Here is a 55946-nt window from a genome sequence, read left to right as displayed (position 1 = left end):
GACGATGCCGTTCTGGCCGGCCCGTTCAGGCATCTGGAGCCAGTGGGCCCCGAGCAGGGCCCCGTACCAGACGGCTTCGTCACCACGAGGTTCCACAACCGCTCAACGTGCGATCAGGAGCCCGACAACGGCGCAGCCACCATCATCATCCTCTTGGCCCAAGCCCTGGTGCAAAAAGGAGGAACCGATGCCGATCGTGCCTGGGGGTGATGCCGGGGAGCTTCACCACAGGGAGCGCATCCGTCCCGTCGGCTCGGCGAGCACCTTGACGGCTGCCGGTCCGCAGGCTCGCGAGGCCGAATTGAGGTAGGCAGGTCATGTGAACGGCAATAGGGCTGGACGGAGCGGTGGCTCGTCGGCGCAGTGTGATCTGTGCGGTGCTCCTGCTACGGAGGAGCAGGGGCTTTGCACGCACGTACCGGACTCTTCGTTCATCCACCCACGAGACCCCTCGCTCGACGGCGGACGGCTCGTGGTGGGGTGCTCGCCGGAGCACTTGACGGAATTGGTAAAGCGGAGCGGAGAACGCCCGTTCGTGGACGCCGAGCTATGGGCAGGGAAGGTGGCCCGCGCGATGGCGGCCCATCCACGGGGACTCAGCCTCTATGCGCTCGCCGTCGAAACAGGCCTGGGTCAAGACCAGATCACCCGGGCTGCCTTCTGGGCCGCGCAAGCTCCGGACCCATCTCAGGGCAGCCCCGCCAGTCCCGATGAGCGATGACCCGCGCTCCCTCGCCCGTACCGCGCTCGGCGTTGGCCGTCGGCCTTCGGTAGCCCTACTGAGACGGCAATGCGGCTTGCGGACCATGAGCCGGCATAAGGTTCGCCGCCTTCCCGTCATCGACGGGCACACCCTGGTCGGCATCGTCTCCCAAGCAGATGTCGCCCGCGCCTTGCCTGATCCCAAGGTCGGCGACCTGCTCGAAGCAATCTCCACCTGAACCTCAGCCCGGACCCCGGCCTGCGGCTTCATTCGCGCGCCTTGGCGACCACCTCAAACTGGCCCTCCGTCATCATCCCGCACAACAGCAGGCTGGGTCGGATGCCCGTGACGCGCCAGTGTCCTCTCAGGGCGCCGCGCGGGCTGGTCACCTCGACCAGGTCGCCTTCGTTCAGAGATACGGATTCCAGGTCCGACCGGCAGAGGCGTCGGTCCAATGAGGTTGGCTCAGTAGCCGATGGTGAAGCGGCGTTGGAAGAAGCGGGGCAGCTCTGCCTCGTCGATGAGTGCGACGGCCGCGTCTTCCATGGAGATGCGGCTGCGCCCGTTCGCGTCGAGGACTGGCTGATCTGGGCCGATGCGGAATCGGGCCGTGCGCTCACCGGGGGCGATGCCCTCCGCGGGGCTGAGGTAGGTCCGCAGTCGGTTGGACATGCGCAGGACGTCTGGCGCGATGCTGGAGGAAGCAGCAGCTGACTATTGCTGGTGTCCCGCACCAGTCACTCAGCGTGCACACTCCGCAGAACTCGAGCCAGAACGCGCCGCTCTCACCTATCAACCACTGGGGTCGTGGCCGTCTGGCCCTGGGCGTCTCTGGTGGCGGTGCGGGCAACCGGATGAGTGTGTCCGTGTGTGCGCCGTGGCGACTGGCCCGGCCCTCTTTCGGTGCGTACGAAGGCGGTGCTGGCTGGGACTCTCGGGGTGTCGCGTCGAGCCGAGCGCCAGTGGCGGGTACTCTCACGGCGTTCCTCCGCCGGATGACCGCGGCGCACGAGGCGCCGGCGAGCCCCCGGGCGGCGCAGCGGAGAGGTTCGGTGTGGTCGTGGCGGTGTCCAGTGACGAGGTATTCGGTGCTCCTTGCTGGGTCAGTCTGCTGACCCGGGATCTGCGGGCGGCGCAGGGTTTCTACGGTGCCGTCCTTGGCTGGGATTTCCGGCCTGACAGGCGCGGCGAGGACTTCTGTGTGGCTCTTCGGGACGGTGCGCCGGTGGCCGGGCTGGGGGTTCTCGCTCGCCAGGCTGCGTCGGTCGCGTGGAGCCCGTACTTCGCGGTGGTTGACGCGAATGCGGCAGCCGAACGGATTCGTGAGCGCAGCGCCACCGTCGCGGTAGGCCCGCTCTCCTTCGGCAGCGGCCGGGCCGCCCTGGCCGCGGACCGTGACGGCGCAGCTTTCGGGATCTGGGAGGGCAAGGTTCAGCCGGGGTGGAGGATCGGCGCCCGCCGGGCTCCTGCCTGGCTGGAGCTGCGGACCAGGGACGCCTTTGACGCTGCCATCTTCTATGGGCAGGTTCTTGAGTGGGCAAGTGAGCGTCCCGGGTCCTGCCAGGTGGCCTACGAGCATTCTCATGTCGTCCTGCGGCAGGGCTACGACACCGTCGCGCGGATCAGCGGCGGCGCCATCGGGGCGGACCCCGACCCCCACGTCCGCCCGCGATGGCACGTCCACTTCCCAGTCGCCGACCTGGAGGCCGCCGTCGCGGAGGCCCAGCGCATGTCGGGCAGTCTTGCCTCACCCGTGACCAGCTCGGTCACTGAAAGACAGGTCACACTGTGCGACCCGGATGGAGGACTCTTCACCGTCACTGCCCCGAATAAATAGGCGGGTGGGCCGAGTGCGGACTGACGAATGCCTCGATAGGTCTGAACGTGAGCGCAGTATGCCTCGGTTGTCGAACTTGGCCTGCATGGATGCCGCCGCGGCATCGCTTTGCTCACGCGTCAGCAGTCCCCCGAGGTGTTTGCGGACTTCGGGCTCTGCGTTCGCCGCCCACGGCTCGAGGTCGGACTCCCGCCACCGGCGGAGCAGGAGACGGTCGGTACGCAGTTCGGGCATCGGCTCGCCGCTGCAGCCGGTCATGACGCTGCCGGTTCTCAGTTGCCGACCGCGTAGTCGGGGCTGGTGATCACCATCGGGGGGACCTCGATGTGGCCGCCCTGCCGCCGCTGCAAGAAGCTCGAACGGTGTCTCACTGCCGGAGGTCAGGGACTCGTCATCGATGCGTGGCGGTGACCTCTGCCGATCCCGCTGTGCTCACCCTGCTGGAGAAAATCCCTCAGACACCCCGCTGTACGTTGTGGCACCCTCGTTACTTTTGCGACCACTCTGCCCCCTTGCCCTCCACAGCGGGCGCCTGCAGGGGTGTGCGGACGGCCACGTCTGTGGGCGAAGCGTTGGACGCACCGCAGTGGGAATGTGAATGGACCGAGGCCTCCCGACGGCTAACACGGTTGGGCTCATGGATGGCGGTGTCACGCGGCCGCCCTTGGGGGCCCCAGCACATGGCTCTCGAGGCCTGACGACGACGGCAGGAGGAACAACCGTGGGCTCATCGCACGAGCAGCAGGTTCCGGTCAGCCAGTACCGCAGCCGGAGTTCCCCGCGCATGACCCAGCCGCAATCCGGGCTGGACCGGCCCTTGGCTTCGTCGTCCGTACCTTCTGTCTACGGCGCCAGGCGGCGGCGCGACCCGGCGGGCCAGCCGCCCCTCCCGGAGATGACCGACGCGAGAACGCTCCCGGGCAGTTCCCTGTCGTAGGAACCGCAAGCAGACGGACCGACGTGGGAGCTGGCGGACAGGCGACACCCGACAAGACGCTCGCGCCGTGCGGAGCCCGGGGTCCCGGGCTGCAGAACTGAAGGTCGGCACTGCGTTCCGCGAGGCGCTGAAAATGACGGCTCTCGAGCAGGCCAGCTCACTGGTTCAGGGCCCGGCCGTTTCGGCTTCAAGTAGTTCGAGCAGGGCAGCGCGATGAAGGCTGGTGATCGGGCTGAGCAGATCGGGGTGGCGTAGCAGGGGCGCGGCATGGTGATCGCGGGGGCTGGGGATGGTCAGTCGGCGTGGGTCCCCGGCGTTGCCAGCGCCGTGCTCGGTGGTGGACAAGGCGGCTTCCGCCGTGGCAGCGAGACGGGGGTCGGCGAGCAGATTCGCCGCCCAGCTAACGACGGTTTCGTCGACCCAGGTGCGCCAGGAGTGTTCCGCCTCTTCCATGTTCTGCTGCTCAGCGCCGGTGAGCGCGTCCAGCCGGTCGGAACCGCCGGGGCCCAACAGGTTCAGCAATTCAATGTCGAGCGTCGTGGGGTAGCGCAGGGCGGCGGCGACGGTGGCCGCTTGCCGTGCCTGGGCTTCGGCCAGGGCGTAGTTCAGGGCGCCGGCTGCTGCCGGGAAGGCGGTCAGCAGCCAGCGCGCGGCGGCAGCTATCACTGGCGAGAGATCACCGGGCATGTGCACCGTCCTTCACGCGCGCCCGGGCCTGTCTGTCGTGCGTGAGCCGGTCGCGCTGTCGCGTACGGCGTGTCAGCGTATGCGACCCTCCCTGACCCGTGACAGGAGCTGCGTCACAGGCGCCGGTGGGAAGCGTCCGCTCCCGACCGCCGGTGTCTGGGGTCAGGACTTGCCGCGGCCGGTGACGAAGTCACGCACGCGGTCCACCAGCCCCGCGCCCGGTGCGAGCAGCTTGTTGACGGGCGGCGTGTCGGGGGCTGAGGGATGCGGCCTGGTAGGGGCCATGGCCTTGGCCCGGCGGATCTTGTCGCCCAGGTCCTCCAGCGCATCAGGCGTACACACCTGGTGCAAAAGTGGGAACAGCTGTCCCTCTTCATCACGGATATGAGCGTTGACGTCATCCATCAGCTTCTGCAGGGTGGGGTGGAACTGCGCGTCGTCCACCCTCATCTGCTCCAGCTTCTTCATGAGCTTCTCGGCCTCGGCGTGTTCCGCGATCTCCTTGTCCGCGAGTTCCGCGCCGCCGTCGACGTGCTCGCGGACCGCCGGATACAGGTACTGCTCCTCCGCGACCGAATGCCGCACGAGCTCGATCGTGACCTCGTCCACCAAGCCACGCAGGCCAATGTCCCCGGTCGGCAGCGCCTCAATCCGGGAGAAGAGCTGCTCGACCTCGCGGTGGTCGGCCATGAGCTCCTCAATCACGTTTCCGCCATGTGCCATGCCATCTTCCTCTCACATTCGCCCAGCAGCCGGTATTGCCCGGCCATAGCCGATGCGTTCCCCGCCACCCGCCGCTGCCTACACCGTCCCGGGCAGCCCACCCGACTGGGGGCAGCCGGAAACAGCGCGACCAGGCTGCGGTGGCAGACCTGGCCCAGCACCCCGTCAAAAGGATTGGCTCGCGCAAGACGAAGCAGACACGTGCTGAACGCGGGCACCGGTTCTCGCCCGGCGGCCCGGCGCGGAGGACACCATGCGGCTGCGCACCAGCGATCCCACCGGCTCTCGGGTTGCCGGCGACCGGCCCGACTCGCTGCGGGACGGGCCGCCTTGGCCGCGGACCGTGACGGCGCGGGTTTCGGAATCTGGGAGGGCAAGGTTCAGCCTGGGTGGAGGATCGGCGCCCGCCCGGCTTCTGCCTGGCTGGAGCTACGGACCAGGGACGCCTTTGACGCTGCCATCTTCTACGGACAGGTTCTTGAGTGGGCAAGTGAGCGTCCAGGGTCCTACCAGGTGGCCTACGAGCATTCTCATGTCGTCCTGCGGCACGGCTGCGACACCGCGGATCAGCGGCGGCGCCATCGAGGCGGACCCCGACCCCCACGCCCGCCCGCGACCCAGTCGCCGACCTGGATGCCGCCATCGGAATCCGGCTCGGCGGCGGCGAGAGCGGGCAGCGGTGCCGTGCTCATCGGAGGCTGCGCCGCTGCCCGTGGCCGGCCCAGGACGACGAGGACTAGGACGAGGACGAATGCCGCCAGGGACGGGGCCGCCAGATGGCGTTTGGCAGGACCTTTCCGAGGTAGCTACATGACGTAGCCGGAGGAATCGTCGGACGCTCAAGGGGCTGATTCACGTGGCTGCACAGGGAAAGAAGATTCGCGGCAAGACCCAGGAGACCGTCGGCAAGGCCAAGCAGAAGGCCGGCGAGATGACGGGTGAGGAGAGCCTGCGCGCGAAGGGCACTTCCGACCGTTTGGCGGGCAAGACCAAGCAGAAGGCCGCGGAGACGGAGCAGACTGTCCGTGGTACGGCCGAGGAGATGAAGGGCAAGGCACGCAAGAACATGTAGGGGCGGCCCACCCTGAGAGCGGGCCCCTGGACTGCGTGTTTCCGCCGTCCCGGGGCCTTGTCGCGCCCGTCCCCCACACGTCCAGTAGCCATCGCCCATGCCGCACACTGCCGCCGCCACCGCGGCCCGTACCCCACGCCCCACGCCCCGCTCCCCAACCCCGGCAGCTGGCACCTCAGCGACACTCGAGCCCACCGCAGCGCCCCCGACTGGGGGCGGCGCCACCCCAACTTCCCAGGGCGTAGGGGCCCGTCTCCCGGCCCTAGCCGGTTCGCCAGTTTCGACGAGCGAGCCGCATAGGGATTCCGATTTGGGGCACTTCGCTATGAAGCGCCCTCAAATCGAACGGAGAATCTCATGGTCATCCAGAAGATGCACGACATAGGCATCCGCAGCGAACACGCCTACATGGCCGCCTTGGCATCCATCGGCCTCTCCATCGCCACCTGGGCAACCAGCCTCAACGCCGAACCCGGCGCTGGCATCGCCCGCGCCGACAGGTGGGGCATCTTCGTCGGCGAATGGGCCCCGACATTCTTCGGGCTCGGCCTCGCCCTGTCCCACTACGAACAGCACGACGGCACACTCACCGCGAGCGTCCACGACCTCCACAGAGAAGGGGAAGCCGCATAATGGCCAAGCAGGTCCGCGAGATCATGACGGGTACGCCTGCCGCGGTGGGACCGCAGACCGCGGTGACCGAGGTCGCCCGCCGGATGCGCGACGAAGACATCGGGGCGGTTCTCGTCGTGGAGGATGAGAAGTTGCGCGGTCTGGTTACCGACCGGGACCTGGTGGTGCGAGTCCTGGCCGAAGGCCGCAACGTCGACGACACGAGCGTGTCGGAGGCGTGCAGCGCCGACCCTGGTCGCTGTGTCCCCCGACGCCGACATCTACCGCGCCGTGCAGTTGATGCGGGAGCAGGCAGTGCGTCGGCTACCGGTCGTCGAAAACAGGCGCTCAGTGGGCATTGTCTCCCTCGGCGACCTGGCCATCGAGCGCGACCCCAGCTCCGCACTGGGCGACATCAGCGCGGCTGAACCCAACCAGTGAAATACCTCGGAAGCCTGCAGGGGACCAGCATGCAAACATGACAGGCCGGGCGTCACGCTGGCTGCGACGGGCTTAACGCCCAAGTCGTCGGCACCGCCCCCGGCCGCGACTCCGGCTGCCGCACCGGCAACTACCACCGGCCCAAGCGCTACGACCGCTGCCTGCGCTGGCTGTTCTACATGTCCGCGATGATGCGGCCCGCTCGCGGGAGTACTACCTCAAGAAGCGCGCCGAGGAGCTGATCCAACCTCGGCCTTGCTCGCACTGGCCCGCCGACGGGCGAGCGTGCTGTGGGCACTCCGTCGCGACGACCGGGTCTTCACGCCCAGCGTGCCGGTCGCGCAGACGGCTTGACTCACGCATCAGGGCTGGACGATGTCGGGTCCAGCCAGCGGCCGACGTCGGCGGGCGTGCTCCTGCGGTGCCGCGATCACGTCCCCCGGGACGACCCCGCTAGCGGATCGGCCGCGGTGTGGTGAGCGCCGCGTCCGTACAGTCCAGGTCTCGCTGGGTCTCGATCAGTTCATGCGGATACGTGGGGTGCGCTGGGGGCCGAAGGTCTCCGGCGCGATCAAGCGGCCGGAGGCCCGGACGGGGTGGACCGTCCGGGCCGCCGGAGCCGAGGCAGCAACAAGGCTGCCGCCTCAGACAGCGTCGCCGCCGTTACCGCCGGCGCCGCCCTTGACACCACCAGCGCCACCGTCACCAGCGGCACCGCCCTCGGTGCCACCGGTACCGCCGTCACCGCCGGCACCGCCCTGGTTACCACCGGTGCCGCCGTTGCCGCCGGCACCCCCCGTGTCGGCACCCTTACCCCCGTTACCGCCGGCGCCGCCCTCGACACCACCAGCGCCACCATCGCCACCGGCACCCCCCGTCTTCTTGTCGTCGTCCAAGCCGCCGGCGGGGTCCTTGGGATCCTTCTTGTTGTCGTCCTGGGGGTCCTTCTTGTTGTCGTCCTTCTTGTTGTCGCCCTTCTTGTTCTCGTCCTTCTTGTCGTGCTTCTTGCCGTGCTTCTCACCCTTCTTGTGGTCCTTCTTCTTGTTCTCGTGCTTCTTGTCATGCTTGTGGTCGTGCTTGTCCACATGCGCAGTGAGACTCACCGCCGGCGAGGCCGGCATCGGCGCCGCCATCGCGGAAGAAGCAGGAACAATGGCAACCCCGGCCATGAGAGCACCCGAAGCGAAAAACGTCGCAAGACGCAGACCCCGACGCTCGGAACGGGCACCACTGTGAGTACGAACCTGACGAGTCATGATTTTCTCCTACCGATACAAAGGGGGAATCCCTTGAAAGACACCCCGGAAACGGAACAACCAGCCGGTAAAAAGGAAAAACCCTCGGAAAGGAATTCCCTATTCACCGTCCGGCCTCACCCCTTTCCGGCGAGGCCGCACCTCCAGTACGCCCCACCCACACACCACCGTCACGTTCCGACAAAACGTGACTTGACACACCCCAAAAACATCAAGTAAAAGCCCACACACCACCCCGGACACACACAGCAGGCCCACCACGCACGCACGGGGCACCGCCACCCAACACAGGGCCCAAGCCACCCCCGCAACCCAACTCGTGAACCGGCTTTGTCGACTGGCTGAGGCCCGTACAAGCGTGGCGCGCGTCGAACCGGCAGATGAGACCGGATGGTGCTGGAGTCACGGGCGCCCGTGGGTCATACCCAGGGACCCGTGCCATGTGCCGGTGCAGATGCTGCGAGGTACGCGACCCGCAGAGCGCGGACGGGTCAGATGCCGCGTGTTCACAGCGCGGGAGATATCCGGGCCGTGTCGCCAGGGGCGGTGACGCTGCTCTTGGTCAATGCAGTGCGCCTGGGGGCTGGCTGATCGACGAGCTGTTGAACGGGGGCGGACACAGCCCGGTACAGGGCCCCGGAAGGCGGCGCGCCGGGCCGCGGCCGTAGGCACCCACGCACCGGCACCCATGAGCGGGCGGCTATCCGATGCCCTTGGGCTGCGTCAAGCCACGACTTGTCGGAACGTGACCAGGCTCCGCCACTCGGGCCCACTGGAAGCAAGAGCCCCGGAAAGAACCAGCGCCACATCCGCGCCACCTACCGGACTCCCGTGCCAACGTCACGAACCCGCCAAGAAAAACCGAGTTCTCGCCCATTCTCACCCTGGTGATATCGCACGAAAGAAGGACACAGATCCTCATGAACGACACCAACTGGACACGTCGCCTGGCCGTAGCCGCCACCTCCGCCTTCCTGGCCGCCGGCGGAGTCCTGATACCGGCCTACGCAACACCAACAACGCCCAGCACGGCAGAATCGGCAACCACCCCCCACCATAAGAACCAAAAGAATCGCGAAAATCATAAGAACTACAGCGACCACAAGAAACACGACGGCCACAAGAAGCACGAAGGGCGTGGCAGCCACAAAGGCAACCAGGACCATGACGGTCACAAGAACCACAAAGACCATGATGACCACAGAGGCCACAATGATCACGGCGGCCACAAGGGGCATGACGGTCACGACGACCTCTGCCGCCCCGGCAACGGTGGCAACGGCGGCAACGGCGGCAACGGCACCGGCACCGACGCCACCATCTGCACAGCGCCCGGCGGCACCGGTACAGGCGGCGCCGGCGGCCGCGGCGGCAACGGCCGCTGTGGCGGCAACAATGGCAATAACGGCAGCGGCGGCTCCGGCAGCGGCGGCAAGAACGGCCCTCCCTGCCCCGATACACCCGAGCCCGCCGAACCGCAGAAGGGCGACACCGGCAGCACCCCGGCCCCCGACACACCCGAGCCCGCCGAACCGCAGAAGGACGACACCGACACCGACACCTCCCCGGACACACCCGAGCCCGCCGAACCGCAGAAGGACGACACCGGCAGCACCCCAGCCCCCGACACACCCGAGCCCGCCGGGCCCGCCGAACCGCAGAAGGACGACACCGGCAGCACTCCAGCCCCCGACACACCCGAGCCCGCCGGAGACGTCATCGTCAAGTGAACGCCCGTGGGAAGACACCGGAGGCAGATCATGTATCAACGCCTGTGAAGATCTTGGCCTCGTGCCCCACCGCGCCCGCGGTGGGGCACACCCGCTGCACCGCAACTCGCCCTGATACGCACAATGGCCAAGGACCAGGAGCAGCGCATCGGCTCGCTGCTCTTCACCTTCGGCGGCCCCCATGCTTCCAGCCTCTTTCCCAGCCTCGGCAAGGAATTCCGGACGCTGAACTCACGCTACGGCCTGACCAGCTTCGACCGCGCGAGGCCGGCACGAACACGGGCATGACATGCCTGAGCGACAAGGAACCGACGCCCACTACTCGGGCTACGGCTCATCAAACGACGCCACAGGCCGAAGGACGTGGCCGGCCGATTCCAGCAAGAAGCACATCAAAGGCTGCGAGCGGAACTCCGGCAACGTCCATGCGCACGGAGAGACCGTGAGCGCCGGGCCTCATTGCAGTACTGCTCACCTGGCGGTTCGGCTGGTGGTTGATCAGCAGGCCAAGGCGCCAGCGCACAGAGGCTGTCGGTGCGACGCCGCACCCTCGCGCAGCGGGCTCTACGGGTGCGCCGCGAGCGGTCCACCGATGGGCCGGCGCCGAGGGTGCGTGCAGTAGATGGCCGACCGCTGGATGTCGCGCACCATCTCCAGAACCTCCTCGCCGCTGATCTTGCCGCGACGTGGTGGAGGCCTGACACTTTCACCGCGACGGTGCCCGCCCTCCCGGGCATGAATATCCACGCCTGCGGCAGCACGCACGGTTTCCGCAACTGCAGGCCGATGGCCGAGGTTCCGTGACCGCTCCGTCCCATTCAGGCGGCACCGCTTCGAACTTTTCCGGTCAGGCAGCGTGGTCGGGAACACCGAGTCCCGCCCGAACGCTGATCTCGTTATGACTTCACACTCACCACGGCCAGGGCCCCAAGGTGCGGGCAAGGGCGAGGGCCATCGGATCACGGTCGAGCTGGGCAGCGAGCATGTCCGCGTCGTACGGGACGGTCGGCTGCTCGCCGAGAGCCGGCGGCCCCTGGTCCTGCGCGAAACGGGTTGCTCGGTTCGGTACTACCTGGCGCCCGCCGACGTACGGACCGACCTGCTGATCCCCTCCGCCGCGAGCTCCTACTGTCCGTTCAAGGGCAGCGCCTCCTACTGGTCGGTGCCCGGAGCGGACGATCTGGTCTGGTCCTACCTCGATCCGAAACGCGAAGTGGCCGCCATTACGGGCCATTACTGCTTCTACGACACGGAGGTGGTGAAGTGAGCAAGGCTCCCCGCCCCGCGGCGCGTCCGCCACAGAGGTCTTCGACGAGGTAGGCGACGCGCGCTACGAGGGGGAGGGTCGCCGATGTGCCCGGCCAAATCACACCCCTGGCCCGGCTCACCGGCTGCCTCGCGTCCGGCGCCCGCGTCCTCGGCATCGACCTGCCCGGGAGCGGGTGCCCGCCGCCCGCTTCCACACTCCCGGCAGTACCGCCCAGGTGAGGGAACCGTTCGGGACATATCCCTCAGCGAGTGTCGTGGCCGCTGCCGGCAGGCTCGGTATACAGCGGTTCCACCAAGCCGACGGCCGCCCCGTCAGCGCCGGGTGAGAGTGGACGGCGCGCCGGCGGACTGCGCCCCTTCGTCGCCCAGGCCCAAGGTGTCGCGGCCGGTCATCGTGACGACGTAGATATTGCCCTCAGGGCAGGAGACGGCGGTCGATTGGTCGGTGGGATGGCTGGTGACCGCCTCGAAGACCATGGATGTCCTGCGTATCTCCCGCAGTTGCAGAGCCTCGGTGCAGCCCAGGTCACGGCCGGTGCCCACTTCGGTCACGTGGCTGACCTGCTTGCCCGCCAGTTCACCCCGCTGTGCCCGGTGGAGGGTCAAGGTGACGGTGAAATGCTTGGTCCGGGCCTGGGTGATGCCGTCGGCCGATGGGGTGCCCGGGCCGGTGCCGACCCATGCACCCGCCCAGGATGCGGGCAGAGAAGCGACGGTGGCAGAGGGCGAAGGCGTCCCGCCGGATGCATCATTGTCCGGCGGATGCTGCAGGGCGAGCGTGGCCGTCGTCGCGATCAGGGACGCGGCAACGGCCCCTGCGACCATCCATGCGGTACGGCCGGACAACCGCCCTCGCAGGAAACCGGTAGCCGACAGGTCGGCGTCCCCTACTCCGTCGGAGGCCGGGGCATCCACAGCCTCACCTGATCCAGACGCCGCAGGCGGCGGTTGCAGTGGGGCGGAGACCAGCGCATGCGCCTCCTCCTCCCGCACCGCGATATCTCTGGCCAGCGCCTCGGGCAGCAGTTGCGGCCAGGTACCGGTACGGCTGCCCAGGCGTTCCAGCAGCGCGCCGACGGCGCCGACCGTGGGCCGCTGCTGCGGGTTCTTGGCCAGACAGGACCGCAACAGCGAGACCAGGACCGCCGGAACCCCGTCGAGGTTTGGCTCCTCGTGCACGATGCGGTACAGCAAAACCGCGGCCGAGGCCTCCTCGTCCCGGCGGGAAAAGGGGCCCGTTCCGGTCGCCGCGTACACCAGCACGGCAGCCAGGGAGAAGACGTCAGCCGGCGCACCCGAACCCCCGGCACTCGCCTGCTCCGGCGCCAGATAACCGGGAGAACCGATCACCCCGCCGGTCCGTGTGTGACGCGAGTCCTCCGTGGCGCGCGCGATCCCGAAGTCGATGAGCAAGGGACTACGGCGGCCCAACAGCACATTGGACGGTTTGACGTCCCGGTGCGCAAGACCCGCCCCATGCACCGCCCCCAGCGCCCCGCACATCTCGACCGCCAGAGCCAGTACGGACCGCTCGGGCAGCCGGCCGTACCGCTGTACCCACTCAGCCAAGGAAGGCGCGGGCACGTACTCCGTGGCGAGCCACTGCGGCCGCTGCCCCACAGGGCTGTAGTCCACCACCGCAGTGGTCCAACGAGAACGCACCCGGTCGCTGTTACGGATTTCACGCGCGAACCGTTCCTCGAACCCCGGATCCTGCCCGAACTCGGCACGCACCGTCTTCAACGCCAGCGGACGCCCCGCCACAGTCCGGGACAGATACACCCGCCCCATGCCGCCCTCACCGAGCCTGGCCAGTAGCGGATAGCCCCCAACGGCCCCCGGATCCGACCTGTCCAGCAACTCCACGCCCCGCCCCCTCACACCTACACACTGCCGACCTCGCTCAGCCCCCGGACCAGCCCAACCAAAAGCCGCATCCGCAACATTCGCACCTAACATCACCCGCCACGTCGGGTCTCATTATCCGGGTTGGCCATGGCGCGATCGGGACGGACCCTGCGGCCCAGTCGTCCAGGCCGGGTTGGTGACGCTTGGTGACAGCGGCTACGGAGCGTCTCGGCCAGATGTCGTCTGGCTTCGGCGAACAGGTGCCGACGGGAGAAGCTGCCGCCAGCCGTCCACGAGCTCTTCAGGAGGGCCTCAGTGCTCTCCCAGCACCGCCCGGATCACGTGCCGGGCATTGTGCGCCATCGCCGGGTTCGTCCCCCGGTAGTACGGCAGCGCGATCAGCGCCTGCGAGAGCGCCCGCCCCCTGCCGCGGTTCCAGGTCGCGTCGTCCACGCCGAGCGTCTCGCGGAAGACCTCTCTTGCATCGGCCGACAGCAGATTCCACGCCGGGAACAGATCGCAGGCCGGATCGCCCACCCCCATGCACCCGAAGTCGATCACCGAGGTCAGCCTGCCGCCATCCACCAGCAGATTGCCCGGCATCAGATCGGCATGCAGCCACACCGGCGGCCCGTCCCAGCCCGGGGCCCGCAGCGCGTCCTCCCATACGGCAGCCGCAGCATCGCAGTCGACGCCCTCCTCAGGGATCCCGCGGAGCTCCCCGATCGCCGCCCGGGTCGACGCGTCGAGCGAGGCGACCGGCCCGCCACGGTAGGCCACCGGCGCCCCTGGCAGGGTGATGCTCCGCATCACCGCCACGAACTCGGCAAGGTCCTTGGCCAGCAGCACGGGCTCGCTCAGCGCCCCCGCCCTGGGGTTCTCCCCCGCCAGCCACCGGTACACCGACCACGGCCACGGATACCCCTCGGCGGGCTCCCCGGCCCCGAGCACCTCGGGGATGGCCGTGGGCAGCCGCGGCGCGAGGCGTGGTAGCCACTCCTGCTCCATCGATACGTCCTTGGCTCCGCCCTGCACCAGCGGCAGCCTTACGACCATGCCGTCGCCCAGCCGGTACATGCCGTTGACCGTGCCGCCGGACGGAAACCGCTCCACCGCCAGGCCCGACCACTGCGGGAACTGCCCGGCAATCAGCCGCCGTACGAGGTCGTCGTCAATGGGGTGCAGGCCGGGATGCATTTGCCCTGTGCTCATGGACCGCCATCCGATCGCCGGACGCCGGCGGGCGTCAATCGCTTTTCCGGTGAGTACTGCAGCCCGCGCGCGATGCCGGCCGCGTTCGCCGAAGAGTCGTGCTGGAGAGCCGATACACCACGTTCCGGCGCAGCGGCCCAGCAGGCACGCTCACGTCGTCGTAGTCGTCGGCGGGGTCGCGGGTCATACCGAGGCGGCGCATCACCGCCTGGGACCGGAGGTTGGTGGCCGTCGTCATCGCCAGGATTTCCGGCAAGGCAAGCGATTCGAAGGCGAAGGTCACAGCCACCAGGGCAGCTTCGGTCGCATAGCCATGCCCCCAGGCCGAGCGCGCCAGACGCCAGCCCGTCTCCACCCCCGTGAACGGCATGTTTTCATCGACCGGATCTAGCCCGGTGAACCCGATGAACTCGCCGGTCGCCGCCACCTCCACCGCCCACCAGCCCCAGCCCCGCTGGTCGAGATCGGCCTGGAAGCGAGCCGCGGACGCCTGGCTCTGCTCACGCGTGAGCACATCCGGAAAGTACTCGCGGACCTCGGGATCGGCATTCATCGCCGCCCACGGGCCAAGATCGGATTCCCGCCACCCACGGAGCACAAGACGATCGGTTCGTAGCTCAGCCATCACGCCAACCTAACGTGATCACCGGCACAGACGCGATCGGATAAGAAAGCGAACCTGCCCGCCTGTCGACCCTGGCGCCACCCACGCGAGGACCCTTGTCGACAGACCCTGCCGCCAAATCCCTTGAACACTCCGAACGTTGCCACCCGACTACGACGGAGCCTGGGGGCCGCCGACCCGGGCGAGCGCCAGCCCCGCAGCATATGGGTCTGGGCAGCGAGAATTCGCAAGGCAGTCACAGTAGGTCGCGTTCGCACCTGTCGGGCCCACGGCCTGCTACGTCGCAGGCAGTTCCTCGCTCACGTCGCGGGCGCTTGCGCGGTCAGTGACCCCGAGGTCGCGTCGAATCTCGTCGCGCAGGGCGGTGATCCGCTCCCAGAGTCCGTCCCCCACGCTGTCGTCAGGACCGGCGGGGGTCGCCGACACACGGACACGTCGGGCGCGCGGGCACGAGGACCGGTTCCGGATCGGCAGCATCACCAAGACCTTCACCGCCACAGTGGTCCTGCAACTCGTGGCCGAGGGCCAACTGGCCCTGGAGGACACGGTGGAGCGATGGCTGCCAGGCGTGCTCACCGGGAACGGGCACGGCGGCAACACGATCACTGTCCGGCAGCGGAGCATCCCCACAGGCGCGGGGTCGACCACAGCAGGGCGACGAGGTCACCGACGGTCGGGGGAGCATCCCCGCAGGCGCGGGGTCGACAGCCGGTCGAGCACGGTCTGCACCGCGTGTCGGGGAGCATCCCCGCAGGCGCGGGGTCGACCTCCACGGCGTTCGCCACATGGACGCTGAACCGGGAGCATCCCCGCAGGCGCGGGGTCGACGGGCCGCACCTCGACCTGAGAAACCGACGAAACGGGTTCTCACCAGAGACGAAAGTCCTGGTGAGGGCCCGTTTCTCGTTGTCCGGGAGCAGGGCAGCCCTGACTTGGGGGGATTCGGGTGGTTTTCACGTGAAAGAGCCAACATCATGGCATGCGTCACGGTGTGGGCTCTGGATCTTTGGTTGATCTTCAGCAGGTGCGGCCGGAGTTGATCGCTAGCCGGTCGGTGCGAGGTAGCCGGTTGGGGTCCAGCTGCCCAGTGGCTTGGTCCGGCGCCGGTGGTGCGTGCGTCTGCGGGGGCGCCCTCCGTTGAGCGCAAGGGTCTCGACCCAGTTCTTGATCTTCCGGCGGTTGGCGTGGGCGAGCTGGAAGACGAGGAGCATGGTCTGGGCGGCGATGCCACGGATGCGGCGGGAGCCGGAGGCTTCGATGGCTTCGGCGAGGGGGTTCTTCGCGTAGCCGTTGTAGCCCTCGACGCTGTTCCGCAGGCGGAAGTAGACCTTCTGCCATTCCTCGTCGCCGTACTCGAGTGCCTGCCAGTGCTTGGCGCCTTCGGCGGGGGCGAGGGTGATGCTGCGTTGACGGCAGATCTTGAGCGGTCCGGTGGGGCCGGGCTCGGGGTCCACAAGCGGGAGGTGGACGCCGCGGCCGAGCGATCGAGGCTTGATCGGGCATTGGGCCTTGCCGGCCTCGGCCGGGCACATCACGCGCTGGTGCCCTTCCGCGTCCTCGTTCTCCTTCGGCACGAGGCGATACGGCTTGCGGGCTGCGATGAGCCGGGTCCATGTCTCGCGGTCGATGCGTTCGTCGTAGAGGTCCTTGGTGGCGTCGATCAGCGGCTGGGGCATGGAGGGGCAGTACCAGGTGCCCTCGACGAGGATCGCGCCCTGGGTCTCTGCCTGCGTGCCGAGCTGGTCGACCCGGTAGTCGTAGACCGGCTTGTAGCCGAGGGCTCGGACGGGCAGCTGCCATTCATCGGACTCGGAGTTGTTGTAGGCAAGGTCACCGGCGAGGAAGCCCGGCGTGTACCCCCGTTCCCGAAGTCGGGTGAGGATCTTGAGGCCGTTGTAGGCGGGGCGGTGGCCGGGCTTGTCGAGAGAGACGCCGAGGACGAGCGTGGGCAGGACGTCGGGGCTGGGGGTGTTGTCCTCCAGCAGCACCTCGTCGTAGCGGGCGTCACGGGTGACGGCGAGGGCCGCGTCGTAGCCGAAGAGGTATTTGGCTCTCTTCTTGAGTGAGGCCTTCTTCCGCCTGTCCTGCTTCGTGCGCTGATTCTTCTTGCGCTTGTCCGAAGGGCGCATCGCGTCCGCGACGGGGACGGTGTCGGGGTCGCGGTGGTCTCCCTCGCGGGCGTACCAGCCGGCGTCGGGGTCGGTGGAGAGCTCTGGACCCCTGGACTTGCGGCCGCGTGCGAAAGTCCGGATCGGGGTGGCATCCACGGCCAGGGAGCCGTCGGACAGCTCGTTGAGCAAGCCCTTCAGGGGACGTACCGAGGCGTCGAGGACGAACTCGGTGAAGAGCGCGAGCCGATGCTCCCGGGCGGCCAAGCGTTCCGGGTCTGCCGCTGCGGCGAGGCGTTGCGCCTCCTCGCGGGAAAGGCGCTTGTTGGCCGGCAGCGGAGAGGGATCCATGGCCTCACGCATCGCGTGGAAGAGGCGTCGCACGACGGCGTAGCCCGCTTCGAAGCCCTGATCGTGGTCCGGATAGTCGGGTAACGAGAGACGCTGGCGCATCTGTGGGCCGAGGCCGAAGAAAAGGATGTCCGTGACCCTCTCCAGGATGACTTTTCCTCCGCCGACCTGGGTGCACAAGTGCATGCCGACCAGCAGGGCGCGCAGGGTGAGTTTGCGGGGACGGCCCCTGTCCAGGTGCACGAACTCCTGCAGGAGAGCGATGAGACCGCCCTTGTCCACTTCCTCAATGGCTGATTCGACATCGGCGTCATCGAGGAGTCGGCGCTCGGCGCGCATGGCGAGCAGTCTCTCGTGCCGGTCCTTTGACGATCCCATCGGGTCGACGGCGGTCATCAGGCGCCTCGCAGGAATGCAGCGGCCTCGTCGGCCGGGATGCCGCGGAGGAACGGAAGGATGCGGGAGAGACCGTGCAGGGTGTCGACGCCGGCCGCCGCGACGATCACAGTGATCGGAACGCCGGAGTCAAAGAGGTCGACCAGCCAGGTAGACCGCAATCGCCCCATGACCAGGCGCGGAACGCCCTGGCTGGGCTTGGTCCGGGTCAGGAAGTTGGTCACCGTATTGGTTCCGCGACTGTGGCAGTTCGGGCGGAACAGATAGCTGGCGTTGCCCGGGGTCTCGAGGCGTTCAGCGGCTGCTGAGAGCACCGATTCCCAGGGGCGGCGGCACAGGATCTCGCGTTCTCGAGGGCCGCGGGTTTTGACGGCGGCCGGGCCGCGCATCTGCGCGGAGTGATGGACGTCGTGGGCGCGCAGCGGAATCACTTCCGGGGAGTCGAGCCCGACCCCGGCGCCCAAGGCCATGAGGGTCTTGCAGCCCCAGCGGAGCTCGTCCGTGGGCTGACCGCCTGCCCACCCCCACAGGTCGGCGAGCTCTTTCTGGCTGTAGGGCCGGTTGGGATTCGAGGCGGAGAGCTCGGCGGGCTTGCCCGTTCTGCACTCGCTGCCGATCACGAGCTCGCGCAAGCGCAGCAGCCGAGAGCGGTAGTTGCCGCGGGTCGACTCCTTGACCTGGGGGCAGCCGACGGCGATGAACCGCTCGATCAACTCTCGCGACAGCCACACCTCGGCAGAGGCGGGCAGGCCCTCGCCGTCGCAGAAGAGGGCCAAATGAGCCAAAGCGCCCAGGAGTTCCCGCGCCTTCAAAGTGGTGAGGGGCGCGGCTTGGAGGACCACCCGACGCACCTCATCACCGACGCGACTCCACCCCGCGGGGGAACCGGCCGGTCGATACGAGTTGATCCGCTGAGTCATCACATGTCGCCAGACCAGCACCCCAGCAGGAGGGGTGCTATTCGAATAACATGTATCCGTAGTGCCGACTGTGTGCGACCGGGGAGGACCGGATGGGTCAGACTTCACCTCATGCCTCAAGGAGACGCCCGTCGACTGCCGCCAAGCGCTTACTGTGCCAGCGGTGTCTGGCCTGAGGCCGTCATGGCGGACCATCACGGCGCTCGGGTCGCCCAGGCAGTGGCCGCCAGGCTGCAGGCCGCTGTCGACGAGAAGGGCTGGTCGGTCGCTCATCTGTCGCGCGTCAGCGGAGTCGCCCGCTACACGATTGCCAAGGCGCTCGCCGGGGAGGCGTGGCCGGACCTGCTGACCATCGCCAACCTGGAAAAGGCGCTGGAGCGCGATCTGTGGCCTGGTCGCGATGTGTGATGCGGGCATGTGAAGCAGGCCGAAGGCGGCGCGAACGGTGTGCGGAAGGACTGTTCGAGGCTGAACACGGCTAGGTCGTCCCTTCGGACGAAGGGCGGGACCATATTTCGTCGCGCGCTACCGGCGGCGCTCAGCCGCTCGTAAAATGCAACACGACGACCTGATCCGGCTCTGTGGAAGTTCTTGGTGAGGTTCGTCGCTGTTGGCCGCCACCTCGGACTGGTACTCCTTGGTGGCGGCCTTCCTGTTTCTGGATTCAGGTCTGTGGTGTCGCGTACTTGTAGAAGGCGTTCGGAAGCTTGATCAGATCACCTGCCTTGGCTTGTTCGTCCATGGCGACGCGGACACTTTTGATCTTGGCTGGCTCATTGAGGGCGTGCGCCATTTCGAGCGCCTTCCACTGTCGCTGAGGGTCTTGGCTCATAAGCCGGAGGATTCGCATCTTGCGTGTAGGTGGCTGGAAGCCGCCAGCGGCTGGGGCCTCGGCTTCCTCGCGGGGAGGCGCCGGCTGTCGCTGCTCGGGGATGCCCGAGACCTGCCACTGTCCCTGCGTCTCCTTGAACTCCTTCAGTCGGCGAAGGTAGGCGAGCTCTACGCGCACCTTGTGGGCATCGCGCTGCAACATCTCCTTCCTCTCCTCCGCAAGCTGGATGTACTTGTCAGGATTGCCAGACATTTCTTCCCAGGAAAGGGTTTCGATAATTCCAGAACCCTACCTATGAGAGAGCACAACTTACTCGCATCGCAAGGGGTACTTCACCCGATGTAGCGACGAGATCAATTACCTGTCCCGGTGCCTGTGCGAACGGGGTCGAAATTTCCTCTTTGTGCTTCAGGCCCTGTTTGATCTGAAGTAACGTTTCGCTGCCTGGGTGAGGTAACCGAAATGCCTTTTCCGGGGATTCCTTTATTTTCCAGGGTTGGCTTTTGGTGGTGGCGGTTATCCCTGGGGGCGTCTCGCGGAGTTGTGAATTTCACCGGCTGGCGCACAGGCTTGGGGTAACCCTGTTTCCTCAGTGCACTGACCGGATGGGGTACCCCTGTCCCGGTGATGGGCAACCGGGGATGGCTCTGCCTCAGGCCGAGGGGCTGTCGCTCGCGGATGCGACTCACATGACAAGCAGGGGCTGCCTGTGCCCGGTCCGAACGGCACATGTCGCCAGGGACACGGCCGTCAGCTGGCGTGGCGCGGGCCGCCGTGCACCGCATCGCTCCAGCTCGTCGGCCGTGCGAGACAGCATCCGGATCCCGGATCCCGGATACGCAGGGAGCGGGTAGCCAGGGAGCGAGACAGCCTTGACGTGGCAACCGGGAAGGACAGGAGGTAGTGCGTCAGGGGTTGGTACCCCAAGAGTGCCCGCTGGCTTGCATCCTGGCCGGCGCGAGTGCCAGGGGTGGACACACAGCCCTGGCCTCAATACGAGCGAGAGACAGGAGTGGACTGGGCCACATGCCACTCGCGCCGACTTGTCACTCATGCCAGGTGGGGCGTCCCGACGACAGGGCCAGAAGAGCTGCCACTGCAGATCCCATGGCGAGTGCGAGAAATAGGCCGTCGTAGCCGCCCAGCGGTCCGGCCAGGGTTGATCCCGCCCAGGGAGCTACAGCTGCCGCCACCGTCGCGGGAGCGATGAGGAGAGCGGAGAGGCGGCCGTAGGCCGCGGTGCCCCAACGATCTGCGACCGCCGTGGCGTGGAGGAGGGTGAGGTTGCCGCGTACGACACCGGCCAGGACCGCGAGCAGGATCAGCAGGGGGACTGGACCGGGCATGAGGGCGAGAGCGGCTGTGGTGGCTCCGCCCGCCGCGATCAGGATCGTGGTGCGGGTGGTGACGCCGGTTCGGCGGGTGAGGGTGGCGTAGAGCGTGCGGCCCAGGGTCTGGCCTGCTCCTCCGAGTCCGAGTGCCCAGGCGGCTGTTGAGGGGTCGGCGCCGCGTTCTGTGAATAGGGGAACCATCCCGAAGACGACCGCGTGCATGGCGAAGCCGGAGAGGGTGAAAGCCAGCGTGAGCAGGAGGAAGGGGCGGCTGCGGGCGATCGGTGTGCGGCTGGTGGTGGGTACTGCCGGTGGAGCGGGCGGCCAGTGGGCGCGCAGAGCGATGGCGTGAGCCGGGATCGTGACACCAGCGAGGATGAGCGCGAGTACGGCGTAGGTGGTGCGCCAGCTGAGGTGATCCGCGAGCAGGGCGGTCAGTGGTGCGAAGACGGTGCTGGCGAGGCCGCCGGCGAGGGTGACGATTGTCAGGGCGCGGACGCGGTCGGGGCCCCACCAGCGCGTGAGGGCGGCGAAGGCGGGCTGGTAGAAGGTGGCGGCCATGGCAAGGCCCGCCACGAGCCAGGCGGCTGTGAACACGTAGAGGGTGGGGGCAAGGGCGATGGCCAGAACGGCAGCGACCGCGAGCACGGAGCCAGCAGTCATTACGGCGCGGGGACCGCGGCGGTCGAGGATGCGGCCGACAGGTATCCCAGCGAGAGCCGAGACGAGCAGGGCGGCGGAGAACGCGGCGGTGGCGGCGCTTGTGGACCAGCCGGTATCTGCGGTCAGGTGCGGAAGCAGGACGGGAAAGGCGTAGTAGACGATGCCCCAGCTGGTGATCTGTGTGGCGCACAGGGCGGGAAGCGCGGCGCGAGGCCGTGACCGGTCCCCTTTTCCGGTCGCGGCCCCGCTTGTGCTGCTGTGAAGGTCGGTCATCGTCAGGTCAGCAACAGCCGCCGGCGGCGACAGGTTCACTCGCGCCGGTGTCGGCGGTGGCCGGCCTGGCACAGCAGGTGCTGCCTTCCTTGGCCAGGCTGTCGGCGTCGGCTTTGACGACGTACACCTCCCAGGGTTCCTGGCCGGGACCGTGGACCCAGACCTTGTCCTGGAGGGCGTAGCAACAGGTGGTGTCGTTCTCCTCGGCGGTGGCCAGGCCGGCGTCGCTCAGGCGGGTGGTGGCGGCGTGCACGTCCTCGCTGGTCGCCACCTCGACGCCGAGGTGGTCCATGCGGGTGTCCTCGCCTGCTTCCCCTTCGATGAGAACGAGCTTGAGCGGAGGCTCGGCGATGGCGAAGTTGGCGTAGCCGTCGCGGAGTTTGGCGGGCTCGGTGCCGAAGAGCTTGGTGTAGAAGGCGATGGACGCAGCAAGGTCAGGGACGCGAAGGGCCAGTTGGACTCGGGACATGATGTGCCTCCTGTCGGATGTGAGCAGTCAGCAGCCTCCGGTTGTGGCCGGGGCTCCGCTGCCGATCTGGAGGGTGGTCGGGGCCGTGCAGCAGCCGCCGCCGGACGCTTCCTCGGCCTCGGGTTGGTCGAACAGCCCGGCGCCGCCGCAGACTCCGGTCTCGGGGAGCGTGAGTTCGACGCGCTCGGCCGCCTCCCGGTCGCCGGCGAGGGCGGCGGCGATGGAGCGGACCTGCTCGTAGCCGGTCATTGCCAGGAAGGTCGGCGCGCGGCCGTAGGACTTCATGCCCACCACATAAACGCCCTTCTCCGGGTGCGAGAGCTCCCTCGCGCCGTGCGGGTAGACGGTGCCGCAGGAGTGGACGTTCGGGTCGATCAGCGGGGCGAGTTCGATCGGGGCCTGCAGCCGCTCGTCCAGGCCGAGGCGCAGCTCTGCGAGGAAGGAGAGGTCGGGGCGGAAGCCGGTGAGGACGATGACCTCGTCGACCGGGTCGAGACGGCGGCCGTCCTCGGCCACCAGCACCAGCCGGTCACCGGTCTTCTCGACTGCGGTCGTACGGAAGCCGGTGACCGCGCTCGCGTGTCCGTTGTCGACGGCGGCCTTTGCCGCGAGGCCGAGTGCGCCGCGAGCGGGAAGCTGGTCGGCCTCGCCGCCGCCGAACGTGGAGCCGCCGATGCCGCGCCGCAGGACCCATGCCGCGTGCGTCCCGGGGGCGTCCTTGGCGAGGTCGGCGAGGTAGGCGAGGGCGGTGAAGGCGGAGGCGCCGGATCCGATGACAGCGGTGCGCCTTCCCTCGTAACGCGCCCTGACGGACGGATCCTTGAGGTCGGGGACGCGGTAGGAGATGCGGTCGGATGCGGTGCGCTCGCCCAGCGCGGGCAGGCCGTCGCCACCGATGGGGCTGGGGGTGGTCCAGGTGCCGGAGGCGTCGATGACGGCGCGGGCGGTGATCCGCTCCTCGCTCCCGTCGGCATTGAGGATGTGGACGGTGAACGGCTGCTGCTCGCGGTCGGCGTCCACGACGCGATCGCGGCCGAGGCGGGAGACGCCGGTGACGTTTGCGCTGTAGCGGACCTTGTCGCCGAGGACGTCGGCCAGTGGCTGGAGGTACTGCTCGGCCCAGTCGCCGCCGGTGGGGTAGGTGGAGCCGTCGGGCTTCACCCAGCCGGTGGGGGCGAGCAGCTTCTCTGCGGCCGGGTCGACGAGCTCGGCCCAGGTGGAGAAGAGGCGTACATGGCTCCACTCACGCACGGCGCTGCCCGCGCTGTCTCCGGCCTCCAGAACCAGGGGCTCCATGCCGCGCTCGATGAGTCGGGAGGCGGCGGCCAGGCCGATCGGTCCGGCTCCGATCACCACGGCGGGCAGGGCGGCGGTGGGCACATCGGTAATCGGCGCAGTCACGGTGACTCCCCATTCTGTTTCGATATCTGTCGATGGCTTGTGTTGCCAGCATGGCACCTGCTTCGATGAACGTCAACATAGACATCAATCGAATCAAGTGGAGTGAGTGATGGAGCATCTCGACGTTGCCGTGATCGGCGGCGGACAATCCGGCCTGGCCGCCGCCCACGCCCTGCGCCGGCGCGGACGCACGCCGGTGGTGCTGGAAGCCTCCGCGCGGGCGGCCGGCTCCTGGCCGCACTACTACGACAGCCTCACCCTCTTCTCCCCGGCGGGGTACAGCTCCCTGCCCGGCCTTCCTTTCGGCGGTGACCCGCAGCGGTATCCGCACCGGGACGAGGTGGTCGCCTACCTGCTGCGCTACGCAGACCAGCTGGACGCGGAGATCCGAACCGGCCGTCGCGTGAGTGCCGTCCGCGCCGAGGACGGCGGGTTCCTGCTGGCACTGGAGGACGGATCGCACCTGGCGGCACGCGCTGTGGTCGCCGCCACCGGCGGCTTCGGAAGCCCCAACCGCCCCGCTCTGCCCGGCCTGGACTCCTTCACCGGGACCCTCCTGCATGTCACCGACTACCGGTCCCCCGAGCCCTTTGCCGGACAGCGGGTGGTGGTCGTCGGCGCCGGCAACTCCGCCGTGCAGGTCGCGGCCGAACTCGCCGCGCGCGCCCGCGCCCGCGTCAGCCTCGCCAGCCGGGCCCCGGTCAGGTGGTTCAAGCAGCGCCCGCTCGGCGGTATGGACCTGCACTTCTGGCTCAAGGTCACCGGGCTGGACACCGCCCCGCTCGGCCGCTTCCAGCGCGGCCCGGCCACCATGGCCGTCATCGACGACGGCCGCTACCGAGCCGCCCTCGCGGCTGGCGCTCCCGATCGCCGCCCTATGTTCACCAGCATCGAGGGATCCAAGATGACCTGGCAGGACGGAACGGTCGAGGACGTCGATGCCATCGTGCTGGCCACCGGCTACCGGCCCGATCTCGGCTACCTCGCACCCCTCGACGCACTTGGCGTCCACCGAGGGCCGCGCCACCGCGACGGTATCTCGCTCACTCACCCCGGCCTCGCCTATGTCGGACTGGAGTGGCAGCGCAGCCTGTCCTCCGCCTCGCTGCGAGGTGTGAGCCGCGACGCCCGGCGCATCGCACGCCGCCTGGCCGCCCATCTTGCCCAGCCATAAACAGCGGCGGCTGCCTCTGGGCGGCTTGGTTCGATGTGTGTCAACATAGATGTATGTCGAATACGGAGCTGCTGCCGCTGCTCGAGCCGGAGACGCTGGCGCCCTGCTGCCCGCCGCTGACCGAACGCGCGCTGACAGCGGAAGAAGCGGTGCGCACGGCCGCGATGTTCAAGGCACTCGGCGACCCGGTCCGGCTGCGCCTGTTCTCTCTCGTCGCCGCACACGAGAGCGGCGAGGCCTGCGTCTGCGACATCTCCGACGTCGGCGTCTCCCAGCCCACCATCTCGCACCACCTGAAGAAGCTGAAGGAGGCCGGCCTGCTCACCTCCGAGCGGCGGGGCACCTGGGTGTACTACCGGGTCGAGCCCTCCGTGCCGGCCGCGATGGGGCAGATGCTGCGGCACTACGGCTCCTGACAGCACCTGGCTCTCACCGGACCGGCTCCGTGTTCCAGCCACGGACCAGGGCGGAGAGTGCCGGGCCGCGGGCGTGCTCATCTCGGGTTGCGCCTGCCGAGCGCGAGCGGGACAGCCAGGGCGGTGACAGCAACGATGACAGCGACCGCCGCGTACCCATGGGAGTCAGCGACCGGGCCGCCCAGAACCGGGGCGACCAGATAGCCCAGGATCCCGATCTGGGACCACAGCACCATCGCGGTGACGATGCGTCGCGGGGGCACGGCGTCCAGCAGCACCCCGACCGATCCGGTGTTCGCCATGCCGATGCCGACTCCTGCCACTGCCAGGGCCCCGATCCACACGGGCACCGACGTGCCGGCCCCGGCGGCAGTGAAGCCGACGACTACGAAAACGGTGGATGCCAGCAGTGCGCGGCGGGGACGCAGCCGGGCGGCGAGCGCGGCAGCCACGGCCACCAGCACCGAGGTTGCCGCGTACAGCACGCCGATCTGGGATTGGGACAGCCGAGTGGCGAAGTGCAGCGGCAGGACACCCTCCAGGGTGCCCAGCGCCAGCACCGCGAAGGCGATGCCGGCACTGGCCGCCCAAAAGCCGCGCGAACGCATCGCACGCCGATCACTCGTGAAGGCACCGGCACGCGCGGGGAGCCTGAGTGCCAGCACCGGCACCCCCGCGAGCAGGATGAGGAAGAGATACGCGAGGAAGGGTCCGCGGACCCCCTGGATGGCTCCCAGGAGCGGGCCCAGCAGACCGCCGGCGGAGTAGGCGGCGAAGACCCGGCTCATGCACAGGTATTCCTGGCCCGGCCAGGCCGCCAGCGTGGCGAAGGTGACGCCGAGCCACAGGCATCCCGACCCCACCCCCATCACCAGGCGGGCCACGGCGAAGACGGCAAGGTCGCTGCCGAAGACGAAGCCGAGACAACCCACGGCGATCAGCAGGAGTCCGCCCAGAATGACTCTGCCCAGTGCACTGCGCTGCACGGCGAAGCCGCCCACCGCGAACCCTGCGACCATCCCCAACGGGAAGGTGGCCACCAGCATCCCCATCACCGTGGCGCCGGCGCCGGTCCGATCGGCCAGGGTCGGCAGGACCGGCGCGATCAGGCTGTACCCGGCCGCATCCAGCACCCCCAGCCCCAGCAGCAGGGCGTAGACGGCTTTGGAACGCGATCCGGACAGCTGCCCTTCGGGTGCGGCCGCGCTCACCGGCCCCTGCCTCTCCGCTTGCTCCCTTCACCGGGCGCGTCCGGGAGAGGCGCGGGCCTGCCCATCACCACATCGGCAGCCGACGGGAACCCCTGCACGCATTCCTTGTTGAGCCGGTAGCGGCTGTAGGAGCCCTCGCGCTCCACCAGCACGAACCCGACCTCGGTCAGCACTTTGAGGTGGTGCGACACCGTCGACTGGCCCACCCCCACGGCGGCCACGATCTGGCCGACTGTCATCTCCCCGCCATGCCGGGCCAGCAGCGTCACGATCTGCACGCGCGTGGCATCGGCCAGCGCCTTGAACCAGCTGGCGTACTGCTCAGCTTCGGATCGCTCCAGGAAGTCACTCATCGGTAATCGACGATAATCGATGACCTGGAGGAGTCAAGTTCTTGGCCGCCGTGCGTCCTCAGCTGTACGGCCGGACTCCAGCGGGCGAGCAGCTGGTCCGTGACACCGAACCGGGCGAGGACGTGCAGCGCACGATGCCAGATGGCCGGCCGACTCCCGTGCCCGGTCCAAGTGCCGGTCGTGACCCGGAACCGCACCCCGTACGTCTACCACTGGGCCGCGGCAGTGTGCCTCGTAAAGCTGCAGTCACCCAAGGAGCGGCAGGACGACGGCCGATGTTCGCTGGCGCGTCACCGCAGCGGCATTTATATCGGCAAGTATCTATGTTCCTGACCCTTGAAAGGAACAGCAGGTGCAGCAGCAACGGGTGAACCACAGGCGTCTGTACAGCGCGATCGTGACGGCAGCTGGGGGTGTGCTCTTGCTCTCGGCGTGTGGCCTCGGCGGCGCGACTGAGGATGTGCCGCCACCCGACGCACGGAAGGGCAACATCGAGTGCGCGGAGAAAGGCCAGCTCCCGGCATCCGGCTCCACCGCGCAGAAGAACGCGATGCAGCACTGGATGCACGAGTACCAGAGTGCCTGTCCTGGGGTGCAGATCCGCTATGTGCCCATAGGGTCGGGCGGCGGAGTCGCCCAGTTCCTCCGCGGAGCGACCGTGCTCGGCGGAAGCGACAGTGCGCTCAAGCCGGACGAGATCGAGGCATCCCGCGACGTATGTCCGGGCAGCAACGCCGTCAACCTGCCGATGGTCGGCGGACCCATTGCCGTCGGTTACAACGTCTCGGGCGTGAAGGACCTCGTCCTCGATGCCCCCACCCTCGCCCGGATCTTCGACTCGGAGATCACCGTGTGGAACGACGAGAAGATCAAGCGCCTGAATCCTGGCGTGCAGCTGCCCGCGACCCCAATCCGCACCGTGCACCGGTCCGACGATTCGGGTACGACGCAGAACCTCAACAAGTACCTCGCCGAGGCAGCGCCGGACGACTGGCCGTACCCGACGGAGAAAGCCTGGCAGGCCAAGGGCGGCCACTCGGCGGCCGGTTCCGACGGGGTGGCATCGGACGTGCTGAATGAGGACGGAGCCATCGGCTACTTCGAGCTGTCCTTCGCCAAGACCGAGAACCTTCCCACCGTCAGACTCGACACGGGTGCGCCGGAGCCGGTCGGCCCTTCTGCCGAGACCGCGTCGGCAGGTATCGCGGCGGCCGAAGTGGTCGGGCGCGGCAAGGACATGACGCTGAAGTTCGACTACAGGACCAAGGTGCCCGGGGCATACCCCATCGTGCTCGTCACGTATGAGATCGTCTGCGCCAAGGGCAATCAGACCGAGGTCCTGCCCGCCCTCAAGTCCTTCCTGACGTACACGGCCAGCGAGGAAGGACAGAAGGATCTCTCCCGTATCCACTACGCGCCGCTCCCGGACGGGGTGGCCGCGCAGGTCCGTGAGGTGGTGAGCACCCTCTCCTGATCCGCCGGGGTCAGTGTCCGGAGGCGAGCAGGGCCGAGATCTCACGGGCCGCGTCGCGAGCCGGGCGGCCGACGCCGATGAGCGTGGCGGAAGCCGGGCCGGTCCAGTCGCCGTAGCCAAGCAGGTGGAGGCGGGGCTCGCCCACGGCGCGGGTGCCCGCCGTGGGGACATGGCCGCGGGGTCCGCGCAGGCCGAGCGGTGCGAGGTGGGACAGCACCGGGCGGAAGCCGGTGCACCAGATGACCGCGTCCGCCTCCGCTGTGGTGCCATCGGCCCAGGCGACGCCGTGGCGGGTGAGCCGGGCGAACATCGGTGACCACTTGAGCAGTCCGGCGTCACGGGCCTGACGTACGGGCGGTACGGCGACGATGTCACCGAGCGAGGCGACTCCGCCGGCGTCCGAGCTGCCCTCGTCGAGGGCCCGGCGGCGCGCTGTGGCCACGTCGAAGAGGACTCGGCCGTCGATGTCGTCGGCGAGGAAGCGCGGTTCGCGCTGGGTGGCCCAGGTCAGTTCGGTGTCGTACGCGAGGTCGGCGGCGATCTGGGCGCCGGAGTTGCCGCCGCCGACCACGACCACGCGCCGGCCCGCGAACTCCTGAGGATTGCGGTACTCCACCGTGTGAAGCTGAACTCCCTGGAAGACCGAACGGCCGGGAACAGTGGGCAGGAAGGGACGCGACCAGGTGCCGGTGGCGCTGATGACGGCGCGCGCCCGCCACGAGCCGTTGTCGGTCTCGACGCGCAGGAAGGCGCCGTCACGGTGTACGGCATGTGCGCGTACACCGTGCTGGATCGGCAGCTCGTAGCGCTTCTCGTAGTCGGCGAGATAGTCGACGACGTGCTGGGCGCCGGGGTAGGCCTCGCCGGGCTGGGGCGGCATGAGACGACCGGGCAGCGAGGAGTACGCGGCCGGGGAGAACAGACGCAGCGAATCCCAGGTGTGCTGCCAGGCGCCGCCCGGCGTGGACTGCGCGTCCAGGACGACGAAGTCCACGCCGAGGCGGCGCAGGTGGTAGCCGGCGGCGAGCCCGGACTGGCCCCCGCCGATGACCACCACCTGCGTCTGCTGTGTCATGCGCCGTGCTGCGTCCCAGCGTCCCGGCCGCGCATGAAGATGAGCGCTACCAGAGCCAGGCCCACCACTGCGCCGGCGAGTTGGGCTCCGACGAAGCCCGGCACGGATGCGGGAGCGATGCCGGCGAAGGTGTCGGTGAAGGCGCGTCCGACCGTCACCGCCGGGTTGGCGAAGGAGGTGGACGAGGTGAACCAGTAGGCCGCGCCGATGTACGAGGCGACGGCGACCGGAGCGAAGCGCAGCTGGTCGGTGCGGGCCAGGCCGAAGATCAGCAGGATGAGTCCGGCGGTGGCGACGACCTCGCCGAGCAGCAGGTTTCCTGCCGAGCGCTCGTGCGTGGACCACTGCACCAGCGGTTCGCCGAACATGGCATCGGCCAGCACGGCGCCGACGATCGCACCGATCACCTGCGCGGGGACGTACACGGCCGCCTCGCGGGCGGTGACGCCCGCACCTGTGCGCCGGGCGGTCCACCACTCGGCCAGGGTGACGGTCGGGTTGAAGTGCGCGCCGGAGACCGGGCCGAGCAGGAGGATGAGTACGCCGAGGCCGAAGACCGTGGCGATGGAGTTGGCCAGCAGCTGGAGGCCGACGTCCTGCGTCAGTTCGGTGGCCTGGATGCCGGAGCCCACCACGACGGCGACGAGGGCTGCGGTACCGACCAGTTCGGCAGCAGCCCGGGCGATGAGCGGGGTGCGGGGCAAAGTAGCGCCCGGCGCCGGTTGCGGTTCAGTGACCGCGGCTATGCGGGAATCCGCTGTGGTCTCGGCAGCCGTTCGGGGAGAAGCGGCCTCGGTGGCGCTCAACTGGACTCCTTGCAGTTGCGACAGTGCGCGGTGATCAGGGACAGGACCGCTTGAGGTTCGCCTCGGCGCTGGCGCGCGCAGTCTCCGCGAGGTCGGCGAACCGACCGGCAAGCGAAGCGATGACCTCCGGGCGGAGCCGGTAGTAGGTGAACCGGCCGCACGGCTCGGTCTCCACGACCCCCGCCTCGCGCAGCACCTTCAGATGGTTGGAGAGATTGGTCTGCCGCGCACCCGTCTCCTCCACGAGGTGACTGGTACAGAGCGTCTCTTTGGCGAGCAGGGTCACGATCTGGAGCCTGAGCGGGTCGGCCAGAACCCGAATCAGCTCAGTGTCGACTGACGTCATCATGGGCTGATACTCTCACATCAGTGGCTCCTGACGCCACCAGGTGCTGACGTCAATCGTGCCTGATACAACCCCGCGTGACGTGGCAAGACACCGCTCGCGAGACAAGAGAGAGACCTCCGATGGCCGAGAAGCCCTCCGTCCTGTTCGTCTGTGTCCACAACGCCGGCCGCTCCCAGATGGCCGCCGCGTGGCTGACCCACCTGGCCGGGGACCGCGTCGAGGTCCGCTCGGCCGGCTCGGCGCCTGCCGACCAGGTCAACCCGGCCGCCGTCGAGGCCATGCGCGAGGTCGGAATCGACATCGCCGCCGAAATGCCCAAGATCCTCACGGTGGACGCGGTCAAGGCCTCTGACGTCTGCATCACGATGGGCTGCGGCGACACCTGCCCGGTCTTCCCCGGCAAGCGGTACCTGGACTGGACTCTGGAAGACCCGGCAGGGCAGGGCGTCGAGGCCGTACGCCCGATCCGTGACGAGATCAAGAAGCTCGTCGAGGGCCTGATCGAGGAGATCGCCCCGGAGAAGAGCGCATGAGCGCAAGCGCGAACGACGTCCGGAACGTCATCGTCATCGGCTCCGGACCCGCCGGCTACACCGCCGCCCTTTACACCGCGCGCGCCAACCTCGACCCCCTCGTCTTCGGCGGAGGGATCTTCGTCGGTGGCTCGCTCACCACGACCACCGAGGTCGAGAACTTCCCCGGCTTCCCCGAGGGCGTCGATGGTCCCGTTCTCATGGAGAACATGCGGGCCCAGGCCGAGCGCTTCGGTGCCGAGATCGTCGAGGACGACGTCGTCTCGGTCGATCTCACCGGGGACATCAAGAAAGTCACCGACTCCGCCGGAACGGTGCACCGGGCCAAGGCCGTGATCGTTGCGACCGGCTCCGGCTACCGAAAGCTCGGCCTGCCGAACGAGGAAGAGCTGTCCGGCCGGGGCGTGTCCTGGTGCGCCACCTGTGACGGCTTCTTCTTCCGCGACCGCGACATCGTCGTGGTCGGCGGCGGGGACACCGCCATGGAGGAGGCCACCTTCCTCACCCGGTTCGCCAGGTCGGTGACCGTCGTCCACCGCCGCTCCACGCTGCGGGCCTCCCAGGTCATGCAGAACCGTGCCTTCGCCGATGACAAGATCTCCTTCGCGTTCGACAGTGAGATCGCCGAGATCCAGGCAGAGGGCGGCATGCTCTCCGGCGTGAGTCTGCGCGACACCTTCACCGGCAAGACGCGCGACCTCGAGGCGTCCGGCCTGTTCATCGCCATCGGCCACGACCCGCGCACCGAGATCTTCCAGGGCCAGCTGGACCTGGACGACGAGGGCTACCTCAAGGTCGAGGCCCCCTCCACGCGCACGAACATCCCTGGCGTCTTCGGCGCGGGCGACGTGGTCGACCACACCTACCGCCAGGCCATCACCGCCGCCGGAACCGGCTGCGCAGCTGCCCTCGACGCCGAGCGGTATCTCGCCGCGCTCGCCGACAGCGCCAAGGCCTCAGAACCGGCGATGGCCCCGGCCGCCGTCTGACCCCATCCGCAGGAGGAGGCCGCCATGGCTCTCAAGAACGTGACCGACGACTCCTTCGAGTCGGCGGTCCTCAAGAGCAGCAAGCCCGTGCTCGTCGACTTCTGGGCGCCCTGGTGCGGACCGTGCCGCCAGCTCGCCCCGTCGCTGGAGGCCATCGCCGCCGAGCACGGCGAGAGCATCGAGATCGTCAAGCTCAACATCGACGAGAACCCCGAAACCGCTGCCAAGTACGGCGTGATGTCCGTCCCGACGATGCACATCCACGTCGGCGGCGAGATCATCCAGACCTTCGTCGGCGCCAAGCCGAAGGCCGCTCTCGAGCGCGAACTCGCCGACCATCTGGGCGCGTAGCGCCACATCTGCCTGTCTCGCGCAAGGGTGTTGAATCCTGGCCCGGCTCCGCCGTGTTCCCCACGCGGCGGAGCCGGGGCCCTTCCGCGGCACCTCAAGCCGGGCGGGAAGCACCAAACCCACCTGGTGCTGGGCGTTGCCATCGGCCGACGATGCGACACCGACGGCAGCTCGGCGTGCTGTTGCCCCGATCGACCCCCGGTTCACAGAAGGAAGACCCAATGACGCCGCTCCCGCGCCGCGAAACGCCGCCCTCGGTGCGACGGTGACGGCCGGCGGACTCCTCCTGGGCATACGCGGGCTCGCGGCGACTCGGCGGCACGAAGGTGGCCGCATCTTCGCGGGCCCGAGCGGAGGATTGCGGCGCAACGTGTTCGGGTGCTGTAGGCCTTCCCGGAAGCTGACCATGCGTTGCACCGGCTGCTGGCCGGGCGAGTCCGGGGTTCGCAAGAACAGGGGGAGGCGCGGCAGCGACGTTCGCAGCTGCGCCGTCGCGTGACCGGCAGTCAGGCGCTGGAAGGCTCGAGGATTTCCCGTACGCGGCGCAGACCCTCGTGGTTCACAGAGAACCAGGCCCATGTCCCGCGCCGCTCGCGGTCCAGAAGGCCAGCCTCGGTCATGATCTTCAGGTGGTGGCTGACCGTAGGCTGCCGCAGTCCGAGGCAGTCGGTCAGGTCACACACGCACACCTCACCGGCAGGCGCCCGCTCGATCAGGCGCAGGATCTGGAGCCTGGTGGGGTCGGCGATGGCCTTGAGCATGTCGGCGAGGCGCTGCGCCTCATCGCGGTCGATGAGCAGGCACGACAGGTGGGATCCGCAGGCCTCCGCCTCGGTCTCGCCCACCGCCGCTTCGGATGCGCCGATTGCAGTGATAGCCATCTATTCACCATAAGGGCCGCTCGGGTGGGCCAACGCATGTTCGAAGGCCGCCCCCTCCGCTGTTCACCAAGCGTTCACTTTTGATGCGGCCTATTCAGCATATAGACACTCGCCTATGATCGGTGGTGGAGGAGGCTATGGCACCTTCCGGTTCTGAGGAGTCGCCCGATGGATGAGCAGACCCCAATCGGCCCTTCAACGCCCCCGCTGCGGGACAGCCGCGCCGTGCTGGGACGCATCTCGGACAAACTCTCCGCCCGCTACAGCCGTGCGTTCTCGCGTGCAACGGTGACGCAGTACGTCGAGGAGTGCTCCGACATGCTCGGGAGTCGGGCCCGCGTCGGCACACACCTGCCGGTCCTGATCGAACGCTTCGCCGACCAGCGGCTGGGAGCCCTCGCCCGCGGGCTCGGTCTGTCGCCGAAGCCGGTCCCCGAGGTGCTCTTCGTCTGTACGGAGAATGCGGGCCGCTCTCAGTTGGCCGCCGCGCTCATGCGCCATCACGCGAAGGGCGGGGTGCGCGTGCTCACCGCGGGCTCCGACCCGGGTGCGCGGATCGCCCCGATTGTGCGGCAGCTGCTGGCCGAGCGGAAGCTGACGACGGGCGAGGAATTCCCCAAGCCCCTGACCGCGGAGGTCGTCACCGCCGCCGACGTCGTGGTGACCCTCGGCTGTGGCGACGCCTGCCCTGTGCGTCCTGGCCGCCGCTACCTCGACTGGGATCTGCCCGACCTGAGCGGCCTGGACATCGAGAGCGCCCGGTCCGTAGGGGACGCACTCGACACGCGCATCGGCCTGCTCACACAGGAACTGCTTGTGGCACAGACGCCGCGGACCGGGACCTCACGCAACTGACCGCAAGGAATCACCGAGCACGCTGTTCAAAGCCTGAACCGGCCGACGGGTTGCACCGCCATGCGCCCGCCGGCCGGAGTCTTGTAGTTCGACCGCCCGCCCGCGAAGGAACAGCCGGGCCACAGCTATGTCGCCGGGGCCGTGCGGGAAGAGCCGGAGCTCGCGACTCCCTTGGGGCTGCACTCCAGGCGGTAGCCCATGCCACGGATGGCGTCGATGGTGCAGCAGCTGCCGGAGCCCTCGCGGAGCCGGTTGCGGACGCGGCGGACATGGACGGTAAGGCTGTTGCTGTCCAGTGTTTCCACACCCCACAGGGCCTTCGTCAGTTCGGCCCGGCTGACCACGCGGTTGGCGTGCTCCATCAGATAGCGCAACAGCATGAATTCACGGACGGGCAACTGCAGGGAGCGTTGCCGTACATAGACGTGAAACCCCGCGGGATCAAGCTCAATGTCACCGACCACCAGGGTCCGGACAGCACCACCGTTCATGCGGCCGGACATGAGCAGCGGCACTATCTCTTCGGCCCGGTAGGGGCGGGCCACGAAGGCCACGGCACCGGCGGCGACTGCTGCGGTGGCCTCGGCAGCTCCGTCGGGGCCCGCTCCGACGATGACCGGCACCGGATGGAGCCGCGCGATCAGTGCGGTGACCGTGGCCGCGCCGACCACCGGCAGCGGTGCGCCGAGCAGCACCGCGCGCGGGTGGTGGGCGCCGACCTGCAGCAGGGCCTCGGCGCCGTCGCGGCAGACGATGATCCTCACACCCGCGCTCTCGAACCGGGCGCTGGCCTCAGCGGCCAGGGCCTCGTCCGGTTCTGCAAGCAGCAGATCAGGGATGGTGCCGTCTTCTGGGCCGCCAGCGGAAGTGGCCGGCGGCCGGTGTGCGTCGGGTGTCACCCGGGTTACTCCTTCACGTGATGCGCGCAAAGGGATGAGCGTCGGACTGGGGGTCTGTCAGCCGAAGCGGCCGGAGATGTAGTCCTCGGTGCGCTGGTCGGAGGGGTTGCTGAAGATCCGGGCCGTCTCGTCGTACTCGACCAGCCGTCCGTGACGTACGCCGCTGTCGTCGATGTCCGCGGTGAAGAAGGCGGTGCGGTGTGAAACGCGTGCGGCCTGCTGCATGTTGTGCGTGACGACGATGATGGTGAACTCCTGGGACAGCTGCTCCATGAGGTCTTCGATCTTGGCGGTGGCGATCGGGTCCAGGGCCGAGCAGGGCTCGTCCATGAGGATCACCTCGGGCTTGACCGCGATGGTGCGCGCGATGCAGAGCCGCTGCTGCTGGCCGCCGGACAGCGCGAGCGCGGAGGTCTTGAGTTTGTCCTTGACCTCGTCCCACAGCGCGGCGTGCGTGAGGGTCTCCTCGACGAGGTCGTCGAGATTGTCCTTGAAGCCGGAAACCCTTGGTCCGTAGGCGATGTTGTCGTAGATCGACTTCGGGAACGGGTTGGGCTTCTGGAAGACCATGCCGATCCGTCGGCGGACCTCGATGGGGTCGACGTCGCGGCCGTACAGATCCTCATTGTGGTACCGGACCTTGCCCGCCACGCGGGCGGTGGGCACGAGGTCGTTCATGCGGTTGAAGCAGCGCAGGACGGTCGACTTGCCGCAGCCGGACGGTCCGATCATTGCGGTGATCTGACGGTGCCCGATGTTCATGTTGACGTCGCGGACGGCTTCATGGTCGCCGTAGAAGACCGAAAGGCTCCCTACTTCGAAGACCGGGCTGGCCAGGGAGGGGGCGTCGCGGTAGTTGACCTGCGGGGTCCGGGTGCCGCCGGTGGCGTCGGAGGGAGGGGTCATGGCGGTCTCCTGCGGAGAGTCGGCGGGCAGTTCGAGCTGGTCGGTAGCCGAAGTCATGGCGGTCACCACTTGCGGCTGTAGCGGTTGCGGAGCCAGATGGCCACGGAGTTCATCGCCAGCAGGATCACCAGGAGAATGACGATCGCGGCGGAGGCGAGTGCGGTGAACTCGGCACGGGACTGGCTGATCCAGTTGAAGATCTGAATCGGGAGGACGGTGAACTGGCTCTGCACGCCAGTGGGGTTGAACGTGATGAACGTCAGCCCGCCCAGCAGCAGCAGAGGCGCGGCCTCTCCGATCGCGCGGGACAGGGCCAGGATCGATCCGGTTGCCATGCCGGGCACCGCAGCGGGAAGGACCTGGCGCCGGATGGTCTGCCACTGAGTGGCGCCCAGCGCGAGCGAGGCTTGACGGATCGACTGCGGCACCGCCCGGATCGCCTCCCGTGAGGAGATGATCACCACCGGCAACACCAGCAGCGACAGCGTCAGCGAGGCGGTCAGGACGGTCTGGCCGAAGCCCAGGCCGCGGGAAATGACTCCCAGCCCGAGGATGCCGTAGACGATCGATGGCACCGCTGCCAGGTTCTGGATGTTGATCTCGATCGCGCGGTTCCACCACCGGTCGGGATCGGCGTACTCCTCCAGGTAGATCGCGGTGAGGATGCCGGTCGGCAGGCAATACAGCGCGGTGAAGCCGATGACCCAGACCGTGCCCATGATCGCGGACTGCGCGCCGGCATTCGACGGGTCGATGATGTCGGGGAAGTTCGTCCAGATCCGCGGGTCCAGGCGCGGCCAGCCCTCGACGACGACGTAGGTGAGCAGCGAGGCAAGGAAGACCACGCCCACGGCCAGTGACGTCCAGAGGCTGAGTTGGAAGAACCGTTCACGCCACGGGATACCCCGGCCCTTGAGCCTGGGGGCCTCCGGAACGTCCCTCACGGGGTCGCGTTCGATGACGGCACTCATTCGTACACCTCGCGGTACTTGCGCACGAGACGGATGCTCAGCAGGTTCATCACCAGCGTCATCACAAAGAGCAGAGAGCCCACCGCGAAGATCGTCTGGTATCCGATGGAGCCGGTGGGCAGGTCGCCGATGCCCGCCGCGGCAATGAACGCAGTCATTGTCTGCATGCCCTCAAGCGGGTCGAAGGAAAGATTGGGGCGCCCGCCTGCTGCGATGGCCACGATCATCGTCTCGCCCAGCGCCCGGGAGATGCCCAGCACAACGGCGGCGACAATGCCTGAGAGGGCCGCCGGGAACACCACGCGCGTGGAGACCTGCATCCGCGAGGACCCCAGGGCAAACGCGCCGTCGCGCAGGGCGCGCGGCACCGCACTCATCGAGTCCTCGGCGAGCGAGGCGATCGTCGGGATGATCATGACGCCCATGACGAAGCCGGCTGCCAGGGCGTTGAAGACCTGCGGGCCCTCACCTCCCGGCCAGATGTCCTGGAGCAGTGGCGTGATGGCCTTCAGCGCGAAGAAGCCGTAGACGACAGTGGGAATGCCCGCGAGGACTTCCAGCATCGGCTTGAAGAACTTCCGCACCCGCGGGTTGGCGTACTCGCTCAAGTACACGGCCGCGCCCAGGCCCAGCGGCACAGCCACGAGCAGCGCGATCAACGTGACCATGAGAGTGCCGGTCACCAGCGGGATGACACCGAAGGAAGGCGGCTTGAACAGCGGCGACCAGTCGGTCCCGATGATGAATTCCCCGAAGTTCACCTTCCCGAAGAAAGTGATCGCCGGTGGGATCAGGGCGATGACGATGCCGATCGTCGTCATCACCGAGACCAGCGAGGCGGCCACCAGCAGGACCTTGATGGCCTTCTCGCCGTGACGCGGCTGGGACCGCTTCAGGAAGCCGGGGCTTCCTGAAGCGGCCCGCCGCCCAGAGATGGAGGAACTCATGACTTGTGCTGCGCCTTGAGGGTCTCGAGGTCCTTCTTCAGCTCGGTCTCCTGCGTCGCGTTCAGCGGCACGAACTGGGACTTCTTGGCGATGTCGGCGTTGTTCTCGACGTAGAACTCGACGAAGGCCTCGACTTCCTTCTTATCCAGGGAAGTCGCCTTCGGGTAGATGAACAGCGGGCGGGAGAGCGGCTTGTAGCTGCCGTCCTGCACGGTCTCCACGGTCGGGGCGACGCAGCCGTCGCCGCCGTCGATCTTCAGAGCCTTGAGCTTGTCCTTGTTCTCCTCGTAGTAGGAGAGACCGAAGTAGCCCAGGCCGCCCTTGGAGCCCGAGACGCCCTGGACGGTGACGTTGTCGTCCTCGCTCGGGCTGTAGTCGGTGCGGGAAGCACCCTCTTCGCCGTTGATCGCGTCGGTGAAGTAGTCGAAGGTGCCCGAGTCGGTGCCGGCGCCGAACAGCTCCAGTTTCTGGTTCGGGAACTTCGGGTCGACCTGGTTCCAGTTGTTGACCTTGGACTTGGGCTCCCAGATCTTCTTCAGCTGCTCGACGGTCAGGCAGTCGACGAAGTCGTTGTCCTTGCTCACCACGACGGACAGACCGTCGTTGGCGATCGTGAGCTCCTCGAACTTGATGCCCTTCTTCTCGCACGCCGCCTTCTCTTCGTCCTTGATCGGACGGGAGGCGTCGGAGATGTCGGTCTCGCCGGCACAGAACTTCTCGAAACCGCCACCGGTCCCGGACGTGCCGACCGTGACCTTGACTCCGGAGTTCTTGGCCTGGAAGAGCTGAGCCGCTGCGGTGCTCAGCGGCGCGACCGTGCTGGAGCCGTCGACCTTGATGGTCCCCGCCAGCTTGTCGCCGCTCTCACCACTACTGGAGCCGCCGGCGTCGGCGCCGCCGCACGCGCTCGCGGCCAGCATCACAACAGCCGTCAGAGCCAAGGGAGCCTTGGCCCGGCGCAACGAAGTGGAAATGTTCACGACTCTCGACCCTCGTGTCTGCCGGGTAGCTCCCGGCTGTCTGGATCAGGTGCGCAGCGCGCTCCGTTCGGACACCTGGATCGAAGCTCGCCTATATGAACAAGGGGTGTACGAGGGCCCCACCAAGCATGAACGATAGCGGGTTATCTATATAGATGGATCTTGTTCTTATGTGCTGCACGTGGCATTCAATCCGTCACCATGCAGCCGAAGGCTCGCCCCGTTGACAGGAGCGTGCGTTTGAAGTGAACGAAGCGGCCTCCATGGAAGCGCGCTCGCTCGGACGCGACCTCGCAGAGTTCGATCGGAGTTCACCGTTCATCCCCATCCGGTCGGACTGGGCGCCCCTAGCGTCACAGATCGACAGTCACCTATGTCCGGGCGGCTTGCGGCCGCCCAGTCCCCTCGACTCCGCGTGGAGGAACCCGTGCCCGACGACCGCTCGAACGGTGCTGAACTGCCCGTACTGGCCGACCACAACACCACCCGGTCCGCACTGACGTGCCGCTACCGGTGTGGCAGCGCCTGCTCCCACGATGCTCCAAACCGCTCCCTCAATACCTACTTCGGTGACGTAGTCCAGCACGCAATGTCCCGCAGAGGCGTACTCAAAGGGACCACGGTCCTCGCCCTGGCCGCCTCCGCCGGCGGCCTGACGGCAACGGCTGCCGCAGCCCCTGCGGAATCCGACCGCACGACGGGCGGACCGCTGCCGCGGGGCCTGCGCTTCGAGCCAGTGCCGCCGAACACCGCAGACGCCGTAACCGTGCCGCCCGGTTATGCGCAGCAGATCGTCATTCGCTGGGGGGACCCCGTACTCCACGGCGCGCCGCGCTTCGACCCGCGCCGCCAGAGCGCGAAGGCCCAGGGCCGGCAGTTCGGCTACAACTGCGACTACATGGCGCTGCTGGGCCTCCCCCGTCGTCACGGTCACCAGCTGCTCGTGGTCAACCACGAGTACACCAACGAAGAGATCATGTTCTACGGGTACGACCCTGCCAACCCCACCCGCGAGCAGGTCGAGACCGCCTGGGCCGCACACGGTCTGACCGTTCTCGTGGCGGCGCCGCGCATTTTGCCGAGCCGCCCCGCAACGCGCTCCCACTCGGCCTGGGGATACACAGCATGGGCGGCCCGGAGCCGTACGCGGCGGATTTCACTCCCGGGGACCAGCTCCTGCTGTACACCGACGGTGTCACCGAAGCCAGGGACCGTGCGAACCGCTTCTACCCGCTCGACGAGCGGGCTGTCCTGCTCGAGAACCCGGACCCCGAGGCGGCTCTCCGGACGTTGCGCGAGGACCTGGTCCAGCACGTCGAGGGGCCCCTCCACGACGACGCAGCGATGCTGCTGCTGCGATACCACGTCAGTGGTGACGGGCCGAGGCCGGCGGGCGACGGGGGCGGAGACCGCGCAGCAGCCGGGCACGATAGAAAAGGGGGCATGACCGAGAGAGCACAGTCCGCGGAGAGCGCCGGCGACGTCGACGCGGTGACCCGTGCCGTGCTGACCGCGTCCCGCCTGCTGGTGGCTGTCTCCGCACGCTCCCTTGCCGCCGTGGAGGACCGGGTAACGCTGCCCCAGTTCCGTCTGCTGGTGGTGTTGTCCACTCATGGGTCGGCCAAGCTGGTGGTGCTCGCAGAACTGCTCGGAGTGAACCCTTCGACAGCGACGCGCATGATCGACCGGATGGTCGCAGCGGGCCTGGCAGACTGGCACATCAATCCCGACAACCGGCGTGAGACCGTGCTGCAGCTCACGCACGAAGGCCGCAGGCTCGTCGACGACGTCACGGCCAGGCGCCGCCGGGAGATCGCATCGATCGTGGAGCGCCTCGCCCCGGGTCAACGCGCCGCGCTGATCGAGGCGCTCACCACATTCACCCGGGCCGGCGGAGAACCCGACGCAACTGTCGAGGACGGCGGCATCCACCCCCTGGGCTGGCCCGATGCCCCCTTGCAGCAGGGCAGTTGAACCACCCTTTGGGCAGGTCGCAGCCTGGGCTCGCTGGGGAGCCCCTTCGTCCTGCACGGCAAGGACACGGGACAACGGGCCAGTCGGTCGGCTGATGCGGTGCTCTGTGGACGGGCACGCGGTCGCCCGTCGTCCCTGCGGTCGCGCGCTCGTGACCGCTCATGATGCGCGCCACAATCTGCGAGTGGTCCGCTTGCCTCTGCCGGCTTACCGCCACGGGGCCGCGTGCTGGGCATTCGGGTTGGTGAGCATGCGGCGGGGATCGGCAGCGCGGACAATCGCGGACTCCACCGCAGCGACCCGGTCGGCCAGGAGGCCGAGAGCGGCGACGGCTCGGGTGAGCGGATCCTCCTCCGGTCCGCCCATGGCCTGGTGGCGTCTGTACGTGGAGGTGATCTCCGCCCAGCGGGCGGCCTGCTCCTTGGTGAGTGTGCCGCGCAGGGCGGCCAGCTTGAGGAGGTTGGATTCCGCTCCGGTGGTGAGGGTCTGGGCCTCGCCCGTGTAGTGGTCGTCGATGACGGCCGCGAGTTCGGCGTCGTTCATGACGGGCATGATGCGCTGGGCGATCTTGTTCATGTTGCGGTACGAACCTTGGAGCTGGAACGGTGGTTCGGTGCGGGTGGCGTCGGACTGGGCGGCGGAGGCGATGTACGCCTGGTTGACCGCGAGGACCGTCTCGCGCGCGGTGAGCAGGTGGCGCAGCACGGCGAGGATGCGGTCGAGCTCTGCCGGGGCATAGGGGTGGATGAGCCGGTCGCGACGGGCCGTGGGGTCTCCCCCATGGCCTTCGGCATGGGTGGTACCCCCAGCGGCCAGGCGGACGAGCAGGTCCAGGTCGGCGCGGTCGCGGCCGGCGAGTGGTGCGAGGACCGAGTTCGAGGTCAGGGCGTTCTCGACGAAACTGAGCGCGAAGGCGTCTTCCTTGCCGGTCAGGACGTCGCCGAGATTCCAGACGTCGGCGCGGTTGGCGAGCATGTCGGGGATGCGGAAGCGCTGCCCGGACTCGGTGTAGGGGTTGCCGGCCATGCAAACGGCGAACCGCTTCCCCCGCAGGTCATGGCCGTTCAGTGTGCGGGTGGCGTCGCACAGCGGGATGAACTTCTGCAGCAGTTCGGGAGAGGTGTGCTGGATGTCGTCCAGGTAGAGCAGGACGTTGTTGCCCGCCGCGAGCGCGAAGTTGATCTTCTCGATCTCCCGGCGGGCTGTGGCGTTCGGGGCCTCGGCCGGATCGAGTGACGTCGTCGCGTGGCCGAGCGCCGGACCGTCGACCTTGACCAAGAGCAGGCCGAGGCGGTCCGCGACGTACTCCATGAGGGTCGTTTTGCCGTAGCCGGGCGGGGAGACGAGGAGCAGCAGCCCGCTGTTGTCGGTCCGCCTGCTGTCTCCCGCGGCACCGAGCTGTTTGGAGAGGTTGTCACCGATGAGAGGGAGGTAGACCTCGTCGACGAGCCGGTTGCGCACGAACGACGACATGACCCGGGGACGGTACTCGTCCAGGCGAAGCCTGGTGCGCTCTGCCGCCACGAGGGTGCCGCGCAGCCGCTGGTACGCACGGAAGCCGGGCACCACCCGGTCGGCGAAGTCCGCCGTCCGGGCGAGGAATTCGTCCAGGCGGACCGTGAGGCTGCGCCGGGTGATCCGCGGGTGCGTACCGAGCAGACCGCTGACGGTGCTGGTCAGCGGGGCGTCGACATCGTGGCGCGGGAGGTCGGGGCAGAGCTCGATCGCGACGGCCTCGGCGAGGTCGCCGGCGTCGACGTCCTCCCCGCAGGCATCGGCGTACGACCTGAGCCAGCCTTCGACGAGCCGGTGAGCGGCGGCCGGGTCATCGTCCGCGAGGTGTGTCCGTATGTCCTCTTCGTACGGGGAGGAGCCGACGGCACGACGGAACTTGTCGAGCAGGGTGCGGGCCACGGTGCTGGTGGCGAAGGGCTCCCCCGAGGCGAGTTCCTCGACCAAGTACTCGGCGGCGATCGCTTGCCGGTGTGATCGCAGGCAGGGCAGTGTGGGCACGAAGGCGGCCATGGCATCGGTCAGTTCGGTGCGCAGCGCGTCGAGGACGGGTGCCGTCCCGAAGGTCTCGCGTGCCCGTACCAGCGATACGGCGTGGCGGGCCCATGCCTCGCGTGCCGACGGCGTCGTTCCGTACGTCCAGAAGAGCTGGGCCGCGGCGCGGGCGGCGGCCGGGTAGCGCAGCAGCCAGGCGTCCTCGCTCAGCCGCAGCACGGCTGCGAGGATGACGGCCGCGTCGTGGTCGTGGATGCCGCGCTCGTACCCCTCGTCGTACGCCGATTCGGCGGCCTCACGGGCGAGGGCGGGGAGATCGGTTCCGGCGAGCGCTTCGGCACCGTGCTCGGCCAGCAGCCGGGCGGCGAGGTGTTCGGCCCGGTAGACCTCGCCGTTCTCGGACGGGAGGAGCCGGCCCCAGTACGGACGGGTGTCCTGGAATTCCGGGGCTGTGACGGGCGAGCGGTAGTCGGTGCCGGTCAGGGCGAAGGCCATGCCGTCCTCGTGCGGGACGAGGGTGAGTTCCGTGGCCTGCGTGCTCACGGTGAAGCGGTGACGACCGAGCCTGATCGTTTCGCCGCCGTCCGCGTACAGCTCGGTACGGTCGCGCAGGGCTCGGCCGGCCTCCTGGCGCGCTGCCTTCAGCCGGCCCTCGAGCTCCTCCGCGCGTGTCTGGTCGCCGAGCGCACGGAGCTCCTGTGCGGTGCGGCGGACCTTTGCGGCCATGGGGTCGGAGGCGAAGTAGGTGTTGACCGCGTCCTGGGTGTCCAGGGCAGCCGCCCGGCGGGAGATCGCCTCCAGAACCCGCGTCGCCGACTCCGTGAGCCGTTCGGCACGCCGGGCTCGGGTGTCCTGGAGCGTCTGCCTGCGGGTGGAGAACGCCTCGTAGACCTCGGTGCGCTTGTCCGCGACGTCGGTGAGGAAGTCGTCGTGGTCGGCGAAGCGCGACTCCAGGTTCTCCATCTGGAGCAGCAGCCGGGCGAGCCGCGCGTCGCAGTTCTCCGGGGTGTCGGCGCCGGCCAGCGCACCGGTGACCCACTGGCCCAGCAGCGCGAATTCGGCGGCGAACTCGGCCCGGCCCTCGTGTTCGAGCAGGTCCCGGCGTCGGCCGGCCAGGGTGGCGCGGGCGCGGTTGACGCCGCCGAGGACCTCGGCGATCCGTTCCAGGATGGAGGTGCGCACGGTGGCGTCGCCGATCTCCAGGCCCGCGACGACCTCGGTGAGCGACTGCAGACCGAAGGCCTGCTCGTCCAGCCGCTGGGCGACCGGCCCTGCCTCCGCAGCAGTGATGATCGCCTCGGCGTCGGCGGTCAGCCTCTCGATCTCCGCGTCGTAGCCGGTGAAGGAGTCCTCGCGCTGGAGGAAGGCGACGGCGCGCTGCGCCGCGGAGGCGACATCGGCCTCCACATCCGTCGCGAGCTCGTCGATGCGCTCGGTGTCGGCGTACCGCATCTCCTTCAGCGTCAGCAGGTGCCCGTGTGCCTGGCGCAGTTCGGTGATGCGCGCGACCCATTCCCCGGCACTCGCGGGTGCCTCGCCGCGGATGCGCCGGACCAGGCGGGCGATGTGCCCGGCGGACTCGGCGAGCGCGTCGACCGCCTGTCGCGTCAGGTCCTGCACGGTCCGGAACTCGTCCAGCACCTGCTCGGCAGTGACGCGTACCTCGTCCAGCGGGGTTCGCAGATCCCCGGTCTCCGGGTCACCCAGCCAGTGGTGTGCGTCGGCGGTACGGGTGCATGCGGCGACGAGTGCCTCGTACGTTTCGGTGGTCGCGGCTGTCTCGGCGACCTGTCGGACGACGGCCAGGCAGCCGGACAGGCCGCGGACCAGGTCGGCGTTGCCGATCCTGGCGAGCGGCCCGGAGCCGACCGGAGCTGCGGCGGCGTACGTGTCCGATGCATATGGGCTCCGCCACACCTGCGCGGCGTGCACACGGGCCGGCTCCTCGGAGTCGGGCGTGCGCAGGACGACGAGTGTGCCGTCGTCGAGGAGGGCGTAGCCCTGGCAGGAGAAGGGGTTGGCGATCTCCTTGCGGATCTGGTTGTAGGACAGCAGCAGGCTGCGGCCGTCGAGGCGGGAGTGGAACGCGTACAGCACGTCCTCGCCGTTGGGGGAGCGCACCGCGCGCTCGAACTCCAGGTCCTCCGCAGTATTGGTGTCGAACCTCTTCACGGTGCCCGTGACCAGGCAGTATCCGCCGGGGAAGACGATGCCCTGGTCGTCGGGAAGACGGCGGCAGGACTGTCCGATGCCGTCGAGCCTGACGACGGACTTCGTGAGGGTGTTGAACACCAGATGGCGCTCGATGCCCTCCTTGTACGGGCGGATGCGCAGGAGGATCAGCGCGCCTGCGCGGGCGTAGGCGATGTCCGCGTCGGCGAGCGACTGCAGAGGCTCGTCGACCGGCTCGCTGTATATGCCCTGGTCGGACTCCGTGTTGTCCTCGGTTTTGACGGTGAGGCTGCCGCCGGCCGTCGTCACGAAGACGGCGCCGTCAGCCACGGAGACATGCGGATGCCGTCCGAGAACGTGGTCGTCGCGGATGGTCTCCACCCAGGCCACGTCATGTGCGGGCGGGTAGACGTGGTCGCGCTCCCCGCGGGCGTCCAGGAACCGTGCCCGCCCGTCCGCAGTGAGCTCCCAGCGCAGGACGCGGATGTCCTCGGCCTTCTCGCCGGTCCGGAAGACGGCGAGCACTCTGCCGTCGACCACGCGCAGCCGGTGCAGCCGTGCGCCCTGGAAGTAGCGGCACAGGGCCTCGAATTCCCGTACGAAGTCGGCGTCGTCGAGAAGGCCGGGGGCGGCGTCTTCCGCCAGCCGGTTCAGGTCAGGGTCGTACAGCGAGAAGACGTCACCGACCGTGGTCCGGGGTGTCAGCGCCCCGGAGGCGTTGTGGCCGAAGAGGAGTCTGTCGCCGACGGCGACGATGTCGCGCCCCACGCAGGCAGTCTCGGTGCTGATGCGCTCGGTGCCGGCCAGAGCGAATTCACCGGCTCCGAACTCTCCGATACGGGCCGAGTTGAGTGCCTCGGCGCGCCGGGCAAGCTCCGTGGCCTGCGCGCCGAGCCGGTCGCGCAGCACCTCGTACGTTCCGGCGTCCATGCCGCCCCTGCCGGTCTCCATGCCTTCTAACTCCCTTGTACGTGCCCTTGAGGTTCCGGAGCTGCTGACCCCCGTCACGGCAGCTCCGGAACCTCCGACCGCTCCCCCCCGGTCAGCTCTTCGCGCCGCCGTTCAGTGCGGTGAGCGGAGTGTCGGCGAGGCCGAGCTCGCCGGCTTTGTCGAGCAGTTGGCTCAGTTGGGCGGTGGGAGCGCCGCTTGTCTTCATGAGCTGCATCAGAAGCGCGGACACGGTCAGGTTCTGAATGTCCGCCGTCGAGACCGAGCCCAGCACCTTCGTCAGGTCGTCGGTGAAGGACGCCGAGCCGTCGAGCCATGGGCCGGCGAGCACCTGCGCGGTCTGCGAGTGCTGGACGAAGCCGTCGACGCTCTTACCGAGGGCGATCGACGACATCAGCCGGTCGAAGAAGACGGACTCGCCGCCGACGATGTTGATGTCGGCGTTCTCCAGGCCGGTGGCCAGCACCGTGGCCTGCGCCTCGGCGACCTGACGCTGCACGTCGAGCCCGGCCAGCCGGATGTCCTTCTCCGCCGCCAGACGCAGCCGGAACTCCTCGTGGGTGCGGGACGCCTCGTCCAGCGCCGCCATCGCGACCGCCTTCTCCGTGAGACCGGCAGCCTCGGCCTTGAGCTTCTCGCCGATTGCCGTGGCCTCCGCGAGCGCCTTCTCGCGGGCGCCCTGGGCCTCCGCCTTCAGCCGGGCCATGGTGGCCTCGGCTTCCGCGCGGCCCGCCTTCTCGATCGCGTCGGCCTCCTTCTCCCGTACCTGGACCGCCGCCAGGCCCTCGGCCGCGGCTTCGGCCTGGATGCCCTCGGCGAGGCGGACCTTGGCTCGGGCGTCCATGTCGGCGGTCTTGTGGCGGGCCTCAGCCAGGGTGAGTTCCTCCGCGGCACGGTGGACCGCGGCCTGCTCGGCGGCTTCGGCGGCCTTGATGTCCTTGACCAGCTTCTCCTGCGCCTCGGCCTCGGCGGCAATGACGACGGCCTGCCGCTTGCGCTCGGCCTCCTCCACCATCCGGAGCTTCTTGATGGACTCCTCCTGCTCAGCGACCGTACGGTCCACCGCAACCCGCTCGCGGATGACCTCGGCGATCTCCCGGCGCTCGGCCTCGACCTCCTTCTCCGCGGAGATGCGGGTCAGCTCGGTCTCCCGGTCCCTGGCGATGACCTCCAGCAGACGGTCTTTCTCTATGCGCTCGTTCTCGACGGCGATGACGCGCTCGCGGTTCTTCTGGGCGACGGCGACCTCGCGGGCCTGGTTCTCACGCTGGATGCCGAGCTGCTCCTCCGTCTTCAGGAAGGCGCTCTGTGCACGCAGCCGCTCCTCCTCGACCACCCGGGCCGTCTCGGCCTCCTCTCGGGCCCGTACGGTCTCGATCTCCCGCTTCTGCTTGATCTCGGCATCCGCCTGACGGCGCTCCAGCTCGAGGATCGCCTCCCGGGCGTCGACGTTCTGCCGGGTGAGCTCCTTCTCCTCGTGCCGCTGGAACTCATTGGTACGGACGTGCTCGACAGCCGTCAGCTCGGTGATCTTCCGGATGCCCTGGGCGTCCAGGATGTTGGAGGCGTCCAGCTGCGCGAGCGGTGTCTGCTCCAAATAGTCGATCGCCGCGTCCTCGAGGCTGTAGCCGTTCAGATCCGTGCCGATGACCTGGATGATCCGGTCCCGGAACTCGTCGCGCTTGGTGTAGAGGTCGGTGAAGTCGAGCTGCTTGCCGACCGTCTTGAGGGCCTCGGAGAACTTGGCGTTGAACAGGTCCTGCAGGGTCTCCTTGTCGCTGGCGCGAGCGGTGCCGATGGCCTGGGCGACCTTGACGACGTCCTCGACGGTCTTGTTGACCCTCACGAAGAACGAGATCCGGATGTCGGCCCGGATGTTGTCCTTGCAGATCAGCCCGTCCCGGCCGGTCCGCGTGATGTCGATGGTCTTCACCGAGATGTCCATGACCTCGGCCTTGTGGAGCACGGGCAGGACGACCTGCCCGGTGAAGGTGACGTCGACCTTCCGCATCTTCGACACGATCAGCGCCTTGCCCTGCTCCACCTTGCGGAACAGCCGGCTGATCACGAAGAGCATGGCGATGGCGATGAGCAGGACAACGGCGATGAGCACACCGATGCCCATAGTGATGGCATCCATGAAAAATCCCCTGGTGAGAGGTGAAAGCTGAAGGCTGAGGGCAGCGGCGGTGTCAGCCGCGCGGGTCGAGCGCCGTGTCGAAGGGCGCGACCCAGAAGAACTCGCCGGCGTCGTCGTACGCGTACAGCAGCCCCGTACTGCCGAGCGCCAGGACGTCGGTCCCGGTCTGGCGGACCTGGACGACCGCCGTGGAGCCGTCCCGCGCGACGACCTCCGCCTGACCGAACTCCGCGTCCACCCGACCCGTGCGGATGGTGCAGGTCAGCCCCAGGAAGTCCTGCCGGGACGGCCCGGGTTCATCGGGGAACAACTTCGCCAGCGGCCCAACAAGCAGCCGCGTCACCCTCCAGGCCACGAAGAGCGAGGCGAACAGCAGCACCGCGCCGAGCAGATGGAACGCGACGCCGGACACACCGGTGCGAGCCAGCACGACGGAGCCGGTGAGACTGCAGAACCAGCCCAGGGCGATCAGCAGCGAGACCGACACGGCAACCGGCACTCCCCCGAGGTGCAGCGCGTCGGTGTCCACGTCGGAGTCGAACGTGTCGGAGTCGGCGGCGCCCAGCAGCACGAGCAGCCAGAAGGCGATGACGACCACGAGCGCGGACGTGAACAGCAAAGTAGGGAAGCCGACAGCGGTCTCCAGGAACTCGGCCATCGTCATCCCCCTCGTAACTGGACCGAGGCCACATGGCGCCTTCGGAAGGGACACGGCTTCTTTCCGGCTTCCGGCAGGTAGCTGTCCGCTGTCGTCCGCTGTCCTCGGTGTGATGGATCCTGACAGCCCAGCAATCCTGTTCGCATTGCCGGCCACCGGCAATCTTTACGTATCCTTGATGCCGGTCACCGCACGCTGGGAGGCCATGCCACTCCGGACCACCCGTGTCAGGAAGTCGTCATTGGCGTCAAATAGCCTGGAGGGGCAGTGGCGGAGCAGGAGATACCCGAGACGTATCTGGAGGGGTATGCCAAGGCTCTCGCGGGTGCCTGCGCGACCAGCCGCAGACTGACCCGCGACGAGCTGGAATCGCTACGGAGCCAGGGCGAGCGGGCCGCAGAGGCAGGCATTGGACTGCGCGTGCTGGTCCGGGCCCATCTCGCGGCCGCCCAGACGGTCCGGCCCGGCCTCACGCCGGCCAAGGCCGACCACCTTCTCGCCGCTGTCGAGCAGGCCGTGGACGCCTTCGCCGAGGGTCACGAGCGAGCACAGCGTCTAGCGGTGCGCCAGGAAGAGGCGGCCCGCCGGGAGTTCATCGACGACCTGCTCTACGGGCGCAGCGACCTGGGCCGTCTCGCTGAACGCGCCGAACGCTTCGGACTGCTGTTGTCCCATGCTCATGCGGTCGCCGTGGCGGAGGGCACCGTTCCGCACGACGACGGATCCCCCATCACGCGCAGAATCGAGTCCTCGCTCGTTGCGCGTTTCGGGAACCGTCGCATCCTGTTGACCACGAAGGACGGCCGGCTGATCTGCATCGCTCCGGGTGACCAGTCCGACGTGCTCAGCTTCTTCGCCAAGCAGGCCTATGCGGCGACAGGCGATGGCCAAGTGGCTGTTGGCCGCGCCCATACCGGCGCCGGAGGAGTCGTCCACTCATACGAGGAGGCGCTGAACGCCCTCGAGCTGGCCGACCGCATGGGCCTGGGGGACCCTGTGCTGCACGCCTCGGATCTCTTGGTCTACCCGGTGCTGACCCGGGACCGGCAGGCCATGGCCGAGCTCGTGCGCAGTGCCCTCGGCCCGCTCAAAAGCGCCCGTGGCGGGGCCCAGCCGCTGATCGACACGCTCGCAGCGTACTTCGACACGGGCTGTGTGGCCGCCGAGGCGGCCCGGCGGCTCTCTTTGAGTGTGCGGGCGATGACGTACCGGCTCGACCGGATCCACAAGCTCACGGGCGCCGACCCAGGAGACCCCGTCCACCGCTACACCCTCCAGACGGCGGTCATCGGCGCCCGCCTGCTCGACTGGCCGAACCAGGACCTCTGAGGAGTCAGGGCCGCGGGCCCGGGCGGGGTGCAGTCCGCCCCAGGATCTCCGCCAGCCCGCGGCGGGTTGCGGCGAGGACGACACGGTCCTGGGACTGCAGGACGTAGCCGGGGTGGAGGTCCCACAGCAGTCCGGCGCTCCCGCCACCTCCGTCGGGTCGCGTCGCGGCCAGATCGGGACGGCGCTCGGCGGGCTCGGCCGTGTCCAGGGCGATCACTCGCCACGCACCGGGCCGGAACGCCTCGGCGACCGTCAGGCCCTCGAACTGCGGATGCCCGGCGACATCGAGCGCGGCGAACAGCAGCACCTTGCGCTCGACCGGGATGGCACCAAGAATCTGGCGCCCCATCATCGCCCCGGCGAACGCGGGCGCGGCGAGCGTGGAGACACTTCGGCTGCGGGTGAGAGCCTCGGGGTGCGCGGCCCGAAGGGTGCGATAGACAGCGGTGGCGAAGTCGTCGTCGTACAGGCGCAGCGCCACCCGCAGATCCGGCTTGACGGTACGGGCGTACAGCGCCGCCTCCAGATTCGTGGTGTCGGCGCTCGTCAGAGCCAGCAGGGCATGGGCACGGTGAACCTTGGCGGCTTCCAGCACCCCCTCCTGGGTGACATCGCCCAGCACCACGGGTACGCGCAGCCGCCGTGCCAACGGGATGCCCCGCGCTTCCGGGTCCTCCTCGACGCACACCACCGGAATGTCGAGTTCACGCAGCCTGCCCAGGACCCGGGTGCCGACCTTGCCCAGACCGAGCAGCACCACGTGCCCGGACAGTCCCCGCGGCGGCCGGAGCAGCGCGTGCGCTCCGCGGAACGCACCCAGGGCCTCCAGCGCACTGGCCACGAGAACCGGCAGCAGCGCAAGCCCCACCAGCCCGGCAAGAAGCTGCAGCACCTGACGGGCGGTGGGCTCACCCACCGCCGGATCCCCGATGGCGAACAGATCGAGAAGCGTGAGATAGACGGCGTGCAGGGGGTGGTCACCAGTGGTGAGCCAGGAAGCAATGGCCAGGACAATCACGGCCGCGGCACCACCGGCGAGGGCCCAGCGCAACCTCCGCGAGAAAATCTCGCCGAGTGGGGCGCCGCGGCCGACCAGGCGACGGGGCAGCACCTGTGGCCCCGCGTACGAGACCGCCTCCAGGACCACCGTCCCCCGTCCGGTCGCCGCCGTGACCGTGGCATCGTCGGGCAACAGCAGCGGCCCCTGGACGCCGCTGCTGTCGGATCCCTCCGCACCCGCCGGGTCGTTCGTCGTGGACGACAGCAGGGCGAGCGTGCACAGACCGGGATCCGGTACCTCCCCACGCCCGGGCGGGGTGCGCTCCACGGCGCGCAGCAGCAGTCCGTCAGCCTGGACGACCTTGCTCGTTCCGGCCACGGCAGTTGCCGCGAGCGCGGGGGCGGCGGTGTCGGCATCGGAGAGCACCGTGGTGGAGGCGTCCAGCGCCACCGGATCCAGGCCCGGCGTCGCGACCAGGGCGGCCTGGTCGAGCAGCCCCTCCAGATGCTGGCCCAGCTTGCGGTTGTAGAGCCGGATCACCAGCCGTAGACGGGGGTTGAGCCGACGGGCAGTCAGCGCTGCCCGGATGTTGGTCTCATCGTCGTCGTACACCAGGGCGAGCGCCGCGGCCTGCTCCACACCCGCCTCGCGCAGCGCCTCGTCCAACGGCTCGGTCGCCTCCACCTCCCGCACAGGGAGCAGGAATTCACCGCTCGAGCCCACCGCGTCGGCGCCGCCCGGCCGGGTGACTGCGGCGGACACCCGCCCGAAGAGCGCCGAGGCCCGGAGCCTGTTCGGAGCCACGGTCGGCCGTCGGCTCACGGATGAGCGGGAAGACGGTACAAGGAGCGTCACCCTCTCCCCATAGACATCGTGCAGCTCGGCAGCGAGGCGCGTAGCAAGTGCGTCGTCGCCACAGACCACCATCTGCCCTGTCGGTGTGGGCTGTTGAGCCTGCTGAGGAACAAGTGAGGACACGAACCCAAGACTGCCCTGCGCGGAAGTCGGATGCATTCCCGGGTGCTGCACGCACAGGCAAGCTCGCGCCGCCGTACGCGACGTGCGGGTGCCTGACCCGCGCCGCGGCCCGGCTCCTGAGCAGGTCCGTACACACCCTGCGCCCTTGGTGTGTACGGCCTGCTCGCCTGCGTTTCAGCAGGTGAAACGGCATCTGGTGGGATCACGGGCAGGCGGTTAGGGTATGAGGAACGCGTCAGCAGCCGCCCACGGCGGCGGTATCGGACGCGGGGTGTGCCGGGAAGTCTGGTCGGCGTCCTAGGGGCCGTATGCCCTCACGCCGATGCCCCGGAGGTCTTTTCTGATGGCCGCTGCCCCCCGCGAGCGTTCCACCTTCCTCGGCCTGCTGCCATGGCCGGAACGCACAGCCGTGACCCAGGCACTGCGAACGGAAACGGTCGGCGGACTGGTGCTGCTCGCCGCCGCTGTGGTGGCGCTGGTGTGGGCGAACACTCCGTGGAGCGGGGCCTATGAGCAGGTACGCGACTTCCACTTCGGCATTCGCGCACTCGGCCTTGACCTCTCGGTCGAGCACTGGGCCGCTGACGGACTGCTCAGCATCTTCTTCCTGGTCGCCGGGATAGAGCTGAAGCGCGAGCTCGTTGTCGGGGAGCTGCGCACCCCCGCCACAGCCGCGCTGCCGGTCGTCGCTGCACTGTGCGGCATGGTGGCGCCGGCCGCCGTGTACGCGGCCACCGCCGCAGCCTACGGGGGCAGCCTGGACGGCTGGGCCGTGCCCATGGCCACCGATATCGCCTTCGCCCTCGCGGTCCTTGCCGTCCTGAGCACCCACCTGCCCGCCGCGCTCCGCGCCTTTCTGCTCACGCTCGCCATCGTCGACGACCTCGGCGCGATCCTCATCATCGCGATCTTCTTCACCAGCGATCTGAACTTCGTGGCCCTGGGCGGAACCCTCGCCGGGCTGGTCGTCTTCTACGTTCTCCAGCGCTTCCGCGTCACGGGCTGGTGGTGGTACGTCCCGCTCGGCGTCGCCATCTGGGCCCTGATGTACAACGGCGGCGTCCACGCCACCGTTGCCGGCGTGGCCATGGGTCTGATCCTGCGCACCACCCGCGACAAGAACGAGACCGCTTCACCCGCCGAGCGGACCTCGCACCTGCTGCACCCGATCTCGGCGGGCGTCGCCGTGCCCCTCTTCGCGCTCTTCGCCGCCGGCGTCGGCGTCTCCGCCGCCTCCCTTGGCGAGGTGTTCACCCGTCCGGAACCGCTCGGGGTCGTCCTGGGTCTCGTCATCGGCAAGACCATCGGCATCTTCGCCGGCACCTACCTCGCCGCCCGCTTCACACGAGCCAAGCTCAACCCCGAGCTGGCCTGGGCTGATGTCCTCGCGCTCGCAGTCCTGGCCGGTATCGGCTTCACCGTGGCACTGCTGATCGGCGAACTTGCTTTCCCCGATCCCTCCGAAGCCGAACACATCAAAGCCGCGGTACTGCTCGGCTCCCTCATCGCCGCCTCTCTCGCCGCCCTCCTGATCAAACGCCGCAACAGGATCTACCGCCGCCTGTACGAAGAAGAAACACGCGACGACGACGCCGACGGCATCCCCGACATCTACCAGCGCACCGGCTCCGGCCTCCAATAACGCGAAGGCGGAAGCGATGCACTGGACGCGCGGGGGAAATTTTCGGGCCGAACCGAGCTGCGACCAGCTTCTCAAGAGTGCTGTAGTCGCTCCTGGCCACGTCGCCCGCGCCTCGATGCGAGGGAGAGAGTGTCGAAGGCGTAGTAGTCGCCGTTCCGGACCTCACCGGCCTACCGGGAACGCAGCTGGCAACACTTCGTATCGCCCCGCCCGTGCTCCTACCATGTTGATCCCGTGGCCCCCGCCACGGCGACCCGCACCGGTGCAGGGCAAAGACTGGTGACCGGGCGCCGAGTGCTGGCCCCGTCCACGTAAGGACGTTCAAAGGAACCACATGAGCCAAATGCCCGACACGGCCAGATCCGTTCGCGCCATGCTCTTCGTCGTGGGCGCAATGAGCATCGTCGCTGGCCTGTGGTTCGCGGTGGTCGCAGCCATCCTGGAGACCGGTGCCCTGGGTCAGCTGATGGTGGGCTTGCTCCTCCTTGCGGCGGGCCTGTTCGCGACGCTGGCCGTGGCCTCGATGGTCATTGCGGCGAGGTTCGCCAACGGCGGCAACGGCGTCCGAGTCGGCGCGGTCGTCATCGGCTCATTGATCGTCACCGGCAGCGCGGTCACCGTGATGACACATCACGGCGCGTGGGGCGTTGGCGGGGCAGTCGGCATCCTCGTGATCGTCCTCTCTACGAGGGAGGACACCAGAGACTGGTTCGCCCGTCCGCACCAGTGAGAAGGCCGCTGACGCCGAAGCGACTTCCCCATGCTGCGATCGAAACTCCGGTACTTGCGGCGCGCCGCGCTCTCCCCGAGCACGAGACGGGTGAGCGCGTGGCCCACCTGGTGGCCGGCAGGATGCGATGCTCCACTTCATCGAATCGACCACATCCAGCAGCCTGCTGGTCATGGCCCCGGCGTCCGCCGCCTGCTTCCGCGGACGTACGCGCCGGGGGACCGCCAGAGCGGGGGGCCGGCTGCTTCTGGGCCAACCACAACCATCAGCATCTGACAGCCCCTCACGACATCACGCCGACAAGGCCCGCCGCACTGCCCTAATTGCCACGGCGACGGCGACGGCGGCTGGTAGGTCGGCGGCGCCTTCCCGGAGATGAACGCGTGCGGCTGCTGGTCCGACCGGCGCGATCTCCGTATCCGGCTCCTGCCTCACCTGCCGTTCCCCGACGAACACCGTTCGGAAACCGGGCCGGGCGGCCCACCACGCGGTGCGGCCGCCACGCCCCCTCCACGACAAGGAGAACCCCCGCACATGACCACTACCATCCACGGCTCCCCCACCGACAAGAACCTGGACGCCACCTGCGCCTCGGTCGCAAACGAGATTATTGGAGTACGCGCGGACGGCAAGGCCTCCTTACTACTGGCCTTCAACGGCGCCGTGCTCGCCGGACTCGCCAGCGTCACCGACAAGGAGCTGCCGCTGCCGACCAAGGTCTTCGGTGCGCTCGCCGTCCCTGCGGCGCGCGGTCGACCTCAGCCTCGCCGCCCTGGCCCTGCTTGCGCTGGCCGCCACCGGCACCGCGCTGTGACACGGCGGCAGCGATGACCACCCATACCCGCGTCGACCGCGTCCGCGCCTCGGCCGAAGCTCGCCCTCCAACAGATCCAAGACGAACTCACCGGCGACATCGACGCACAGGAGCTCGCGGAGATCCTGCGCGAGCTCCGTCACGAAGCTGACCCGCAGGACGGCGGCCTCGGCTCGCTCTCGCAGCTGCTCACCGTCGCCGCCCACACCGCCGAACGCCTCGAACCCGATGGCGACGGTGATGCCTCGTGCCCGCTGCACGAAGCCGCCGCGCTCCTTACCGACAACACCGGCCAACGCATCCACTGGGCCACCCGCGTCCTGGACCCGCAAGGAGAACGCATCCCGTGACCTCACCGCTCTATCCGAACCTGCCAGAGAACGCCCTGGTGATCCTCATCGGAGCCTCTGGCGCCGGAAAGTCCACGCTCGCCAACACCTGGCCCACGACGCAGGTCCTCTCCCTCGACGCCCTGCGCGGTGTCATCAGCGATGACCCCGGCAGCCACGACGCCACCCCAGATGCCGCCGACGCGCTGGCCTTCATCCTGGAGCGCCGTATGGCGCGCCGCCTGAATTTCTCTGAACTAGGCCTCAGAAGCCGTATCTCAACCGAACGTGATGCCTTGATTTCTGCTGGTCAGGCATGGTTTTGCTCGGGGTGAGGGAGGCATGCGGCGTCTTGTGTC

At 68.5% G+C, this 55946-nt stretch carries 48 protein-coding genes, 7 pseudogenes and 1 CRISPR repeat array; of the genes and pseudogenes, 26 read left to right on the top strand and 29 right to left on the bottom strand.

What is annotated here, in order from left to right; translation table 11 throughout:
• Positions 1 to 797 precede the first annotated feature (797 nt).
• Positions 798 to 941: pseudogene (locus ACFYWI_RS35795) on the top strand (CBS domain-containing protein); the annotation flags it as partial.
• A 227-nt stretch (positions 942 to 1168) separates the two neighbouring features.
• Here ACFYWI_RS35795 and ACFYWI_RS35790 read toward each other — a convergent pair.
• Positions 1169 to 1375, bottom strand: a complete 207-nt coding sequence (locus ACFYWI_RS35790; RefSeq protein WP_389239966.1) for a hypothetical protein — start codon at positions 1373 to 1375, stop codon at positions 1169 to 1171.
• A 388-nt stretch (positions 1376 to 1763) separates the two neighbouring features.
• Here ACFYWI_RS35790 and ACFYWI_RS35785 point away from each other — a divergent pair, with 388 nt between their 5' ends.
• Entirely contained in the window at positions 1764 to 2540 is a 777-nt protein-coding gene (locus tag ACFYWI_RS35785; RefSeq protein ID WP_389239965.1) for a VOC family protein, read from the top strand.
• Between the two features lie 60 nt (positions 2541 to 2600).
• Here ACFYWI_RS35785 and ACFYWI_RS35780 read toward each other — a convergent pair.
• From ACFYWI_RS35780 to ACFYWI_RS35770, 3 genes and pseudogenes are all read right to left on the bottom strand, one after another.
• Positions 2601 to 2774: pseudogene (locus ACFYWI_RS35780) on the bottom strand (GNAT family N-acetyltransferase); the annotation flags it as partial.
• A gap of 868 nt (positions 2775 to 3642) precedes the next feature.
• Positions 3643 to 4164 carry a hypothetical protein gene (locus tag ACFYWI_RS35775; RefSeq protein WP_389239964.1) on the bottom strand — a complete coding sequence of 174 codons (522 nt, stop codon included), beginning with the start codon at positions 4162 to 4164 and terminating at the stop codon, positions 3643 to 3645.
• A 162-nt stretch (positions 4165 to 4326) separates the two neighbouring features.
• Positions 4327 to 4887 carry a hemerythrin domain-containing protein gene (locus tag ACFYWI_RS35770; protein ID WP_389239963.1) on the bottom strand — a complete coding sequence of 187 codons (561 nt, stop codon included), beginning with the start codon at positions 4885 to 4887 and terminating at the stop codon, positions 4327 to 4329.
• A gap of 856 nt (positions 4888 to 5743) precedes the next feature.
• Between ACFYWI_RS35770 and ACFYWI_RS35765 the strand changes: the two genes are divergently transcribed.
• From ACFYWI_RS35765 to ACFYWI_RS35750, 4 genes and pseudogenes are all read left to right on the top strand, one after another.
• Complete coding sequence (locus ACFYWI_RS35765; protein WP_389239962.1) at positions 5744 to 5959, top strand: CsbD family protein; 216 nt, start codon at positions 5744 to 5746, stop codon at positions 5957 to 5959.
• A 357-nt stretch (positions 5960 to 6316) separates the two neighbouring features.
• Positions 6317 to 6592 carry a hypothetical protein gene (locus ACFYWI_RS35760; RefSeq protein WP_389239961.1) on the top strand — a complete coding sequence of 92 codons (276 nt, stop codon included), beginning with the start codon at positions 6317 to 6319 and terminating at the stop codon, positions 6590 to 6592.
• Positions 6592 to 7012: pseudogene (locus ACFYWI_RS35755) on the top strand (CBS domain-containing protein). Before ACFYWI_RS35760 ends, ACFYWI_RS35755 begins: the two are co-directional and overlap by 1 nt.
• Positions 7013 to 7098: 86 nt before the next feature.
• Positions 7099 to 7366: pseudogene (locus tag ACFYWI_RS35750) on the top strand (IS110 family transposase); the annotation flags it as partial.
• A 290-nt stretch (positions 7367 to 7656) separates the two neighbouring features.
• Here the strand turns inward: ACFYWI_RS35750 and ACFYWI_RS35745 are convergent.
• Positions 7657 to 8097: a hypothetical protein gene (locus ACFYWI_RS35745; protein ID WP_389239960.1), complete on the bottom strand. Its 441-nt coding sequence runs from the start codon at positions 8095 to 8097 to the stop codon at positions 7657 to 7659.
• Positions 8098 to 9188: 1091 nt separating this feature from the next.
• On the opposite strand from ACFYWI_RS35745, the gene ACFYWI_RS35740 reads away from it, so the two are divergent.
• From ACFYWI_RS35740 to ACFYWI_RS35730, 3 genes are all read left to right on the top strand, one after another.
• Positions 9189 to 9998: a hypothetical protein gene (locus tag ACFYWI_RS35740; protein WP_389239959.1), complete on the top strand. Its 810-nt coding sequence runs from the start codon at positions 9189 to 9191 to the stop codon at positions 9996 to 9998.
• A 123-nt stretch (positions 9999 to 10121) separates the two neighbouring features.
• Positions 10122 to 10286, top strand: coding sequence for a hypothetical protein (locus ACFYWI_RS35735; RefSeq protein ID WP_389239958.1), 165 nt, complete (start codon positions 10122 to 10124; stop codon positions 10284 to 10286).
• Between the two features lie 610 nt (positions 10287 to 10896).
• A complete protein-coding gene (locus ACFYWI_RS35730; protein WP_389239957.1) occupies positions 10897 to 11265 on the top strand; it encodes a DUF427 domain-containing protein in 369 nt (122 codons plus the stop codon).
• 314 nt (positions 11266 to 11579) lie between these two features.
• On the opposite strand, the gene ACFYWI_RS35725 is transcribed toward ACFYWI_RS35730, so the two are convergent.
• The 3 genes from ACFYWI_RS35725 to ACFYWI_RS35715 form a co-directional block, all read right to left on the bottom strand.
• The gene (locus tag ACFYWI_RS35725) at positions 11580 to 13133 is read right to left on the bottom strand and encodes a serine/threonine-protein kinase (RefSeq protein ID WP_389239956.1); all 1554 of its coding nucleotides are present in this window, start codon (positions 13131 to 13133) and stop codon (positions 11580 to 11582) included.
• Positions 13134 to 13427: 294 nt separating this feature from the next.
• Entirely contained in the window at positions 13428 to 14327 is a 900-nt protein-coding gene (locus ACFYWI_RS35720) for an aminoglycoside phosphotransferase family protein (RefSeq protein ID WP_389239955.1), read from the bottom strand.
• Positions 14328 to 14361: 34 nt separating this feature from the next.
• Positions 14362 to 14952, bottom strand: coding sequence for a GNAT family N-acetyltransferase (locus ACFYWI_RS35715; RefSeq protein WP_389239954.1), 591 nt, complete (start codon positions 14950 to 14952; stop codon positions 14362 to 14364).
• A gap of 325 nt (positions 14953 to 15277) precedes the next feature.
• On the opposite strand from ACFYWI_RS35715, the pseudogene ACFYWI_RS35710 reads away from it, so the two are divergent.
• Positions 15278 to 15508 (top strand): annotated as a pseudogene (locus ACFYWI_RS35710) (serine hydrolase); the annotation flags it as partial.
• Between the two features lie 59 nt (positions 15509 to 15567).
• A CRISPR array of direct repeats spans positions 15568 to 15780; the repeat unit is 29 nt; unit sequence GGGAGCATCCCCGCAGGCGCGGGGTCGAC.
• 215 nt (positions 15781 to 15995) lie between these two features.
• Here ACFYWI_RS35710 and ACFYWI_RS35705 read toward each other — a convergent pair.
• Positions 15996 to 17807 (bottom strand): hypothetical protein, encoded by a 1812-nt coding sequence (locus ACFYWI_RS35705; RefSeq protein ID WP_389239953.1) that lies wholly within the window; start codon positions 17805 to 17807, stop codon positions 15996 to 15998.
• A complete protein-coding gene (locus ACFYWI_RS35700; RefSeq protein ID WP_389239952.1) occupies positions 17807 to 18727 on the bottom strand; it encodes a hypothetical protein in 921 nt (306 codons plus the stop codon). The genes ACFYWI_RS35705 and ACFYWI_RS35700 overlap by 1 nt, the downstream gene beginning before the upstream one ends.
• 183 nt (positions 18728 to 18910) lie before the next feature.
• On the opposite strand from ACFYWI_RS35700, the gene ACFYWI_RS35695 reads away from it, so the two are divergent.
• Positions 18911 to 19135, top strand: coding sequence for a helix-turn-helix domain-containing protein (locus ACFYWI_RS35695; RefSeq protein ID WP_389239951.1), 225 nt, complete (start codon positions 18911 to 18913; stop codon positions 19133 to 19135).
• A 256-nt stretch (positions 19136 to 19391) separates the two neighbouring features.
• Here the strand turns inward: ACFYWI_RS35695 and ACFYWI_RS35690 are convergent, their stop codons facing one another.
• From ACFYWI_RS35690 to ACFYWI_RS35675, 4 genes are all read right to left on the bottom strand, one after another.
• Positions 19392 to 19811 (bottom strand): hypothetical protein, encoded by a 420-nt coding sequence (locus tag ACFYWI_RS35690; protein WP_389239950.1) that lies wholly within the window; start codon positions 19809 to 19811, stop codon positions 19392 to 19394.
• A 794-nt stretch (positions 19812 to 20605) separates the two neighbouring features.
• Positions 20606 to 21826, bottom strand: a complete 1221-nt coding sequence (locus ACFYWI_RS35685; RefSeq protein ID WP_389239949.1) for an MFS transporter — start codon at positions 21824 to 21826, stop codon at positions 20606 to 20608.
• 7 nt (positions 21827 to 21833) lie between these two features.
• Positions 21834 to 22295 (bottom strand): ArsI/CadI family heavy metal resistance metalloenzyme, encoded by a 462-nt coding sequence (locus ACFYWI_RS35680; protein WP_389239948.1) that lies wholly within the window; start codon positions 22293 to 22295, stop codon positions 21834 to 21836.
• A 27-nt stretch (positions 22296 to 22322) separates the two neighbouring features.
• Positions 22323 to 23696, bottom strand: a complete 1374-nt coding sequence (locus tag ACFYWI_RS35675; protein ID WP_389239947.1) for an NAD(P)-binding domain-containing protein — start codon at positions 23694 to 23696, stop codon at positions 22323 to 22325.
• 109 nt (positions 23697 to 23805) lie between these two features.
• On the opposite strand from ACFYWI_RS35675, the gene ACFYWI_RS35670 reads away from it, so the two are divergent.
• Positions 23806 to 24870 carry a flavin-containing monooxygenase gene (locus ACFYWI_RS35670; protein WP_389239946.1) on the top strand — a complete coding sequence of 355 codons (1065 nt, stop codon included), beginning with the start codon at positions 23806 to 23808 and terminating at the stop codon, positions 24868 to 24870.
• Between the two features lie 53 nt (positions 24871 to 24923).
• On the top strand, positions 24924 to 25286 hold the full coding sequence (locus ACFYWI_RS35665) for an ArsR/SmtB family transcription factor (RefSeq protein WP_389239945.1): 363 nt from the start codon (positions 24924 to 24926) through the stop codon (positions 25284 to 25286).
• Positions 25287 to 25363: 77 nt separating this feature from the next.
• On the opposite strand, the gene ACFYWI_RS35660 is transcribed toward ACFYWI_RS35665, so the two are convergent.
• Together ACFYWI_RS35660 and ACFYWI_RS35655 are read right to left on the bottom strand one after the other, a co-directional pair.
• Positions 25364 to 26497, bottom strand: a complete 1134-nt coding sequence (locus tag ACFYWI_RS35660) for an MFS transporter (RefSeq protein WP_389239944.1) — start codon at positions 26495 to 26497, stop codon at positions 25364 to 25366.
• A complete protein-coding gene (locus ACFYWI_RS35655; RefSeq protein ID WP_389239943.1) occupies positions 26494 to 26850 on the bottom strand; it encodes an ArsR/SmtB family transcription factor in 357 nt (118 codons plus the stop codon). Before ACFYWI_RS35655 ends, ACFYWI_RS35660 begins: the two co-directional genes overlap by 4 nt.
• 352 nt (positions 26851 to 27202) lie before the next feature.
• Between ACFYWI_RS35655 and pstS the strand changes: the two genes are divergently transcribed.
• The gene (gene pstS, locus ACFYWI_RS35650; protein WP_389239942.1) at positions 27203 to 28324 is read left to right on the top strand and encodes a phosphate ABC transporter substrate-binding protein PstS; all 1122 of its coding nucleotides are present in this window, start codon (positions 27203 to 27205) and stop codon (positions 28322 to 28324) included.
• A gap of 10 nt (positions 28325 to 28334) precedes the next feature.
• Here pstS and ACFYWI_RS35645 read toward each other — a convergent pair whose 3' ends face one another.
• Genes ACFYWI_RS35645 through ACFYWI_RS35635 form a run of 3 tightly spaced genes read right to left on the bottom strand, consistent with a single transcriptional unit; the run spans position 28335 to position 30554 of the window.
• Positions 28335 to 29399 (bottom strand): ArsO family NAD(P)H-dependent flavin-containing monooxygenase, encoded by a 1065-nt coding sequence (locus ACFYWI_RS35645; protein ID WP_389239941.1) that lies wholly within the window; start codon positions 29397 to 29399, stop codon positions 28335 to 28337.
• On the bottom strand, positions 29396 to 30205 hold the full coding sequence (locus tag ACFYWI_RS35640; protein ID WP_389239940.1) for an aquaporin: 810 nt from the start codon (positions 30203 to 30205) through the stop codon (positions 29396 to 29398). The genes ACFYWI_RS35645 and ACFYWI_RS35640 overlap by 4 nt, the downstream gene beginning before the upstream one ends.
• 34 nt (positions 30206 to 30239) lie before the next feature.
• Positions 30240 to 30554, bottom strand: coding sequence for an ArsR/SmtB family transcription factor (locus tag ACFYWI_RS35635; protein WP_389239939.1), 315 nt, complete (start codon positions 30552 to 30554; stop codon positions 30240 to 30242).
• A gap of 119 nt (positions 30555 to 30673) precedes the next feature.
• Between ACFYWI_RS35635 and ACFYWI_RS35630 the strand changes: the two genes are divergently transcribed.
• The 3 genes from ACFYWI_RS35630 to trxA are packed head-to-tail and all read left to right on the top strand — an operon-like array spanning position 30674 to position 32427.
• Positions 30674 to 31087, top strand: a complete 414-nt coding sequence (locus ACFYWI_RS35630) for an arsenate reductase ArsC (RefSeq protein ID WP_389239938.1) — start codon at positions 30674 to 30676, stop codon at positions 31085 to 31087.
• Positions 31084 to 32076: a thioredoxin-disulfide reductase gene (gene trxB, locus ACFYWI_RS35625; RefSeq protein WP_389239937.1), complete on the top strand. Its 993-nt coding sequence runs from the start codon at positions 31084 to 31086 to the stop codon at positions 32074 to 32076. The genes ACFYWI_RS35630 and trxB overlap by 4 nt, the downstream gene beginning before the upstream one ends.
• A 24-nt stretch (positions 32077 to 32100) precedes the next feature.
• On the top strand, positions 32101 to 32427 hold the full coding sequence (gene trxA / locus ACFYWI_RS35620; protein WP_389239936.1) for a thioredoxin: 327 nt from the start codon (positions 32101 to 32103) through the stop codon (positions 32425 to 32427).
• Positions 32428 to 32933: 506 nt separating this feature from the next.
• On the opposite strand, the gene ACFYWI_RS35615 is transcribed toward trxA, so the two are convergent.
• Positions 32934 to 33308 carry an ArsR/SmtB family transcription factor gene (locus ACFYWI_RS35615; protein ID WP_389239935.1) on the bottom strand — a complete coding sequence of 125 codons (375 nt, stop codon included), beginning with the start codon at positions 33306 to 33308 and terminating at the stop codon, positions 32934 to 32936.
• A 168-nt stretch (positions 33309 to 33476) separates the two neighbouring features.
• On the opposite strand from ACFYWI_RS35615, the gene ACFYWI_RS35610 reads away from it, so the two are divergent.
• The gene (locus ACFYWI_RS35610) at positions 33477 to 34163 is read left to right on the top strand and encodes a low molecular weight phosphatase family protein (protein WP_389239934.1); all 687 of its coding nucleotides are present in this window, start codon (positions 33477 to 33479) and stop codon (positions 34161 to 34163) included.
• A 125-nt stretch (positions 34164 to 34288) separates the two neighbouring features.
• Here ACFYWI_RS35610 and ACFYWI_RS35605 read toward each other — a convergent pair whose 3' ends face one another.
• The 5 genes from ACFYWI_RS35605 to ACFYWI_RS35585 form a co-directional block, all read right to left on the bottom strand.
• Positions 34289 to 35062, bottom strand: a complete 774-nt coding sequence (locus ACFYWI_RS35605; RefSeq protein WP_389239933.1) for a winged-helix domain-containing protein — start codon at positions 35060 to 35062, stop codon at positions 34289 to 34291.
• A gap of 57 nt (positions 35063 to 35119) precedes the next feature.
• Positions 35120 to 35968 (bottom strand): phosphate ABC transporter ATP-binding protein PstB, encoded by an 849-nt coding sequence (pstB, locus tag ACFYWI_RS35600; RefSeq protein ID WP_389239971.1) that lies wholly within the window; start codon positions 35966 to 35968, stop codon positions 35120 to 35122.
• A 62-nt stretch (positions 35969 to 36030) separates the two neighbouring features.
• Positions 36031 to 36939 (bottom strand): phosphate ABC transporter permease PstA, encoded by a 909-nt coding sequence (gene pstA / locus ACFYWI_RS35595; RefSeq protein WP_389239932.1) that lies wholly within the window; start codon positions 36937 to 36939, stop codon positions 36031 to 36033.
• Positions 36936 to 37886: a phosphate ABC transporter permease subunit PstC gene (pstC, locus tag ACFYWI_RS35590; protein ID WP_389239931.1), complete on the bottom strand. Its 951-nt coding sequence runs from the start codon at positions 37884 to 37886 to the stop codon at positions 36936 to 36938. The genes pstA and pstC overlap by 4 nt, the downstream gene beginning before the upstream one ends.
• Positions 37883 to 38866 carry a PstS family phosphate ABC transporter substrate-binding protein gene (locus ACFYWI_RS35585; protein WP_389239930.1) on the bottom strand — a complete coding sequence of 328 codons (984 nt, stop codon included), beginning with the start codon at positions 38864 to 38866 and terminating at the stop codon, positions 37883 to 37885. The genes pstC and ACFYWI_RS35585 overlap by 4 nt, the downstream gene beginning before the upstream one ends.
• A 373-nt stretch (positions 38867 to 39239) precedes the next feature.
• Here ACFYWI_RS35585 and ACFYWI_RS35580 point away from each other — a divergent pair.
• The 3 genes and pseudogenes from ACFYWI_RS35580 to ACFYWI_RS35570 form a co-directional block, all read left to right on the top strand.
• Positions 39240 to 39866: pseudogene (locus ACFYWI_RS35580) on the top strand (alkaline phosphatase PhoX); the annotation flags it as partial.
• Between the two features lie 62 nt (positions 39867 to 39928).
• Positions 39929 to 40228 (top strand): annotated as a pseudogene (locus ACFYWI_RS35575) (SpoIIE family protein phosphatase); the annotation flags it as partial.
• Positions 40229 to 40309: 81 nt separating this feature from the next.
• Positions 40310 to 40840, top strand: coding sequence for a MarR family winged helix-turn-helix transcriptional regulator (locus tag ACFYWI_RS35570; RefSeq protein ID WP_389239929.1), 531 nt, complete (start codon positions 40310 to 40312; stop codon positions 40838 to 40840).
• Positions 40841 to 41047: 207 nt separating this feature from the next.
• Here the strand turns inward: ACFYWI_RS35570 and ACFYWI_RS35565 are convergent, their stop codons facing one another.
• From ACFYWI_RS35565 to ACFYWI_RS35555, 3 genes are all read right to left on the bottom strand, one after another.
• Positions 41048 to 45970 carry a DNA repair ATPase gene (locus ACFYWI_RS35565; RefSeq protein ID WP_389239928.1) on the bottom strand — a complete coding sequence of 1641 codons (4923 nt, stop codon included), beginning with the start codon at positions 45968 to 45970 and terminating at the stop codon, positions 41048 to 41050.
• A gap of 91 nt (positions 45971 to 46061) precedes the next feature.
• The gene (locus ACFYWI_RS35560; RefSeq protein WP_389239927.1) at positions 46062 to 48107 is read right to left on the bottom strand and encodes an SPFH domain-containing protein; all 2046 of its coding nucleotides are present in this window, start codon (positions 48105 to 48107) and stop codon (positions 46062 to 46064) included.
• A 52-nt stretch (positions 48108 to 48159) separates the two neighbouring features.
• Positions 48160 to 48765 carry a hypothetical protein gene (locus ACFYWI_RS35555; RefSeq protein WP_389239926.1) on the bottom strand — a complete coding sequence of 202 codons (606 nt, stop codon included), beginning with the start codon at positions 48763 to 48765 and terminating at the stop codon, positions 48160 to 48162.
• Between the two features lie 267 nt (positions 48766 to 49032).
• On the opposite strand from ACFYWI_RS35555, the gene ACFYWI_RS35550 reads away from it, so the two are divergent.
• Positions 49033 to 50094, top strand: coding sequence for a PucR family transcriptional regulator (locus ACFYWI_RS35550; protein ID WP_389239925.1), 1062 nt, complete (start codon positions 49033 to 49035; stop codon positions 50092 to 50094).
• Between the two features lie 4 nt (positions 50095 to 50098).
• Here the strand turns inward: ACFYWI_RS35550 and ACFYWI_RS35545 are convergent, their stop codons facing one another.
• Entirely contained in the window at positions 50099 to 52021 is a 1923-nt protein-coding gene (locus ACFYWI_RS35545; RefSeq protein WP_389239970.1) for an NAD-binding protein, read from the bottom strand.
• Between the two features lie 394 nt (positions 52022 to 52415).
• Here ACFYWI_RS35545 and nhaA point away from each other — a divergent pair, with 394 nt between their 5' ends.
• From nhaA to ACFYWI_RS35525, 4 genes are all read left to right on the top strand, one after another.
• The gene (gene nhaA / locus ACFYWI_RS35540; protein ID WP_389239924.1) at positions 52416 to 53714 is read left to right on the top strand and encodes a Na+/H+ antiporter NhaA; all 1299 of its coding nucleotides are present in this window, start codon (positions 52416 to 52418) and stop codon (positions 53712 to 53714) included.
• Positions 53715 to 54087: 373 nt separating this feature from the next.
• Complete coding sequence (locus tag ACFYWI_RS35535; RefSeq protein ID WP_389239923.1) at positions 54088 to 54444, top strand: hypothetical protein; 357 nt, start codon at positions 54088 to 54090, stop codon at positions 54442 to 54444.
• A gap of 534 nt (positions 54445 to 54978) precedes the next feature.
• Complete coding sequence (locus ACFYWI_RS35530; RefSeq protein WP_389239922.1) at positions 54979 to 55275, top strand: hypothetical protein; 297 nt, start codon at positions 54979 to 54981, stop codon at positions 55273 to 55275.
• Between the two features lie 329 nt (positions 55276 to 55604).
• Positions 55605 to 55922, top strand: coding sequence for an AAA family ATPase (locus tag ACFYWI_RS35525; protein WP_389239921.1), 318 nt, complete (start codon positions 55605 to 55607; stop codon positions 55920 to 55922).
• The last annotated feature ends 24 nt before the right edge of the window (positions 55923 to 55946 follow it).

It is taken from the genome of Streptomyces sp. NPDC002889 (genome assembly GCF_042888425.1).
In the GTDB taxonomy this organism is placed as follows: domain Bacteria; phylum Actinomycetota; class Actinomycetes; order Streptomycetales; family Streptomycetaceae; genus Streptomyces.
This window is presented reverse-complemented; position numbering and strand designations above follow the sequence as displayed.

Excerpts from the sequence above, each read along its gene's own strand:
- ACFYWI_RS35790 (WP_389239966.1), bottom strand. The coding sequence starts at position 1,375 with ATGTCCAACCGACTGCGGACCTACCTCAGCCCCGCGGAGGGCATCGCC.
- ACFYWI_RS35775 (WP_389239964.1), bottom strand. The coding sequence starts at position 4,164 with ATGCCCGGTGATCTCTCGCCAGTGATAGCTGCCGCCGCGCGCTGGCTG.
- ACFYWI_RS35770 (WP_389239963.1), bottom strand. The coding sequence starts at position 4,887 with ATGGCACATGGCGGAAACGTGATTGAGGAGCTCATGGCCGACCACCGC.
- ACFYWI_RS35760 (WP_389239961.1), top strand. The coding sequence starts at position 6,317 with ATGGTCATCCAGAAGATGCACGACATAGGCATCCGCAGCGAACACGCC.
- ACFYWI_RS35740 (WP_389239959.1), top strand. The coding sequence starts at position 9,189 with ATGAACGACACCAACTGGACACGTCGCCTGGCCGTAGCCGCCACCTCC.
- ACFYWI_RS35735 (WP_389239958.1), top strand. The coding sequence starts at position 10,122 with ATGGCCAAGGACCAGGAGCAGCGCATCGGCTCGCTGCTCTTCACCTTC.
- ACFYWI_RS35730 (WP_389239957.1), top strand. The coding sequence starts at position 10,897 with ATGACTTCACACTCACCACGGCCAGGGCCCCAAGGTGCGGGCAAGGGC.
- ACFYWI_RS35720 (WP_389239955.1), bottom strand. The coding sequence starts at position 14,327 with ATGAGCACAGGGCAAATGCATCCCGGCCTGCACCCCATTGACGACGAC.
- ACFYWI_RS35715 (WP_389239954.1), bottom strand. The coding sequence starts at position 14,952 with ATGGCTGAGCTACGAACCGATCGTCTTGTGCTCCGTGGGTGGCGGGAA.
- ACFYWI_RS35705 (WP_389239953.1), bottom strand. The coding sequence starts at position 17,807 with ATGACCGCCGTCGACCCGATGGGATCGTCAAAGGACCGGCACGAGAGA.
- ACFYWI_RS35700 (WP_389239952.1), bottom strand. The coding sequence starts at position 18,727 with ATGACTCAGCGGATCAACTCGTATCGACCGGCCGGTTCCCCCGCGGGG.
- ACFYWI_RS35695 (WP_389239951.1), top strand. The coding sequence starts at position 18,911 with ATGGCGGACCATCACGGCGCTCGGGTCGCCCAGGCAGTGGCCGCCAGG.
- ACFYWI_RS35690 (WP_389239950.1), bottom strand. The coding sequence starts at position 19,811 with ATGTCTGGCAATCCTGACAAGTACATCCAGCTTGCGGAGGAGAGGAAG.
- ACFYWI_RS35685 (WP_389239949.1), bottom strand. The coding sequence starts at position 21,826 with ATGACCGACCTTCACAGCAGCACAAGCGGGGCCGCGACCGGAAAAGGG.
- ACFYWI_RS35680 (WP_389239948.1), bottom strand. The coding sequence starts at position 22,295 with ATGTCCCGAGTCCAACTGGCCCTTCGCGTCCCTGACCTTGCTGCGTCC.
- ACFYWI_RS35670 (WP_389239946.1), top strand. The coding sequence starts at position 23,806 with ATGGAGCATCTCGACGTTGCCGTGATCGGCGGCGGACAATCCGGCCTG.
- ACFYWI_RS35665 (WP_389239945.1), top strand. The coding sequence starts at position 24,924 with ATGTCGAATACGGAGCTGCTGCCGCTGCTCGAGCCGGAGACGCTGGCG.
- ACFYWI_RS35655 (WP_389239943.1), bottom strand. The coding sequence starts at position 26,850 with ATGAGTGACTTCCTGGAGCGATCCGAAGCTGAGCAGTACGCCAGCTGG.
- ACFYWI_RS35645 (WP_389239941.1), bottom strand. The coding sequence starts at position 29,399 with ATGACACAGCAGACGCAGGTGGTGGTCATCGGCGGGGGCCAGTCCGGG.
- ACFYWI_RS35635 (WP_389239939.1), bottom strand. The coding sequence starts at position 30,554 with ATGATGACGTCAGTCGACACTGAGCTGATTCGGGTTCTGGCCGACCCG.
- ACFYWI_RS35630 (WP_389239938.1), top strand. The coding sequence starts at position 30,674 with ATGGCCGAGAAGCCCTCCGTCCTGTTCGTCTGTGTCCACAACGCCGGC.
- trxB (WP_389239937.1), top strand. The coding sequence starts at position 31,084 with ATGAGCGCAAGCGCGAACGACGTCCGGAACGTCATCGTCATCGGCTCC.
- trxA (WP_389239936.1), top strand. The coding sequence starts at position 32,101 with ATGGCTCTCAAGAACGTGACCGACGACTCCTTCGAGTCGGCGGTCCTC.
- ACFYWI_RS35615 (WP_389239935.1), bottom strand. The coding sequence starts at position 33,308 with ATGGCTATCACTGCAATCGGCGCATCCGAAGCGGCGGTGGGCGAGACC.
- ACFYWI_RS35610 (WP_389239934.1), top strand. The coding sequence starts at position 33,477 with ATGGATGAGCAGACCCCAATCGGCCCTTCAACGCCCCCGCTGCGGGAC.
- pstB (WP_389239971.1), bottom strand. The coding sequence starts at position 35,968 with ATGACCCCTCCCTCCGACGCCACCGGCGGCACCCGGACCCCGCAGGTC.
- pstA (WP_389239932.1), bottom strand. The coding sequence starts at position 36,939 with ATGAGTGCCGTCATCGAACGCGACCCCGTGAGGGACGTTCCGGAGGCC.
- pstC (WP_389239931.1), bottom strand. The coding sequence starts at position 37,886 with ATGAGTTCCTCCATCTCTGGGCGGCGGGCCGCTTCAGGAAGCCCCGGC.
- ACFYWI_RS35570 (WP_389239929.1), top strand. The coding sequence starts at position 40,310 with ATGACCGAGAGAGCACAGTCCGCGGAGAGCGCCGGCGACGTCGACGCG.
- ACFYWI_RS35565 (WP_389239928.1), bottom strand. The coding sequence starts at position 45,970 with ATGGAGACCGGCAGGGGCGGCATGGACGCCGGAACGTACGAGGTGCTG.
- ACFYWI_RS35560 (WP_389239927.1), bottom strand. The coding sequence starts at position 48,107 with ATGGATGCCATCACTATGGGCATCGGTGTGCTCATCGCCGTTGTCCTG.
- ACFYWI_RS35555 (WP_389239926.1), bottom strand. The coding sequence starts at position 48,765 with ATGGCCGAGTTCCTGGAGACCGCTGTCGGCTTCCCTACTTTGCTGTTC.
- ACFYWI_RS35545 (WP_389239970.1), bottom strand. The coding sequence starts at position 52,021 with ATGGTGGTCTGTGGCGACGACGCACTTGCTACGCGCCTCGCTGCCGAG.
- nhaA (WP_389239924.1), top strand. The coding sequence starts at position 52,416 with ATGGCCGCTGCCCCCCGCGAGCGTTCCACCTTCCTCGGCCTGCTGCCA.
- ACFYWI_RS35535 (WP_389239923.1), top strand. The coding sequence starts at position 54,088 with ATGCTCTTCGTCGTGGGCGCAATGAGCATCGTCGCTGGCCTGTGGTTC.
- ACFYWI_RS35530 (WP_389239922.1), top strand. The coding sequence starts at position 54,979 with ATGACCACTACCATCCACGGCTCCCCCACCGACAAGAACCTGGACGCC.